Annotated in this window: 52 protein-coding genes (1 of these 52 only partly in view); 33 read left to right on the top strand and 19 right to left on the bottom strand. The window is 61.0% G+C overall.

Annotated elements, in window-relative coordinates:
- The 3 genes from AC1DS5_RS18885 to AC1DS5_RS18875 all read right to left on the bottom strand — a co-directional run.
- Nucleotides 1–472 carry the beginning of a transketolase family protein gene (locus AC1DS5_RS18885; protein ID WP_477719790.1) on the bottom strand. The gene continues 515 nt to the left of window position 1, outside the view, so the window shows 472 of its 987 coding nt (coding positions 1–472); its start codon is at nt 470–472; the stop codon falls past the left edge of the window.
- 3 nt (nt 473–475) lie between these two features.
- Nucleotides 476–1351, bottom strand: coding sequence for a transketolase (locus AC1DS5_RS18880; RefSeq protein WP_477719789.1), 876 nt, complete (start codon nt 1349–1351; stop codon nt 476–478).
- A 69-nt stretch (nt 1352–1420) separates the two neighbouring features.
- Nucleotides 1421–2875, bottom strand: coding sequence for an NAD-dependent succinate-semialdehyde dehydrogenase (locus tag AC1DS5_RS18875; protein ID WP_477719788.1), 1455 nt, complete (start codon nt 2873–2875; stop codon nt 1421–1423).
- A 327-nt stretch (nt 2876–3202) separates the two neighbouring features.
- Between AC1DS5_RS18875 and AC1DS5_RS18870 the strand changes: the two genes are divergently transcribed.
- The 7 genes from AC1DS5_RS18870 (at nt 3203) to AC1DS5_RS18840 (ending at nt 10255) form a co-directional block, all read left to right on the top strand.
- On the top strand, nt 3203–4501 hold the full coding sequence (locus AC1DS5_RS18870) for an ABC transporter permease (RefSeq protein WP_477719787.1): 1299 nt from the start codon (nt 3203–3205) through the stop codon (nt 4499–4501).
- A 9-nt stretch (nt 4502–4510) separates the two neighbouring features.
- The gene (locus tag AC1DS5_RS18865) at nt 4511–5335 is read left to right on the top strand and encodes an ABC transporter permease (protein ID WP_477719786.1); all 825 of its coding nucleotides are present in this window, start codon (nt 4511–4513) and stop codon (nt 5333–5335) included.
- Complete coding sequence (locus AC1DS5_RS18860) at nt 5332–6249, top strand: aminotransferase class IV (protein ID WP_477719785.1); 918 nt, start codon at nt 5332–5334, stop codon at nt 6247–6249. The genes AC1DS5_RS18865 and AC1DS5_RS18860 overlap by 4 nt, the downstream gene beginning before the upstream one ends.
- Nucleotides 6246–7001 carry an SDR family NAD(P)-dependent oxidoreductase gene (locus AC1DS5_RS18855; protein ID WP_477719784.1) on the top strand — a complete coding sequence of 252 codons (756 nt, stop codon included), beginning with the start codon at nt 6246–6248 and terminating at the stop codon, nt 6999–7001. Before AC1DS5_RS18860 ends, AC1DS5_RS18855 begins: the two co-directional genes overlap by 4 nt.
- Nucleotides 7002–7030: 29 nt before the next feature.
- Nucleotides 7031–8068: a histone deacetylase family protein gene (locus tag AC1DS5_RS18850; RefSeq protein ID WP_477719783.1), complete on the top strand. Its 1038-nt coding sequence runs from the start codon at nt 7031–7033 to the stop codon at nt 8066–8068.
- An 82-nt stretch (nt 8069–8150) separates the two neighbouring features.
- Nucleotides 8151–9194, top strand: a complete 1044-nt coding sequence (locus AC1DS5_RS18845) for an ABC transporter substrate-binding protein (RefSeq protein ID WP_477719782.1) — start codon at nt 8151–8153, stop codon at nt 9192–9194.
- Nucleotides 9195–9199: 5 nt separating this feature from the next.
- Entirely contained in the window at nt 9200–10255 is a 1056-nt protein-coding gene (locus AC1DS5_RS18840) for a histone deacetylase family protein (protein WP_477719781.1), read from the top strand.
- Nucleotides 10256–10268: 13 nt separating this feature from the next.
- On the opposite strand, the gene AC1DS5_RS18835 is transcribed toward AC1DS5_RS18840, so the two are convergent.
- The 3 genes from AC1DS5_RS18835 to AC1DS5_RS18825 are packed head-to-tail and all read right to left on the bottom strand — an operon-like array spanning nt 10269 to nt 13508.
- Nucleotides 10269–10967, bottom strand: a complete 699-nt coding sequence (locus AC1DS5_RS18835) for a GntR family transcriptional regulator (protein WP_477719780.1) — start codon at nt 10965–10967, stop codon at nt 10269–10271.
- 34 nt (nt 10968–11001) lie between these two features.
- The gene (locus AC1DS5_RS18830; protein ID WP_477719779.1) at nt 11002–12096 is read right to left on the bottom strand and encodes an ABC transporter ATP-binding protein; all 1095 of its coding nucleotides are present in this window, start codon (nt 12094–12096) and stop codon (nt 11002–11004) included.
- The gene (locus AC1DS5_RS18825; RefSeq protein ID WP_477719778.1) at nt 12093–13508 is read right to left on the bottom strand and encodes an aminotransferase; all 1416 of its coding nucleotides are present in this window, start codon (nt 13506–13508) and stop codon (nt 12093–12095) included. Before AC1DS5_RS18825 ends, AC1DS5_RS18830 begins: the two co-directional genes overlap by 4 nt.
- 173 nt (nt 13509–13681) lie before the next feature.
- Between AC1DS5_RS18825 and AC1DS5_RS18820 the strand changes: the two genes are divergently transcribed.
- Nucleotides 13682–14737, top strand: a complete 1056-nt coding sequence (locus AC1DS5_RS18820) for an ABC transporter substrate-binding protein (RefSeq protein ID WP_477719777.1) — start codon at nt 13682–13684, stop codon at nt 14735–14737.
- Nucleotides 14738–14857: 120 nt separating this feature from the next.
- Nucleotides 14858–16045 carry an ABC transporter substrate-binding protein gene (locus tag AC1DS5_RS18815; protein ID WP_477719776.1) on the top strand — a complete coding sequence of 396 codons (1188 nt, stop codon included), beginning with the start codon at nt 14858–14860 and terminating at the stop codon, nt 16043–16045.
- A gap of 580 nt (nt 16046–16625) precedes the next feature.
- On the opposite strand, the gene AC1DS5_RS18810 is transcribed toward AC1DS5_RS18815, so the two are convergent.
- Together AC1DS5_RS18810 and AC1DS5_RS18805 are read right to left on the bottom strand one after the other, a co-directional pair.
- Complete coding sequence (locus AC1DS5_RS18810; RefSeq protein WP_477719775.1) at nt 16626–17603, bottom strand: Bug family tripartite tricarboxylate transporter substrate binding protein; 978 nt, start codon at nt 17601–17603, stop codon at nt 16626–16628.
- A gap of 15 nt (nt 17604–17618) precedes the next feature.
- Nucleotides 17619–18590, bottom strand: coding sequence for an MBL fold metallo-hydrolase (locus AC1DS5_RS18805; protein ID WP_477719774.1), 972 nt, complete (start codon nt 18588–18590; stop codon nt 17619–17621).
- A gap of 16 nt (nt 18591–18606) precedes the next feature.
- Here AC1DS5_RS18805 and AC1DS5_RS18800 point away from each other — a divergent pair, with 16 nt between their 5' ends.
- The gene (locus AC1DS5_RS18800) at nt 18607–19422 is read left to right on the top strand and encodes an IclR family transcriptional regulator domain-containing protein (RefSeq protein ID WP_477719773.1); all 816 of its coding nucleotides are present in this window, start codon (nt 18607–18609) and stop codon (nt 19420–19422) included.
- Nucleotides 19423–19508: 86 nt separating this feature from the next.
- On the opposite strand, the gene AC1DS5_RS18795 is transcribed toward AC1DS5_RS18800, so the two are convergent.
- Both AC1DS5_RS18795 and AC1DS5_RS18790 read right to left on the bottom strand, forming a co-directional pair.
- Entirely contained in the window at nt 19509–20339 is an 831-nt protein-coding gene (locus tag AC1DS5_RS18795; RefSeq protein WP_477719772.1) for a hypothetical protein, read from the bottom strand.
- Between the two features lie 46 nt (nt 20340–20385).
- Nucleotides 20386–21342, bottom strand: a complete 957-nt coding sequence (locus AC1DS5_RS18790; RefSeq protein WP_477719771.1) for a hypothetical protein — start codon at nt 21340–21342, stop codon at nt 20386–20388.
- Between the two features lie 143 nt (nt 21343–21485).
- Here AC1DS5_RS18790 and AC1DS5_RS18785 point away from each other — a divergent pair, with 143 nt between their 5' ends.
- Complete coding sequence (locus AC1DS5_RS18785) at nt 21486–21722, top strand: helix-turn-helix domain-containing protein (RefSeq protein ID WP_477719770.1); 237 nt, start codon at nt 21486–21488, stop codon at nt 21720–21722.
- Nucleotides 21723–22833: 1111 nt separating this feature from the next.
- Here AC1DS5_RS18785 and AC1DS5_RS18780 read toward each other — a convergent pair.
- The 9 genes from AC1DS5_RS18780 to AC1DS5_RS18740 are packed head-to-tail and all read right to left on the bottom strand — an operon-like array spanning nt 22834 to nt 31260.
- On the bottom strand, nt 22834–23979 hold the full coding sequence (locus AC1DS5_RS18780) for an ABC transporter substrate-binding protein (RefSeq protein ID WP_477719769.1): 1146 nt from the start codon (nt 23977–23979) through the stop codon (nt 22834–22836).
- A gap of 47 nt (nt 23980–24026) precedes the next feature.
- On the bottom strand, nt 24027–25010 hold the full coding sequence (dhaK, locus tag AC1DS5_RS18775; protein ID WP_477719768.1) for a dihydroxyacetone kinase subunit DhaK: 984 nt from the start codon (nt 25008–25010) through the stop codon (nt 24027–24029).
- Nucleotides 25007–25645 (bottom strand): dihydroxyacetone kinase subunit DhaL, encoded by a 639-nt coding sequence (gene dhaL, locus AC1DS5_RS18770; RefSeq protein WP_477719767.1) that lies wholly within the window; start codon nt 25643–25645, stop codon nt 25007–25009. Before dhaL ends, dhaK (AC1DS5_RS18775) begins: the two co-directional genes overlap by 4 nt.
- 27 nt (nt 25646–25672) lie before the next feature.
- Nucleotides 25673–26683, bottom strand: a complete 1011-nt coding sequence (locus AC1DS5_RS18765; RefSeq protein ID WP_477719766.1) for an ABC transporter ATP-binding protein — start codon at nt 26681–26683, stop codon at nt 25673–25675.
- Nucleotides 26676–27785 carry an ABC transporter ATP-binding protein gene (locus AC1DS5_RS18760; protein WP_477719765.1) on the bottom strand — a complete coding sequence of 370 codons (1110 nt, stop codon included), beginning with the start codon at nt 27783–27785 and terminating at the stop codon, nt 26676–26678. The genes AC1DS5_RS18765 and AC1DS5_RS18760 overlap by 8 nt, the downstream gene beginning before the upstream one ends.
- Nucleotides 27786–27792: 7 nt before the next feature.
- Nucleotides 27793–27981: a hypothetical protein gene (locus tag AC1DS5_RS18755; protein WP_477719764.1), complete on the bottom strand. Its 189-nt coding sequence runs from the start codon at nt 27979–27981 to the stop codon at nt 27793–27795.
- Entirely contained in the window at nt 27978–28925 is a 948-nt protein-coding gene (locus AC1DS5_RS18750; protein ID WP_305635827.1) for a carbohydrate ABC transporter permease, read from the bottom strand. The genes AC1DS5_RS18755 and AC1DS5_RS18750 overlap by 4 nt, the downstream gene beginning before the upstream one ends.
- Complete coding sequence (locus tag AC1DS5_RS18745; protein ID WP_477719763.1) at nt 28922–29932, bottom strand: carbohydrate ABC transporter permease; 1011 nt, start codon at nt 29930–29932, stop codon at nt 28922–28924. The genes AC1DS5_RS18750 and AC1DS5_RS18745 overlap by 4 nt, the downstream gene beginning before the upstream one ends.
- On the bottom strand, nt 29929–31260 hold the full coding sequence (locus AC1DS5_RS18740; protein WP_477719762.1) for an ABC transporter substrate-binding protein: 1332 nt from the start codon (nt 31258–31260) through the stop codon (nt 29929–29931). Before AC1DS5_RS18740 ends, AC1DS5_RS18745 begins: the two co-directional genes overlap by 4 nt.
- A gap of 313 nt (nt 31261–31573) precedes the next feature.
- Here AC1DS5_RS18740 and AC1DS5_RS18735 point away from each other — a divergent pair, with 313 nt between their 5' ends.
- The 22 genes from AC1DS5_RS18735 (at nt 31574) to AC1DS5_RS18630 (ending at nt 57550) form a co-directional block, all read left to right on the top strand.
- Complete coding sequence (locus AC1DS5_RS18735) at nt 31574–32602, top strand: LacI family DNA-binding transcriptional regulator (protein WP_477719761.1); 1029 nt, start codon at nt 31574–31576, stop codon at nt 32600–32602.
- 52 nt (nt 32603–32654) lie between these two features.
- On the top strand, nt 32655–33638 hold the full coding sequence (gene dhaK / locus AC1DS5_RS18730) for a dihydroxyacetone kinase subunit DhaK (protein WP_477719760.1): 984 nt from the start codon (nt 32655–32657) through the stop codon (nt 33636–33638).
- 381 nt (nt 33639–34019) lie between these two features.
- Nucleotides 34020–35279: a sarcosine oxidase subunit beta family protein gene (locus AC1DS5_RS18725; RefSeq protein ID WP_477719759.1), complete on the top strand. Its 1260-nt coding sequence runs from the start codon at nt 34020–34022 to the stop codon at nt 35277–35279.
- A 12-nt stretch (nt 35280–35291) separates the two neighbouring features.
- Entirely contained in the window at nt 35292–35600 is a 309-nt protein-coding gene (locus AC1DS5_RS18720) for a sarcosine oxidase subunit delta (RefSeq protein ID WP_477719758.1), read from the top strand.
- The gene (locus AC1DS5_RS18715; RefSeq protein ID WP_477719757.1) at nt 35597–38593 is read left to right on the top strand and encodes a sarcosine oxidase subunit alpha family protein; all 2997 of its coding nucleotides are present in this window, start codon (nt 35597–35599) and stop codon (nt 38591–38593) included. The genes AC1DS5_RS18720 and AC1DS5_RS18715 overlap by 4 nt, the downstream gene beginning before the upstream one ends.
- A gap of 13 nt (nt 38594–38606) precedes the next feature.
- Nucleotides 38607–39239, top strand: a complete 633-nt coding sequence (locus AC1DS5_RS18710) for a sarcosine oxidase subunit gamma (protein ID WP_477719756.1) — start codon at nt 38607–38609, stop codon at nt 39237–39239.
- A gap of 12 nt (nt 39240–39251) precedes the next feature.
- The gene (locus AC1DS5_RS18705; protein ID WP_477719755.1) at nt 39252–40526 is read left to right on the top strand and encodes a serine hydroxymethyltransferase; all 1275 of its coding nucleotides are present in this window, start codon (nt 39252–39254) and stop codon (nt 40524–40526) included.
- Nucleotides 40527–40537: 11 nt separating this feature from the next.
- A complete protein-coding gene (locus tag AC1DS5_RS18700) occupies nt 40538–41509 on the top strand; it encodes a dipeptidase (protein ID WP_477719754.1) in 972 nt (323 codons plus the stop codon).
- A gap of 39 nt (nt 41510–41548) precedes the next feature.
- Complete coding sequence (locus tag AC1DS5_RS18695; protein WP_477719753.1) at nt 41549–42619, top strand: HAD family hydrolase; 1071 nt, start codon at nt 41549–41551, stop codon at nt 42617–42619.
- 137 nt (nt 42620–42756) lie between these two features.
- Nucleotides 42757–43638, top strand: a complete 882-nt coding sequence (locus tag AC1DS5_RS18690) for a glycine betaine ABC transporter substrate-binding protein (protein ID WP_477719752.1) — start codon at nt 42757–42759, stop codon at nt 43636–43638.
- Nucleotides 43639–43666: 28 nt separating this feature from the next.
- Nucleotides 43667–44200, top strand: a complete 534-nt coding sequence (locus AC1DS5_RS18685; RefSeq protein ID WP_477719751.1) for a DUF5943 domain-containing protein — start codon at nt 43667–43669, stop codon at nt 44198–44200.
- A gap of 9 nt (nt 44201–44209) precedes the next feature.
- The gene (locus AC1DS5_RS18680; protein WP_477719750.1) at nt 44210–46282 is read left to right on the top strand and encodes an oxidoreductase; all 2073 of its coding nucleotides are present in this window, start codon (nt 44210–44212) and stop codon (nt 46280–46282) included.
- A gap of 21 nt (nt 46283–46303) precedes the next feature.
- Nucleotides 46304–47131: an alpha/beta fold hydrolase gene (locus AC1DS5_RS18675; RefSeq protein ID WP_477719811.1), complete on the top strand. Its 828-nt coding sequence runs from the start codon at nt 46304–46306 to the stop codon at nt 47129–47131.
- A 5-nt stretch (nt 47132–47136) separates the two neighbouring features.
- Nucleotides 47137–49020 (top strand): (Fe-S)-binding protein, encoded by a 1884-nt coding sequence (locus tag AC1DS5_RS18670; RefSeq protein ID WP_477719749.1) that lies wholly within the window; start codon nt 47137–47139, stop codon nt 49018–49020.
- Complete coding sequence (locus AC1DS5_RS18665; RefSeq protein WP_477719748.1) at nt 49017–50129, top strand: FAD-binding protein; 1113 nt, start codon at nt 49017–49019, stop codon at nt 50127–50129. Before AC1DS5_RS18670 ends, AC1DS5_RS18665 begins: the two co-directional genes overlap by 4 nt.
- Entirely contained in the window at nt 50126–50881 is a 756-nt protein-coding gene (locus AC1DS5_RS18660; protein ID WP_477719747.1) for an adenine nucleotide alpha hydrolase family protein, read from the top strand. Before AC1DS5_RS18665 ends, AC1DS5_RS18660 begins: the two co-directional genes overlap by 4 nt.
- 13 nt (nt 50882–50894) lie before the next feature.
- Nucleotides 50895–52151: an aromatic ring-hydroxylating oxygenase subunit alpha gene (locus tag AC1DS5_RS18655; protein ID WP_477719746.1), complete on the top strand. Its 1257-nt coding sequence runs from the start codon at nt 50895–50897 to the stop codon at nt 52149–52151.
- Nucleotides 52152–52167: 16 nt separating this feature from the next.
- A complete protein-coding gene (locus tag AC1DS5_RS18650) occupies nt 52168–53268 on the top strand; it encodes an FAD-binding oxidoreductase (RefSeq protein ID WP_477719745.1) in 1101 nt (366 codons plus the stop codon).
- 223 nt (nt 53269–53491) lie between these two features.
- On the top strand, nt 53492–54529 hold the full coding sequence (locus AC1DS5_RS18645) for a quaternary amine ABC transporter ATP-binding protein (RefSeq protein WP_477719744.1): 1038 nt from the start codon (nt 53492–53494) through the stop codon (nt 54527–54529).
- The gene (locus AC1DS5_RS18640; RefSeq protein ID WP_477719743.1) at nt 54522–55394 is read left to right on the top strand and encodes an ABC transporter permease; all 873 of its coding nucleotides are present in this window, start codon (nt 54522–54524) and stop codon (nt 55392–55394) included. Before AC1DS5_RS18645 ends, AC1DS5_RS18640 begins: the two co-directional genes overlap by 8 nt.
- 19 nt (nt 55395–55413) lie before the next feature.
- Nucleotides 55414–56466, top strand: a complete 1053-nt coding sequence (locus AC1DS5_RS18635) for a GlxA family transcriptional regulator (RefSeq protein WP_477719742.1) — start codon at nt 55414–55416, stop codon at nt 56464–56466.
- A gap of 136 nt (nt 56467–56602) precedes the next feature.
- The gene (locus tag AC1DS5_RS18630) at nt 56603–57550 is read left to right on the top strand and encodes a choline ABC transporter substrate-binding protein (RefSeq protein WP_477719741.1); all 948 of its coding nucleotides are present in this window, start codon (nt 56603–56605) and stop codon (nt 57548–57550) included.
- Nucleotides 57551–57671 lie beyond the last annotated feature (121 nt).

The following is a 57671-nucleotide window of genomic DNA, read 5'->3' as shown; positions in this document are numbered from 1 at the left end:
GTGGGCCGTCAGCTGGAGAGATGATGGTCAGGTTGGCAATTGACCGCATGGTGCCGATGTCCTCGGTCGCGTGGTGCGAAGTGCCGTAAAAGCCGAGCGAGATGCCCGTGTGATGCCCTATCAACCGAACCGGCAACGCGCTGTAGGCCACGTCCATGCGGATTTGTTCACAGCAGAGCAGCGCGAGGAAGGACGCAAAAGTAGCGACGAAGGGCATCTGCCCGGTCGTCGCCAAACCGGCCGCAGCCGACACCATGTTCTGCTCGGAGATCCCAAACTGGATGTAGCGCTCGGGATAGGTTTCAGCAAACTTGCTCAGGCCGTTCGAATACTGCAGATCGGCAGATCCGGCCACCACCGGGTGGCCGGCCTCGACCAGTTCGATGAGAGCGTCGGATAGCGCGCTCAGTCCTGGCGTGATCGCATTGAGGGAGCGGTATTGCCAGCTATCGGGGGAAACAAGGTAAGTCATGTGTCAGATCTCGTTCGTCATAATTTCTTGCACTGCCAACGCGGCGTCTTCGGGCGCGAGGTAGCCCAGATGCCAGCCCGGTTCGGTTTCCATGTAGGAGACGCCTTTGCCCTTCAGCGTCTTAGCAATGACACAGACGGGCCTTGATCGGTCGGTGTCGGCCTTGATCCGGCGCAGCAGCGCCGTCAGGGCGCTCAGGTCGTGACCATCGACTTCGTGAGTTTCCCAGCCGAACGCGCGCCATTTGTCGACCAGGCTTTCCACGCCCATGACGTCATCGACGCGCCCATCGAGCTGGAAGCCGTTACGGTCCACGATGGCCACAAGGCGATTCAAGTTGTAATGAGCTGCGAACATCGCGGCCTCCCATACCTGCCCTTCCTGCATCTCGCCGTCGCCGAGCATCACGAAGGTATGAAAGTCGCGTCCAGCGATGCGTCCGCCGTAAGTCATGCCCGCACCGGCGGAAAGCGCATGGCCGATTGAACCAGAGCTGAAGTCGATGCCGGCGACTTTGCGCATATCGGGGTGGTCACCCAAGGGATTGCCCAGGCGCGTGTAGCCGTCCAGCGTTTCCCTGTCGATATAGCCGTACTCCGCCAGCACGGGATACAGGCCCACCGCGGCGTGACCCTTGCCCATGAGGAACCGGTCGCGATCAGGCCATTGCGGTTCATTCGCACGGATGCGCATCACGTCGTAATACAGCGCAGCAAAGATCTCGGCGGCTGAAAACACCGAGCTGTAATGCCCAACTTTGGCGATCTCGATAAGTCGGATGGTCTCCAGCCGCACGAAACGCGCCTTCTCACGCAGCAAAGCCACCTGGGCGGAAGTGGGCGTAAAGCCTGTCGATGATTGGTTGTGGTTCGATGTCATTTTTCTCTTTCAATAATATATCATATATTCTAATTTCGAAGAAGCCAGCGCCTTTTGTGGGACAGTGCACTACAAGCCAGCCAGGCAGATGTACTTGAGTTCCAGATAGTCATCGAGGCCGTATTTCGAGCCCTCGCGCCCCAGTCCCGACTGCTTGATGCCGCCGAACGGTGCTTCGGCAGTCGAGATCAGCCCCGTGTTAACGCCTACCATGCCGGCTTCCAGCCGTTCGGCCACACGCATCACACGTCCGATGTCACGGCTATAGAAGTAAGCGGCCAAGCCGAACTCGGTGTCGTTGGCGCTGGCGATCGCCTCCTCCTCCGTGTCAAAGGCAAAAATGGGGGCCAGCGGCCCGAAGGTCTCCTCGCGTGCGACCAGCATCTCGCTCGACGCTTGGCCGATCACCGTCGGCTCGAAGAACAGGCCGCCTAGCGCGTGACGTTTGCCGCCGGTCAACACCTTGCCACCCTTCGCTACGGCGTCGGCGATGTGCTCCTCGATCTTCGCCACAGCCTTGTCGTCTATGAGGGGACCTTGCGTCACGCCGTCGTGCGTCCCATCGCCCACATGCAACGCGTGAACCCGTGCCACCAGTTTTTTTGTGAAAGATTCCAGCACGCCGCGTTGCACATACAGGCGGTTGGCGCACACGCAGGTCTGCCCGGTATTGCGGTATTTGGAAACCATAGCGCCCTCCACGGCCGCGTCGATGTCGGCATCGTCGAACACGATAAAGGGCGCATTGCCGCCGAGTTCCAGAGACAGCTTCTTAATGGTGTCGGCAGACTGGCGCATCAGCAGCCGGCCGATGTCTGTCGATCCGGTGAAAGTCAGCTTGCGCACGATCGGGCTGGAAGTCATCTCACTGCCAATCTGGCTGGCAGAACCCGTCACTACGGATAACAAACCAGGCGGCACGCCTGCCCGTTCGGCCAGCACGGCGAAGGCCAGCGCCGAATACGGCGTTTGCGATGCAGGCTTGACCACCATCGCGCAGCCGGCCGCCAGCGCCGGGCCCGCTTTGCGCGCGAGCATGGCCATAGGAAAATTCCAAGGGGTGATAGCCGCCGTCACACCAATCGGCTGCCGGATTGCGAGGATGCGGCGGTCGCCTTGGGTCGATGGAATCGTGTCCCCGTACACCCGCCGCGCCTCGTCCGCAAACCATTCGATGAACGAGGCTGAGTAAGCGATCTCGCCTCGGCTCTCAGCCAAAGGCTTTCCTTGCTCGCGGGTCATGATGAGCGCGAGATCCTCTGCGTTAGCGAGCATCAGGCCGGACAGCTCTCGCAGGATCAACGCGCGGTCTTTCGACGGCACCGCAGCCCACGCACGCTGCGCGACTTCCGCGGCGGCAATCGCCTGGCGCGTTTCCTCTGCGCCGCACAGCGGGACGCTGCCAATCACCGCACCGCTGGCAGGATTGACCACCTCCAGGGTCTGACCGCTGCGAGATCCCACCCACTGACCGGCAACGTAGGCCCGATCGCGAAGAAGTGTCGAGTCTTTCAATTGGAGCATGGCAACTCCCTCAGCGAGATCCGGCGACGTGTTGGCCTGATGTAGCGAGCGATGGGTTTCAACATTTCTATCCTTCATGCGTAAAAAAACTTGTAGTCAGCCAAAATGTAATATAGGATATATCCTACACCACTTAAACAGAGCTTGTCTTGTGGTTCCAAACATTTATGGAGTTCTTATGTCGATCACCCACGACGCGCACCACCAAGCAGGCACCCAACCTGCCCTTCTGCTGATCCCGTTCAGTCGAACAATGTTGAAGCGCATGTTTCACGGCGCACGCAGCGCAGGAGTCTGGCCGTCCCGCTGTTTCGCAGGTACGCGTTGATGTCCGCGATCCCCTCCCTGCAAACGTCGCCGCTGGCGACAGCCGTGCCCACCAACGAGCCTCAGCGACCGGCGCATTCACTCAAGGAGGCCACCCATCGCGCTGACCGCCGGCAAAGGGTGATCTCGCTGTTACTGATGGCTCCCGTGTTGTTGTACGGAACGGTATTCTTCATCCTTCCCTTGGCCATGATGATTTACCGCGCCGTGGATAACCCTGAAGTAGGCCAGGCGCTGCCGCGCACGGTGGCAGCATTAGCGACCTGGCGGGGAGACCGGCAGCAACTACCCGGCCCCGATGCCTTCGCGGCACTGACCGTCGATCTGGCGGAAGGCCAAGGAACAAGGGTGGTCGGCGAGTTGGCACGACGACTTAACTATGAAATCGGCGGCTACCGCACTCTGGTGATGAAAACGGCCCGAACGCTCGGTGAATCGCCACCTCCTCCAGAGGACGCCAAAGATTGGCTGATAGACGCGGACGAACGTTGGGGTGACGTGAGCTACTGGGCCGCGCTGAAGCGAGCATCGACCCCGTTGACTGGTCATTACCTGCTGGCCGCGCTCGACTTGAAACAAGCCGACAGCGGCGACATCGTCCGAGCAGAGCCGGATCAACGGATCTACCTGGACATCCTTCGTCGTACGCTGGGCATTGCCGCCGGCGTGACGCTGACCTGCCTGCTATTGGGCTATCCGTTGGCGTCGCTGCTGACCAAAGCCTCGCGGTCGGTCGCCTATGTCATCACGCTGGCGATCATGCTGCCGTTCTGGACGTCCTTGTTGGCACGCACCACTGCTTGGATCGTTGTGCTGCAAGAAAATGGCCTAATCAACAGCCTGCTCAGCGCGGTCGGCATTGTCGATCAGCCGTTGACGCTGATCTTCAACAGTACGGGCCTCTACATCGTGATGGTCCACATTCTTTTGCCCTTCACGGTCCTGCCGATCTACAACAGCCTCAAGGGAATTCCGCCGCACCTTATGCGCGCCTCGGCCTCGCTGGGGGCTCACCCGGTTCGTGGTTTTTTCAGCGTATACCTGCCCCTCAGTCTTCCGGGCGTCGCCGCCGGCGGGTTGCTGACTTTCATCGTGGCAGCGGGCTACTACATCACACCCTCGCTAGTGGGCAGTGCGCGCGAACAGATGCTGGGCTATTTCGTCGCCTTTTATGCCAACAATACGGTCAACTGGGGCATGGCATCGGCTCTGGGCCTAGTACTGCTGAGCTGCATCATGGCGGTCTACCTGATTGCTGCTTCCACTCTCGGCGTGAAACAACTCGCTGGTATTAAGTAAGGACAGAGCATGACGCACCAAACAATCGCACGGCTGGCCACTACAGCACACTTTATTTTCGGCGCAGTTATGGTGGCGTTTTTGCTACTGCCGCTGCTTGCCATGATTCCGATCTCCTTCAGTGCGGGCTCCTTCCTCTCGTACCCACTGCCCGGTCTGTCGATGCAGTGGTATGAGCGGGTGTTCTCATCCGGCCCGTGGACAGACTCACTGCGCAACAGCCTAATAGTAGGTGTGTTATCTACCTTAATAGCCACAACGCTAGGCACGTTGGCCGCGTTTGCCTTTGCACGGCGCAATCTGCCGGCGAAACGCACACTGCTTGGCTTTCTGATGGCACCGATGATCGTGCCTTCGGTCATCACCGGTCTGGGTATGTACTTTCTGTTCTCGAGACTTGGCCTCACCGCGAGTCTGACCGGCCTGGTGCTGGCTCACGCCATCTTGGCCACGCCCTTTGTCGTCATCACTGTCACCGCCACGCTGCAGCAGTTCGACATGACGCTTCTGCGCGCGGCCTACAGCTTGGGGGCATCTCCCCTGCGCGCCTTTTTCACCGTTGTTGTGCCACTCATTCTGTCAGGCATTGTGTCGGGCGCCCTGTTCGCCTTCATTACCTCGTTCGATGAAGTGGTGGTGGCAATCTTTATTGGCGGTCCTGGCCAGCGTACCCTCCCGCGCCAAATGTTCGATGGAATACGCGACACCATTGACCCATCCATCATCGCCATGTCGACCTTTCTCATGGTCGTCGCGACGATCGCTCTGACACTGTCCGCATGGCTCAGCCAACGCGCACCGCATACCGTTCCAACCGACAAGGCCTCTGCATGATTTCAGACTACTCCGAAGGCGTCGCATACATCGACGACCATTACATCCCCCTGCGCGACGCACGCATCCCGATTACGGACCGTGGCTTCCTGCGCTCCGATGCCACCTATGACGTAGCTCATGTGTGGAAAGGCAATTTCTTCCGGCTGGACGATCACATCGAGCGTTTTTTCTGGTCGATGGAGCAGCTGCGGATGTCCTTGCCCTTGAACCATGCGGCAATACGGCACATTCTGGAGCAATGCGTTTCCAAGAGTGGCCTGCGCGATGCCTATGTGCAGATGACCTGCACCCGAGGTGTTCCGCCGCGCGGCTCGCGCGACCCCCGCGAATGCACCAACCGCTTCTACGCGTTCTCGCAACCCTTCGTCTGGATCGCAACACAACAACAGCAGCAGCGCGGCGTCTCGATGGTCATCAGCGACGTGCAACGCATCGCACCCGAAGCACTGGACACACGCATCAAGAATTTCCATTGGCTGGATTTGACGATGGGCATTTTCGATGCCTACGACCAGGGTGCGCTTGTAGCCGTGCTGTCCGACAGCGCAGGCAACGTCACGGAAGGCGCAGGCTTTAACGTGTTTTCGGTGAAAGGCGGCGCGCTTACCACGCCCGAGCGCAACGTGTTCGAAGGAATGACTCGTCGCACGGTGATCGACATGGCGCGACAGTTCGGCATTCCATGCCAGTTGACGGCTATGCCACGCGCGCAGTTGAAAGACGCTGATGAGATCTTCATTACCAGTACGGCCGGCGGCATCATGCCTGTCACGCAGTTGGACGGTAGACACGTCGGTGACGGTCGGATCGGGCCTATGACGGAGCAGCTGCAGCGCAGCTACTGGCACCGCACCGGCAGCGACCCACGCAATACGCCGGTGCCGTACGAAATGGAAAAGGAAAACATATGATCATCGTCACTGGTGGTACCCACGGCATCGGCGCGGCAGTGGTCAAGCAACTGGCAGCGGGCGGATCGCCCGTTCTCTTCACCGGACGGGATGCTGCCGCTGGAAAAGCGCTTCAAGACACAACCCCTGGCGCGACCTTCGCTATGGCGGACGGGGCTGATCCGGACGCGGTCCAGGCGGCCTGCGACCGCGCGCTCGCCCTCGGCCACGGGCGTATCACCGGTCTCGTGAACAACGCCGGCACATCGTCGCGCACGGCCTTCCTCGAAACTAGCGTAGAAGAGTGGGACCGAGTAATGGCGGTGAATACCCGGTCTGTGTTTCAGTTCACCCGCACGGCCCTGCCAGCACTAATCGCCTCGCGCGGTGCCGTCGTCAACGTCGCATCTATCGCTGGCAAGGTCGGCGAGGAGGGGCTTGCCGCGTACTGCGCATCCAAAGGTGCGGTTATCGCGATGACGCAGGCGCTGGCATTGGAGTTCGGCGACCACGTCCGCTTCAACGTGGTCTGTCCTGGCCAGATCGCGACGCGAATGATGGCTCGCGTGATCGAGGACGGCCCGCGGCTGTCGGCCCTGACACGGCGCATCCCCGCAGGTCGACTCGGTGAACCCGGCGAGGTGGCGGCGCTCATCTGCTGGCTGCTGTCGGACGCAGCCAGCTTTGTAAACGGCGCCGTCATGACGGTTGATGGCGGCGAGACGGCGGGCTACCGCACGCCGCCCGTGGTACCCCCTGAGCCAAACAGGTAACACCCCCTCTCCCTCTCGAAAGACAACAAATGCTTCCCGTTCTATACACGCCGCTGCACCGCCAGCATGAACCAAGTTTCTTTTTTGTCGCCGGTAATTTCACGCCGGCGCAGGAGCGCATCGACCGCGCAGAGTTCCTGCGCGACGCTGCAGTTGCGGCCGGCTGCGAGCTAGTCACCGCGGCCGAGCATGGCCTGGCACCGGTGGCCGACGTGCATACGCCGGACTACATCTGCTTCCTAGAAGACGGTCACAAACGTTGGTCCGATATCCCCGGAGCGTCGGCCGAAATCGTCCCCAACGTCTTCGCCGTACACGGCCTTCACCACGGTTACCCAGAGCGCGTGGTCGGCCAGGCCGGGTACCACATGCAGGACCTGGCCTCGCCCATCGGCCCCGGCACCTATGCGGCGGCCCTGGCATCGGCCAACTTGGCCGTTGATGCCGCCGTGCGTGTGATCGCCGGCGCGCCGGCGGCCTATGCAATCTGCCGCCCGCCAGGGCACCACGCCTACCGCGAACGGGGCGGCGGTGTCTGTTACCTCAACAACGCAGCCATCGCGGCGCAGACCCTCAGGCGTCACGGACGACGCGTGGCGGTGATCGACATCGACGTCCATCACGGCAATGGCACGCAGGGCATCTTCTATGAGCGCGACGATGTCTATTTCGTCTCAATTCACCGCGACCCACTTAACTACCACCCCTACTTCTGCGGCTATGCGCAGGAGCGCGGCTCAGGCGCCGGTCTGGGCTACAACCTCAATCTACCGCTGCCAGCCAACACCGGCGACGACGCCTACCTGGTGGCGCTGGAACACGCCTGCCGCCGGCTGCACTCCTTCCAGCCGGACGCGCTGGTGATCTCGCTCGGCCTGGATGCGCACGAGAACGACCCGTTCAAGGGCCTGCGCGTCACGACCGAAGGGTTCCGCCGCATCGGCGAGCGACTGGGTCATCTCGGGTTCCCTTGCGTCATGGTGCAGGAAGGCGGTTACGACTGCGACCACATAGGCACCAACCTCGTTCACTTCCTGGATGGACTGACCAGCAAGCTCAAACCTTGAACGCTGCCGACCCAATTCGACTAACCGTTCTACTCGCGTCTGCTTCTCCACCCTGATCTTAGCTAATCTCAAGGAGTTTTCCATGCCTTCCTCGTTTCGCATTCGCCTTCTCGCCATCGCCGCACTGACCCTACTCTCTACTGCCGCTAGCGCACGCGACCTAACCGTCGTCAGCGTCGGTGGATCGCTCCAGGAGGCTTTTCGAAAAGCCTACTGGCAGCCCTATGCGGCCGCCAAATCCGAGAAACTGGTAGAGGACACAAACGTCGTGGGTCTGACAAAAGTTAAGGCCATGGTCGAAGCCAACAACGTGATCTGGGATTTGGTACAGATGGACGAAGAAGACGTTGTGGTGGGCTGCGAATCCGGCCTTCTCGAGAAAGTTGACTGGCGTGCGGTTGCGCCCTCCACGCTCGATCTACCCAAAGAGTCGCTTAGCCCCTGTGGCGTGCCCACAATGCTGTGGGCTAAGGTCATGAGCTACGACACCAAGCGCGTCGCAAACGGGCCAAAGTCGTGGGCGGACTTCTGGGATACAAAGAAATGGCCTGGCAAGCGGGCGCTGCGCAAACAGGCCAAGCAAACCCTGGAGATCGCGCTGATGGCCGACGGCGTACCGGCATCTGACGTTTACAAGGTGCTGGCGACTAAAGCCGGCCAAGATCGCGCATTCGCCAAGCTGGATCAGTTGAAGAAGGACGTCCAGTGGTGGGAGTCTGGTGCGCAGCCGGTCGAATGGCTTACGTCCGGCGCCGTGGCGATGTCGTCCGCCTATAACGGCAGGGTCGATGCTGCGAACAAGGAAGGTAAGTCGCTGGCGATGGTGTGGAAGAACCAGATCTATGGCCCGACCTATTGGGTAGTAGTCAAAGGCACGCCGAACAAAGCCAAAGCCGTCGCGTTAATCAACTTCATGACCTCGGCGCCGCAGCAAAAGCTCTTCGCCGAGACCATCTCCTACGGCCCGGTCAATCCCAAGGCGCAGAGCGCACTTTCCAAGTCAGTGCTCGACCGCTTGCCCAACGCGCCACAGAACACCGATGCGCCGCTGCTGCAGAACACCGCTTTCTGGGCCGACCACTTGGACGAATTGCAACAGCGCTTTGCCAAGTGGGTGTCCAACTGAAGGACATGGTCCAACCGGTGCAGCCCATCGAGGTGTTCCACACTCCGTTGCACGCGCTGCACCGACCCGGCCTGCTAGGCGCACTGGGCGGCTGGCGTCCATCGCGCGACGACCCCGTCCGCATCGACCGAATGCTGGATGCAGTGGCGACATTGGGTGTGGCGGTGCGCGAGCCAGCCACGTTCGGCCTGGAGCCGGTCCGGCGCGTGCACGAGAGTCGCTACCTTGACTTCTTGACGCATGCACATCAGCAATGGTCCCGGACCCCGGGCACATCGCCAGAGGTGCATGCCAACGTCTTCGCTATGCGCCGGCCTCATCAGAGTAGCTATCCTTCATCTATCGTCGGCCGCGCTGCCTATCACTTTCACGACCAACTCGCGCCCATAGGGCTGAATACCTGGGAAGCAGCGCTGGCGGCATCCAACCTCGCGGTTGCGGCCGCCGATGCCGTAATAAACGGCGCGACCTGCAGCTATGCGATGTGTCGCCCGCCAGGGCACCACGCCTATGCCGACATGGCTGGTGGCGGCACTTACCTGAACAATGCGGCTATCGCTGCAGAACATCTGCGCACGCGCTTTGCTCGCATTGCGGTGATCGACCTCGACGTTCACCACGGCAATGGCACCCAGGACATCTTTTGGCGAAGGCCAGACATCTTTTTTGCATCGCTGCACCGCCACCCAGAAGACTACCACCCCTTTTTCAGTGGCTACGCTAACGAGACGGGCGAAGGCGCCGGAGAAGGCTATACCCTGAACGTACCGCTGGCTGCGGGAACCACGGACTTACATTACCTGAACCAGCTAGAAGTCGCTCTGGACTGCATCGTTGCCTACGCACCTGACGCACTGGTGGTGTCGCTCGGGCTCGATGCTCACGAATACGATCCGGCACAGGGCCTACTGCTGAGTGATGCTGGATTTTCGGCCATCGGCCGGCAGGTCCGGCAGTTAAATCTGCCGTCAGTCTTGGTGCAGGAAGGCGGCTACAACCCTGGCGTGGTGGGCTCGACGCTGGTGGCCTTCCTATCCGCGTGGCTGGACGACGGCCGTTGATACAGCCGCCGATTCAGGCAGCGGCTTGTTCTTCCTGGCTGGCCTGATATTCCTTCAGGAAGCGCTCGATACTGGGCGCTGCCGACATTAGGTCTGCGCGTATGGCCTTGACGGCGGCGGCGGGATCATGCTTTTCCAGTGCAGCCAGCAGCAAGTCGTGCTGACCGTGGCCCTGGTCATAGGTCCCGCCGGACTTCTCGTAGAAGGCGCGAAGGATGGGGCCCATCGACGTCCACATATTCTCGATCATCGCCAGCAAGGTCGGCAAGCGGCAGTGCACGTAGACGCCAAAGTGGAACTCGCGGTTGTAGCGCAATTGCTGCTCCGCGTTGTGGCTGGACTCGGCCTGAGTGAATTTCTTGTTGATGCGCACCAGCTCGGCAATATCGCGCGCACCGATGTTGCTCGCGGCCACCTCGACGGCCGCTGACTCGAGCGCCAATCGAACGGTACGGATTTCAATATAGCGCGCCAGCCCCAGAGGAGGCACCGCGATTTGCTTAGCCGTTTCCATCTCCAAGGCATGCTCGCTGACTAACCTCAGCAAGGCCTCGCGCACCGGGGTGTCGCTGGTCCCGAACATCTGGGCCGTCTCGTTGATACGAAGCCGGTCGCTCGGCATATAACGGCCAGCAATCAGGGATTCACGAATCTCGGAATAGACCCGCGAGGCGAGATTCGTCTTGTCGATGGGCTTATTGGGGGGTTTCACAGGTTCCTCGTTGCGCTACCTTCGAATTTTGACATTAAAACCTTGAGGCATTGTGAGCGAACACCAACATATCGTGCGGCTCCCATCCCAAAGTAACAGGCGCGCCCACACTGGTATCGACGGGCAGCTCGCCGCTTGTCAACTTGGCGACCATGGTATTGCCGTTTTTCAGCATGGCGACCAGCCGGGTATGGTCACCAAGATAGGCCATGTCCGCAATGGTGGCCTCAACGCTGACGGTTAATCCCCTGGACAGAGAGACGCTTTCCGGGCGCACCAGGGCCCTGGCATGCTGGCCTGGAGCCAGACCATGCGTCGGCATTGGTATCCGGATGCCACTGCCCTGGCCCAGCTCTAGCGACGTGGCACCGCCGCTGCTGGCCTTTATCACGCCGTCAAGACCGTTGTTTTCTCCGATAAAAGTCGCGATGTAGGACGTGGCAGGTGCGTCGTAGATCACAGCGGGCGGCGCCAGCTGCTCAATACGGCCATCATGGAAGACAGCCACGCGATCGGACATCGTCAGCGCTTCACTCTGATCGTGCGTGACGTAGACGATGGTCACACCGAGTTTCCTGTGGATCTGCTTGATTTCGAACTGCATGTGTTCCCGCAGGTTCTTGTCCAGCGCTCCTAGGGGTTCATCCATCAGCACCAGCTCCGGATCAAACACCAGCGCTCGAGCCAACGCAACACGTTGTTGCTGACCGCCCGACAGTTGTGCCGGCTTGCGGTTGGCCATGCTGCTGAGCTGCACCAGCTCCATAGCCCGCTCAACTTTGTCTTTCAGCACGGTTTTGGACAGTCCACGCATCTTCAGTGGGTAGCCGAGATTTTCCGCCACCGTCATGTGCGGGAACAGCGCGTAATTCTGGAACACCATGCCGATGCCACGCTGGTGGGCCGGAACATCCTGGATCGGGCGGCCGTCCATCAAGATCTGGCCGCGGGTCGGGTTCTCGAAACCAGCCAGCATCATCAACGTCGTGGTCTTGCCCGAACCCGAGGCGCCCAGCAGGGTCAGGAACTCTCCTCGCCGTATCGACAGATTGAGATCGGGAATGACCAGTTGCGTGCCGTCATAGCTCTTTTGCACGCCAATCATTTCAATCAGGTTGTCATGACTCATGACAGCACCTCCAGCGAGTTAGCCTGGCGATCGGCTACATCGTCGAGGGCCAGCTTCAGCGTAGCGACCATGCCGACGATCTGCGACTCGTCCATGATGTAGGGAGGACTCAGAGCGATCACGTCGCCCATACTGCGAACTATTAGACCGTGCGAGCGCGTGGCGCGCTCGACCTGTGCGCCGATCGCGAGACGGCTGTCGAATGGCTCCGCGGTGCGCTTATCCGCCACCAGTTCGATGCCGGCGATAAACCCTGTGCCCCGGACTTCGCCCACTAGGCCATGGCTCGTAAGTGCGCGCAATTCGCGATGCAGCACATCTCCCAACTCCTTCGCGCGAACGGGCAGGTCCATCTCTTCATAGATGGCCAACGCCTCAAGGGCGATTGCGGCACTGAGCGGATGGCCAGAATATGTGAAGCCGTGCCCGAAGCCACCGGTCTTGCCGCTATGGCATTCCATCACCTCGAACACAGGGGCACTGACGACCACACAGGAGATGGGCGCGTAACCCGAAGACAGCCCCTTGGCGCAAGCCATCATGTCCGGCTCGATATCGAAAGTCTGTGAGCCAAACCAGTTTCCGGTCCGACCGAAACCACAGATGATCTCGTCGGCCAGCATCAAGATGCCGTGTCGGCGCAAAACCTGTTGCACCTGCTCAAAATAGCCAGCCGGCGGAACTATCACGCCGCCCGCACCAATAATGGGTTCCGCGATGAAGGCTGCAATAGCGTGCGCACCGTGTTCGGCAATTGTCACTTCTAGGTTTTGAACTAGGCGATGAACATAGGCCGCCTCAGACTCGCCATCACGTGCGTTCCGGTAGAAGTATGGGCAGTCGACACGCACGATGCCGTCAATGGGCAAGCCGAAGGCCTGATGCATGTTGGTCAGACCGGAGAGGCTGGCGCCCATCACCGTCGAGCCATGAAATCCACGGTCCCTAGCGAGAATCTTCCGGCGCGCCGGCTCTCCTCGGGCTATGTGGTAATTCCAAGCCATCTTGACCATGCTGTCGTTAGCCTCAGACCCTGACGTCGCGAAAAACACCCGTGCGTCCGACATGGGACTGAGGGACGAGATCTTCGCCGCCAGCAATGACGCAATGTCGCTAGAGCGGTGATTGAAGGTGTGATAGTAGGGCAGTTTTTTCATCTGCCGACTTGCAGCTTCCACAAGCCTTTCATTCGAAAACCCCAGCGAAGCACACCACAAGCCGGCCATACCTTCCAGGTAGCGATTGCCATGTTCGTCGATCACATATGGGCCGTCCCCACGGACCATCACTAGGGGGCCCTGCGTCCGGTGAGATTGCAGGTTGGATTGCGAGTGCAGGTGATGTTGGGCATCGGCCGAGCCAACGCGCGTAAGCGGTAAGTCCGAAGGATAAACACCGTCTAAAGATTTCATTTGATTTCCTCAATTGACACAAGATATATCATATATCAAGATATTATGAACTTGGGAATTCCCTCATCTGGGAGCTTAAAAAAGCTTTGATCACGCTTAAATTAGAGTATAGGATATATCATGTATTCTAGATAGGCTAGTTTACATGTTTGACATTACCCAAGGGATTTCACATGCCACTCACCTCCTCTCCTCGCTACGGCGTCTTAGCCGTATTGGCCACCCTGGCCGCCTTCGCCTCCGGAAATGTCGTCGCCCGAGACCTCACGGTCGTAGGCTTCGGCGGCGCGCTCCAAGAAGCGTTCAGAACCGCCTACTTCACGCCATACGCGAAAGCCAAAGGCAGCAAAATCGTCGAAGACTCCTATGAAGGCGGCATTGCCAAGCAAAAAGCCATGGTGGAAAGCGGGAACGTCACCTGGGACCTTGTACAGATGGATGAAAACGAGATGACCGCCGCTTGCGAGCAAGGCCTGCTCGAACGCATCGACAAAGCACTGTTCACGAATGCGAAGGACGTCGACGCATCGGCGTTTGCAAAATGCGGCGTAGGCGCATTCATTTGGTCAGAAGTGTTGACCTATGACACCACGAAGTTCGGCACCAATGGTCCCAAAAACTGGGCGGAGTTTTGGGACACAAAAAAGTGGCCAGGCAAACGTGGTCTACGCAAGCAGCCGCGGATGACGTTGGAAATCGCACTGCTGGCCGATGGTGTCCCCGTGTCGGATATTTATAAGGTACTCGCCAGCAAAAAAGGGCAGGACCGTGCATTCGCCAAACTCGACAAACTAAAGGATTCCATCGTGTGGTGGGAGACCGGTGCACAACCGCTGGAATGGCTGAACTCAGGCGCGGTCTCAGTAACAGCGGCTTACAGCGGTCGCATCGCCGTCGCAGCAAAACAAGGCAAGATTTTCCCTATCGTGTGGACCAATCAGTTGTACAGCATGGACTATTGGACGGTGATCAAGGGCACGCCCAACAAGGCTCAGGCGCTGGACTTGCTCAACTTTTCGCTAGCCGCGGACAACCAAGCAGCATTTGCCCAGGCAATTCCCTATGGAACGCTGAACAAGCGCGCCATTCCAATGATCTCCACGGCGACCCAGGCCCTGCTGCCGACTACCCCTGAACATCTCAAGAGCGCGGTGTTGCTAGACACCGGCTTCTGGCTCGACCATGAGACAGAACTGCTCCAGCGATTCACTAACTGGGTAGGCAAGTAAATACCGACAGGGCGGACGTGTCCGCCCTGCCCGGCTAAGACTGCGGGTTGGCTTGCCAAATAGTCGACTGGCCACTTTCAAGATGAAAAAACATGTCGCGAAGACATCGCAGGAACCACTATGCTGAAATCATTGCCATCCATAGCAAAGCGATCACTGACGTCGCTAATACTCGCACTAATGATCAGCTCGCCAACATCAGCTGCGGAAATCATATTCGGTCAAGTAGGCCCTCTCGCTGGAACAGAGGCCAATCAGGGACGCGCGTACGCCGTCGGGGTTCAGTTGTATTTCAACCAAGTGAATGCGGCAGGAGGCATCGCCGGCAACACACTAACTCTAGTATCACGTGACGATGCAGGAAACCGGGAGCAGGCATTGTTGGTGACGCAACAATTGGTGGCTGAGCAGCGTCCGATTGCATTAACTGGATATTTCGGCGCAGCCAATATGTCGACCCTGCTAGCTAGTGGCCTGCTGGAGCAGGAAAAAATTCCGCTTGTAGGTTTCCGCGGCGCGCAAGTCCCCAAGAACCGCACCTTTGTCTACAGCGTACGCGCAGGCTTGCCAGAGCAGCTCGACAAAATTGTCCAACACCTCGCAACCCTGGGAATTCAGCGATTAGGACTTTTATACGAAAGCGGACCTCAGGCAGCAAGTGTGCTGCAATTCGTACGCGACAGCGTCGCAAAGCGTGGCTTGAACGTGGTCGCCGCTGCAATGCAGACCCCCTCACCAGATCAAGTGACGAAAAATGTTCGAATGTTGCTAGTTGCGCAGCCGCAAGCCATACTCTTGCAGGTAGAGTCCTCTGGCGGCCCGTTCGTGGAACGCTACCGTGCTGCTGGCGGGACCGCGCAGTTATTTGCAACTGCAGACCTCGATATTGAGCAGCTTGGGCAGCGCATCGGTGAAACTGAGCTTGCAGGCATCTCGATTGCGCAGGTGACGCCAAGCCCGAGCAAACCAACCATTCGACTAACACGCGATTTTCAGCAGGCATATCAAGCTGAAGCGGGCGGAAGCAAAGCCAAGCTTGAAGGTGGATTCATTCCGCTCGAGCAGCGGATGGCACAGCGACCGATGAGTCATGCCATGTTCGAGGGCTACATCGCCGCGCGGGTGTTGGTGGAAGCCATGCGTCGCGCAGGCGCAAACCCGACGCGCGCAAGCTTTGTTCGCGCGCTAGACAGCCTAGAACGGCTTGATCTCGGTGACTACATCATCTCCTACCAACCCGGCATCCACACCGGGTCAAGCTACGTCGATCTATCCATCGTAGGCGTCGGTGGAAAGCTTCGACAGTGAGCCATGACTAGGCCTTGCTGAATCAATGTGGTGTACCACCCCAACATCCAAAAAAAGCCAAAAACCCGCATGCCTATTGGCATTGCGGGTTTTTCATTGTCCAAGGTCGTGCAGTGAAATACACTGGTATGCAGCCGTTTTGATGGTAACTACAAAACGCCCTCAAATGGCAAAATTGGCACCAGCGAGATGTACTCTACCGCGGCCGCGCGCGACGTTGCCACGGCGCCCTAGGCGCACCCACATCCCGCTCGTTTCCCTACTTACCAAAACACCCCATTCCCGGGAGTAGGTATGCGTACCCGGTTAATGCATCAACACACTCGACCACAATCCCCCGTTACAGCGAGCACGAGCCCAACCCCGCGCACTTTCCTAGTCGTCTCGTGCCATGCCTTACGGGTAGCAATTGAGCCTCAGCGTCTTGCGAGCTACCTGGAGCTAGCGGCTACGAGGTGATGGCGCTAAACCTGCTCTGACCGCCGCATCAGGCGGGCCGCTGAGCTGCACATGGAGTCACACACCGTCAATGTCGACGGTACACGATTCGGATTCAAGGATGGTCATGAATATTCCAGACTCAATCCACCTTGATACCCATCTGGCTAATCGCCCGTTGCCAGTACCGGCTGTCCTCCGACACCAATTTTTCCATGTCCGCGGCAGTTCCTCGCAAGGGCAATGCCCCCAGGTCATGCAGCTGTCGTTGAAGTACCGGGTTGGCCAGTGCTTCGTTAAAGGACCGGTTGAGTTTTTCGATCACGTCAGGCGGGGTTCCCTTGGGTGCCGCAATGCCCCACCAGGTGCTGGCCTTGACATTACTTAATCCCAGCTCATTCAATGTTGGCACCTCGGGAAATTCTGCAATCCGCGCGGGTCCTCCGACCGCGATGGCGCGCAGTTTCCCAGTCCTGACGTGCGGAGAACCAACACCCGATCCAGCCAACATCATCTGTACCTCATTGGACAGCAAGGCAGTGACGGCAAAGGGCGAGCCCTTGTATGGCACGTGGGTGAGCCCTAATTTTGCGTTTTGATTGATCAACTCGGCCGCCAGGTGCGGTGGCGTTCCTGGCCCCGGTGAACCGTAGTTAAGTTTGCCGACATTGGCCTTCGCATAGCTGGCAAATTCCACAAAGTTTTTTACTGGCAAAGAGGCGTTGATGAACACCACCGAAGGTACGTCTACTAGGACAGAGACAGGCTGAAAGGCTTTTAGCGGATCGAACCCCATGTCCTTGTAAAGAAACTGATTGCTGGCGAAGTTATTCGCCGCCGCGAGCAGTAGCGTGTAGCCGTCCGGGCTCGCCTGGGCGACCGTGCTTGCGCCAATATTTCCACCGGCCCCCGCGCGATTGTCAATCACGATGGGTTGCCCCAGACGACGGCGTAAATCTTCGGTGAGGACGCGGATCACGTTGTCGCCCATACTACCGGCCGGATAGGCCACGACGACCTTGATTGGCCTTTGCGGCCAGTTGGTCTGGGCAGGTACCGCCCCACAAGCCAGCGCAGCCAGCACAAAGGCTGTCAGTTTGAAAAGCAGGGACTGAGGCATGTCATTACTCCTGGCTTAAAGGTCGATACGCATCAGGTCATGAGCCAACTGCAGCGGACCGGTGTAGCTCTTGCGGATGTCGCGCACAACGCTTTCCATGAATTCCGGCCCCACCATGTCGATTGGCATGTGGTGCGCCAGATAGCCTTTGAGGACCGGGTTGGTGGTGTCAAAGTGGCCAAAATGTGTTGCAACCACCATCTTCGCGTTGGCCTCCGCCGCGAGCCTTCCAAGCTCGAGGGGGCTGGTGTGGTCTGAGGTGCCGATCTGCGTGTTGCGCCTGAATTCAAGGGCCTCTTCCGGGAATGTGCACTCGTGAATGAGCAGGTCACAGTTTTTCGCGAACCGCCGCATCGTGTCACATGGCTTGGTGTCGCCCGAAAAGGCGATCGACTTGCCAAGTGCTTCCAGCCGAAACCCGAAGCAATGCAGGATTTCCGGCGCAATGTGGTCAACGTAGTCGGCGTAAATTTTCACCAAACCATCGTCAAAAATGAGACCCGTCGAGAATTCGACGACGTGCGGACGGATCATCTCCATTGAATCGGCGCGCTGCTTGTATTGCGCCCGCGCGGCAATGTCGAGCTTGTAGGCACCGTTTTCCAGCAGATGGTCAATGAAGTCCTGGGTCCCTGGCGGGCCGTAGATCTCAGGCTTGACTTTTCTGTTGGCCATCCAGGAGGCAATCAGGAAGTAGGCCGAATCCTCCATGTGGTCGAAGTGCAGATGGCTGATGAACACGTGGTTCACCAGTGCCGGGTCTACATTGGCTTTCACCATCTGGCGGGTGGCGCCATGACCGATGTCCAGCAAGTAGTGGCGGTCCCGCACCGTGACCAGAATGGACGAATGCCCGCGGCATGGGTCCGCCAAGGCGGCGCCGGTGCCCAGCATCGTGACGCGAATTCCTTCTACCATTTCGTTCTCCTGCGGCGACGGGCCGCTTGTGTTGATCGAAGAATAGGCTTCACGCGAAGCAGCGAGCAAGTTATAGTTTCACTCAGTGAAACGGAATAAAAATCCACTCCTTGCACCGAACCTCCCGCAAGTCAAATCGATTGCAGCCTTGCGACGTGGACTTGAAGTGCTTGGTCTGATCAGGCAGGGCCATGGACTCGCCCTGGGCCAGTTGCATGACATGACGGCCATCCCCAAGCCTTCGTTACTGCGCATCCTCAGGACCCTGGAGGAGTCCGGATGGATTCACCGCCGCATGGGCGACAACCTGTACATGCCAAGAGAACAGCAGGAGGCACCGTCCACGGAGAGCGTCCCGCGCGTTCGTCTGGAGGACGCGGCAACTTCCGTGCTTCGTGACCTGAAAAAGAAAATGCCCTGGCCGTCGGATCTTGGGGTTCGTTCCGGCACGCGAATGCTGGTCGTCCAGAGCAATCGGTCCCTGTTTGGCGAGAACTGGAAGCGCTCGGTCATTGGCGCCCAACCCGACATGCTCGGCTCAGCCATGGGTCGTGCTTACCTGGCTTTTTGCCCGGCCAGCGAACGCAAGGAATTGCTCGGGCAGCTGATTCGCCCTGGCGGCCCGATGGCGCGCCGGCGTGAATGGCTGGACCGTCTGCTGGAAGACGTTCGCGCGCGTGGCTATGCCGTGCGCGACCCGCTTTATGCCGGCCCCGACGCCGACCATGACACCCATCTTTCCGCCATCGCCGTGCCCGTCCGTTCCGGCGGTGGCATAGCGGCTTGCCTGAGTTGCGTCTGGCATGTCGGGACGGTGAAGGAGTCTGCCGTCATATCCAAGGGTCTGGGATTGCTGACGGACGCGGCGAACCACATCTCTGGCATGCTGAGCCCTGCGTAATGCCGGGTTAGCACGGGGAGGCGGCTAAATACTGGCTATACAGCTGTTTGGGGATGCGATCGAGTCTGTCGCTGGGGAAGAGATAGCTATTCTCCAGTCGGAAGTGCTTTATCTAAACAAGCAGCTTCACCGATACCCTGCTTAATACATGCAGAATAAGTCGCTTCCACATCCGCACACACTTCCTTGGCATGCTGCACCGCTTCAGCGTCCGACATTCCGCCAAGCTTCTGCGCGTTCGGGATAACTCTAGGGGCGCAGATGGTTAGAAAAGGCTTCTCAGAGGATTGAGTGCGTTCGGATTGTGGATTCGTCTGACTGAGAGATGGATCAGGCAGCTGAAATCCGGACGTTCCGAGTGACTCTAGGTTCTTTTGTACTTGCTCTATTTTTCCTCTGACCTCCGCCTCCTTATCCTCAACCGCTGAATTCATGATGTTCCAGCTTCCTAGAAATACTAGCGCCACCAGGGCCCCCCAGACTGAAAGATTTGCCAAACCATAATGCTTGCGCTTGTAGAGGTAAGTCGGGTATCCCACAATCCAAAGCAGCGCGATGATAAAAAACCAAGCAATTGGACTGTACGTTCCCTCGGCCCGGTCTGAGGCCATTCCGGCCTTGCCCGCTTCCATTGAGGCAACTACGGCGGTCACCAGAATAACGACCGCAAGTATGAGAGTCATCGTACTTCCGGGCGACTGGAGCAGGTTCATATTCCCCACCCAAAGCCAAATTAGCATCGTTGCCACCACGGGGGCCGCAAGCAGCGCTACGCCATAGTCGGCCAGCGGTAAGGGTTTTGCGGCTGCAAGCACTGGGCTATCAACATCTACTAATGACCCGCAATGCTTGCATTTTTTTGCATCAGCGAGGATTTCTTCCGCACAAAATGGGCAGCGTTTTATGGCTTCAGACATGATGGTTTCGATTGATTATTTCGGATGTGTTTGTCCGGGAGGTTTTTCAAGACAAGGGAGCGAGGCACATAGCTCGCATCACGGCGATGGTGCTGCTGCTGCCGTTTACCAGCTTGACAGTGCGGGTGCTGGTCTGTGTCGCGTATCCCTTAACCATTGCGCCTACTCTGATTTCCTCGCCCTCAAAAACACGAGCCCCCTTTCCGACGACCAAGATCGTGTTGTCGGGCGGGCTGAATGCCAGTTGAAATAGGGCCGGCACCTTGCCCGAAAGAAGGATGTTTTCTCCATCAATTTGGGCGACAACACCAAAATATTGGCCAATGCCTTTAGGCGACTGATACGCCGCAGCCATGACAGGGGCGAGCAGTGCTTCCGGCGTGTCATGGCCTTGTGTGACCATGTATTGCGCGCAATTTGTAGGGACGCGTTTACCGGAGCGCAGTTCGGCGACGACGACAGCCCGCTCCTCCGCTTCTTTCTTTTTCTGGCGCGTTTGGTTGTCGGCCGTTTGCTGATCGCTGAATTCCTTCTGCTGCTGCATTACCAGTCGGTTACGCCGCACAAAGTCTTCGCGGATCGGTTGGCTCTGCTGCAGGCACTTCGCTTGCAATTGGTCGTAGCCTGAATTAAGGACACGGCTGTATGCGCGGTATGCCTGCATTTCGTCCATGCAGGCTTCATCGCTGGCGATCAGATGTGGCTTCGTTAGGTCCAGCTGCTCGTAGCGCTTACGTATGTTGTTGAGAATGGCCGCCAGGTTCTCTGGTGTATCCAGGTCATTGTTCATTGGCCCCCTACGTTGGTTTGCCGACGGCGTTGGTTGCTGCGCCGTGCCTTGGCTTGGCTGGCCGGCCTGTGCTGGCGTGTCGCAAGGGATAGCGCCCTTCGCGTTGAATAAGGCGCCTAACAAGACGTTCGCTACTTGGCAGCCCGAATCAGGTTGTTGTGCAAAAGCATTTGCACCCGCCCACAGCGCGGCCAAAACAATTACGTTTTTCATGTTGTCCTCCCGTTGGTTATCGGTTCAGCTGGGCGCATGGGTGGCGCCAAACAGCCAATATTTCACATTATGGTAATTATATACGAATTAGTGTTTATGCGAATAAAAGCATAAACCCGATAGTCCCTGGTGTGAAAAACACCTTGGCAAAACGTTTTGGCAGCTGCGTACGTGCGCTGCGCCTGGAGGCAGGCTTAAGCCAGGTGGAGTTTGGTGAGCGCTGCGGCTTCTATCAGACCTATTTGAGTCGCATAGAAAACGGCCAGGCCAACCCCACGCTAAACGCCGTAGAGGTCATTGCCAACGCGCTGGGCATGACCGTTTTTGACCTATTTGACGAGGTAAAAGGCACCAGCGGTGTGGGCAAGCGCCGCAGCTAGGGGTGCGTGCCAAGTAGTAATATTGCGCGCTAGGGCTGTGGTTTGGCGGCGTAAAAGTGTGCCATTTAAGCCCTTTAAAGCCAGTAAAAACAGCGGTAAAAGCAAAATTTGGGGAGCCCCGCATTTTGATGGTACTTTTGCTGGTACTTTTTAAACTAATTTAGCAAAAACCCTTATGCCTATTGGGCTATAGCCCGATTTGCGGTTACTGTTGGTGTACCACCCCAGCATCCAAAAAAATCCAAAAAGGACCAAAAACCCGCATGCCTATTGGCATTTCGGGTTTTTCATTGTCCAAGGCCGCGCAGTGAAATGCACTGGTATGCAGCCGTTTTGCTGGTGCTTTTGGTGGTACCTAAAAAAAGTACCATCAAACACTGCCACGGCACTAACCGATAGCCAGCAAGCCGGACGTGAAACACAACGCCGCGATAACCGAGCCCGAAGCATTACGCTGATCGAGTTTGAGATTGATGGATGCGCCCAAGATGCCACATCAAGCAGCGCAGTAGCGTCAAATGGATTGACTTTTTCGATCACCCAACACAGTGGCATCAACAACCGGTTGGCGTCAGATGCGTCCCTAGCAAAAGCTGTTCAATTTCTGGCTTGGCTTAACCAGCAGTTTGGTTCTACTGCACGCGGCAGGCACCTACCGGCGCTTCGGCGGCAAATCCAATCGGACGTGTAGGCCCATCTTATTCAACACCGCAAGAAGATTATTCATGCCGCAGCGGTGCGGGTACACAAGCAGGGCCTGCGATGGTCACCTCGCTAGGAGTTAGGGTGGTACGGCAGAAAAAAGACTGCGCTGGGCTGCCTTATACCCAACAAATCTAATGATTGGGCGGCCGGTATAAATGCGCCGAAGGGGGAACTGGTGCTTATATTTTCAGCTAACTGTAGCGGGGCACGACGGGCGCGGGTTACGCCTACTTGCAACGCCTGTTGCTAACAAAGTTATGCACAGCTTTTGTTTATAACCCTTACCCTGCCGCCCACAGCGGCACGCCACTTTATGCCCATGCGGTTTGCAGCCGGGGGTGGGCGTGGTCAACCTTTTTCAACCGAGTGGCCCACCAGTTCCGGGTTGGGTAACCGCCGCATCCCGCTATTTCAAAAACTTCAGCTGCTTCGAAACCACCGTCAGCTCCACAAACGATGAGGCGCTTCGCGTGACGCTGCTGAAGGCCAAAGGGAAGCCGCTGAAGTTCAAGGCCGGCATTTGTTCCAACGCCGTGCCCAAAGCCGCGGCGCTCGGCTCACGGGGTTTTGCCCGCTTCAAGGCCTCCGTCAGCCAGCGGGCGGCAATGTAGCCTTCCATGCTGGCGAAGTCGGGCTTGACCTGACTGGCGGCGCAAAAGCCCAGGAACTCGCGTGAGATCGCTGTGGTGCCACCCCACGGAAACGGCACGACCTGGGCCACGGATATTCCGACTGCGAGCTGACCCAGCTGATCGAGCAGCACCTGTCCGCCCACGGTGGACACGGTGTAGAAACTGCCGCCGAAACCAGCCTTGCGCGCAGTCCGCACGAAAGCCGCACTGGCGCTCGGGTTGGCCGCCAGGATGATGGCTTGGGGATTGGCTGCAACGAGTGCCGCCACGGCCGGGCCCACGTCGGCGCTGCCCCGGGAAACGCTGGCGCTAACGCTGCTGGCGAGCTTGGCAGCATCGGCCGCCTGGACAAACGAATCCCTGATCTCCCATCCCGCCGATTCGTATTCGAACAGCAGTGCCACCCGTGTGATGCCGGTGGAACTGGTATGCCGGATAATCTGGCGGATTTCGTCGCGGTGGCCGGCACGCAGCAGGTACACGTTGGTGTTGTCGCGTTGCCGCAGCACGTCCATGCCGCTGACCGGCGCGATGAAAGGCACGCCTTCTTCCATCGCTCCCTGCATTCCTTCGCGGTTGGCACCTGGCCCAGCGAAGCCGAAGAAACCGGCGACTCCGTGCGTGCTGGTCAGGAGCTTGGCGTTGGTGGTTGCACGCTCAACCACGCCGCCGTCATCGAGCGTAATGAGTTCGATGCGATAGCCCCCCGCGCCGCCCTGGCTGTTGGCCAAATTGAACCATCCCAACGCGGCGTCGCGGAACTGTCGCCCCACCGCACCGTTGGCGCCCTTCAGCGCGGTCGACTGGCCCAGCCGCACAACGCCATCCGCGGATGGCTTCCCGGTCGCGAGGCCCAGGATCGGCCGCGACAGCCCGGCCGCCGCCGTACAGGCCAGCGTAATGGCCTTTCTTCGGTTCATTGAGATGAGGCTCCTTTTTTTTGGCGGCCCGGGACGGGGCGGCCGACCTACCAGCGCAGCGCAGCCGTGTGCACAGGCGCATCCCACAGGGATTTCATTTCCTCGTCCAACAGGGTGACGGTCAGCGAGGCGCCGGCCATCTCCAGCGCGGTCGTGTAGTTGCCGACGAGCGACCTTGCCACCGTCAGGCCCTGGCCCTCAAGCAGTTGATTCGCGCAGTGATACAGCAGGTACAGCTCGATCAGGGGCGTGCCCCCGAAGCCGTTGACGTGCAGCAGAACCTCTGCGCCGGGCTTGGGCTGCAGGTCGCCCAGGATGGCTGCCATCAGCTCGTTGACCAGTTCCTGCGCAGGGCGCACCAGCCCGCGCCGGCGCCCGGGCTCCCCATGGATGCCCACGCCGAATTCCATCTCATCCTCGGCGATATCGAAGGTCGCCCGCCCCGCCGCCGGCACGGTACAGCTGGTGAATGCCACGCCCATCGACGCGGTACGGCTGTTGACCCGGTCTCCCAGCACCTTGCATTGATCCAGGCTGGCACCGGCCTCGGCCGCCGCGCCCACCAGCTTTTCCACGATCAGCGTGCCGGCCACGCCGCGCCGCCCGGTGCCGTGGGTCGAACGCTCCACGGCGACGTCGTCGTTGACGAGCACGGTCGCGCAGGGCTGCTGCATCATCTCCGCGGCCATCTGGAAGTTCATCACGTCGCCCGCGTAGTTCTTGACGATGAACAGCACTCCCTTGCCGCGGTCCACCGCCGCTGCGGCGGCCAGCATCTGGTCCGGCGTCGGCGAGGTGAACACCTGGCCGGGGCAGGCCGCATCGAGCATGCCTGTGCCTATAAAGCCGCAGTGAAGCGGCTCGTGGCCTGAACCACCACCGGATATCAGGGCCACCTTGAGTTGCGGCAACTGCTTGCGCGTGACGAACGTTGGATCCAGGTGCAGGGTCAGCAGGTCTCTGTGCGCGGCGGCCAGTCCTTGCAGCGATTCCTGCAGCAGTTGCTCCACATCGTTGACGAATTTTTTCACGATGCTGCTCCGACAGTCAGCATGTCGCACACAGCGAACAGCGCGACCTGACTGGTCTTCGCACCGGGGTCGATATGCCCCAGGGCGCGCTCGCCGAGGAAATGGGCCCGGCCTTTGGTCGCGATCATGTCGCGGGTGGCCAGCATGTTGAGCTCCGCTTCTTCCTTGAGGCGGGCACACAGTGTGTCAAGGTCGCATCCCTCGTCGGCCAGGCGCAGCAGCAGCCGCGAGGCGGGGATGAGCACGTCCAGCATCGTCTTCTCACCCAGGTCGGCTTTGCCGCGGCTCTTGATGGCTTCGACGCCTGCGGCCAGGGCGTGCGCGAAGTGCTTCGCATCCGGCTCGACCGAGCCTTCCAGCTCCTTGCCCATGGAGATGAAGAAGCTGCCGATCAGCGGCCCCGAGGCGCCGCCTATGGTGCTAAGCAGTTTCATTCCGATGCGATTGAACGCCTGCGCCGGCGACAGCGGCACCAGTTCGGGCGTGATCGCTGCGATGGCTTCGCAGCCGCGCCGTACGTTGATGAAGTGGTCGCCGTCGCCGATGGCACGATCCAGCGATTCGATCTGCTGCTCGTTGGTCAGGATGGCGGCATGTACCGCCTGGGCGGCCGTGATAATGTCTTGAGTGTTCATGGGGTTGGTCTCGTTAGGAATAGGGTCTCAGGCTGCAAGCCGCTTTCCGGCCTGGTCGAACAGCAGGCGCTGGCCAGCCGGAAAACGCAGGCGGATACGGGACTGGGGAGGAGGCGCAGCGCTTTGCATCAGGCGGGCGCGCACCTCAACGCCGGCGTGCTCGGCGATGACGTGATGCTTGAGCAAGGAGGACTCGATAACTGTGCACTCAAAGCCATCGTTCTCACCTGCCAGTTCCACGTCCTCGGGCCGAATGCCGACGCTGGCCGCCGCAGCCGGATGCTGGCCGACGAACCACCCCGCTGGCAGCACGTTGATCGCCGGCGAACCGAGCCGCTGCGCCACCTGCACCGACACGGGCGCCTCGTAGATCTCCTCGGGTGTGCCGATCTGCTGGATGTGTCCGGCTTCCAGGATGGCAATACGGTCGGCCAGCGTGGTGGCCTCCACCTGGTCGTGCGTCACGTAGACCACGGTGGTGCCGCTTTGGCGTTGCAGGCGCTTGAGTTCCACGCGCAGTTCCTCGCGCAGCTTCGCGTCCAGCGAAGACAGTGGTTCGTCCATCAGGTAGACACGCGGCTCCCGCACCAAGGCGCGGCCGATGGCTACGCGCTGCATTTCACCGCCCGACAGGGCCGTGGCTTTGCGCTGCAGCTTGCTTTCGATGTGCAGCGTGGCCGCGACCCGCTCCACTCGCTGCCGGATTTCCGCCTCGGGAATACGGCGCAGCGGCGCGCGCAGCGGAAACGCCAGGTTGTCGAACACTGTCAGATGCGGGTACAGCGAATACTGCTGGAAGACGAAGGCGCAATCGCGCTGGGCCGGCGCTGCGGTGGTGACGTCTTCGCCGTCCATTCGCACCAGGCCGGTCTCGGGTTGCTCCAGCCCGGCGATGATGCGCAGAGTCGTGGTTTTCCCGGCGCCACTGGGGCCAAGCAGCACGAAGAATTCGCCGTCGGCGATCTCCAGCTGCAGGTCGGTCAGCGCTGCGATGTCGCCGAAATGTTTGTGGATGCCGTGTAGGGAAATACTAGCCATGGCGCATACTCGGTTGGTGGGCGATAGTGGTGGCGCTGGGCAGCAACCGTTCAGTGGCCGCGTCGAAAAGCACCACCCGTTGGGTGTCGAAGGCGAGGCCGACCTGCTCTTGCAGGACCGGCCGCACAGACTTGTCGACCAGCACTTTCAGCGGCCCCGCATCGGTTTGCACCTCGGCGACCCAGTGCGAGCCGAAGTACTCGACATGCTGCACGCGACCACTCAGGCTGCCCTTGCCTGGCGCCTGCAGGCGCACGTGTTCGGGTCGCACGCCCAGCAGCACTGACGGGGAAGGAGCTTCGACCGTAGGTACATCAATAGTTCCGCTCGCCCCCCGCACACCGGTGTCGCCGCGGACCACGGGCGCATCGACTTTGAGCAGGTTCATCGGCGGGCGGCCGATGAATCGCGCCACAAACAGACAGGAGGGAAAGCTGTAAATGCCATGCGGGTCGTCGGCCTGGAGGATCTCGCCCTCATTCATCACCACGATGTGATCGGCCAGCGCCATCGCCTCGTTCTGGTCATGAGTAACGAACACGGTGGTCGTCTTCAGCCGGTCGTGCAGCCTGCGCAGTTCCACGCACATCAGTTCGCGGAATTCGGCGTCCAGCGTGCCCAGCGGCTCGTCCATCAGAAAGGCCTTGGGTTGGCGCACGATGGCGCGGCCCAGCGCCACGCGCTGCCGGTCACCACCGGCCAGACCGGTGACCCGCGAACCCAGCAGGTGCTCTATACGCAGGACGGCGGCGACCTCCTGCACGCGTCGGTCTATCTCGGCGCGCGACACGCCCTCATTGCGCAGGGGGAACTCCAGGTTGCCACGCACCCCCATGTGCGGATAGAGCGCGAACAACTGAAACACCATCGCAATATCGCGCTCGCGCGGCCTGAGATATGTAACGTCCTGGTCGTCCAGCGTGATGCTACCGCCCGTGGGGTACTCCAGGCCGGCGATCATCCGCAGCGTGGTCGTCTTGCCACAGCCCGAGGGGCCGAGTAGCACGACGAATTTGCCGCTTTCGAGCACCAGCGAGGAGCCGCGCACTGCGGTGAAGTCGGCAAAGCGCTTCTGCAGGTTCTGGATTCGTATTTCGCTCATGATCGCCTCAGTTTTGCGGCAGTTTGCCGGCGATGGAATAGCCGATCACGCCGGCCAGCAGCACTGTGAAGGCATAGCTGTAGACCTCGATGGACCAGGGTTGCATCAACATCACCAGGCCCAGGCCGATCAGGGTGGCTGTGCCACGTTCCCAGGGCGCGCGGCGCAGCCAGCGGGGGGATTTGCGGGACTTCATTTTCGAATGGCTCCGAAGGTCACGCCGCGCAGCAGGTGCTTGCGCAGCAACACGGTGAACACCAGCACCGGCAGCAGGAACAGCGTCGTGCCGGCTGCCATGGCGGGCCAGTCGAGACCGCCTTCGCCGATGATGGTGGGGATGAAAGGTGGCGAGGTCTGCGCCGTGCCGCTGGTGAGCAGCAGCGCGAACGCGTACTCGTTCCAGGCGAAGATCAGGCAGAAGATCGAGGTGGTGGCGATGCCGGTGGCCGCCTGCGGCAGCACCACCTTCAGGAAGGCCTGCCAACGCGTGTAGCCGTCCACCATGGCCGCCTCCTCGTACTCGCGCGGGATTTCGTCCATGAAGCCCTTGAGCAGCCACACTGCAAGCGACAGGTTCACGACGGTGTACAGCAGGATCAGGCCCAGGTGGGTGTCGTTGAGCCCCAGGTGGCGAAACATCAGGTAGATCGGGATGGCCACCGCGATCGGCGGCATCATCCGGGTGGACAAGATGAAGAACAGCCAGTCGTCCTTGCCCGGCACCCGAAAGCGCGAGAACGCATAGGCCGCCAGTGTGCCCAGTACCACCGACAGCAGGGTCGAACCAAAGCCGATCAGCAGCGAATTGAGGTAACGGTCTGAAAAGCGCGAGGGGCCGGCCAGGATCATCTGCTGTTCACGGACCAGGCCTTCGTACCAGCTCGTAGCCGGTGGTTGCGCCGCCAGTTCTTCTGCGGACACGCGTGAGCGTGTGGTGAACAGGTTGACGTAGCCAATCAGGGATGCCTCGGCCACCACCTTGGGCGGATAGGCAATGGCATCCTGCGGGGTGCGCAGGCTCGTCATGAAAATCCACGCCAACGGGACCAGCGAGATGATGGTGTAGGTGATGACCAGGACGCCGGCGAACCATTTGGCGAGTGACGTCGGCTCCAGCGGGCTGTGGGGGATGGTTTTCATCTCTGTTTCACCTTGTCCAGGAAACGCACCGTCACGAGCGACATGCCGTAGATCGCGACGAAAAGGATGATGGCGAAGGCCGAGCTGTAGCCGGTGCGCCATTTCTCGAAAGCCTCGCGCTTGAGGTGGATCGATGCCAGCTCGGTCACCGAGCCGGGGCCGCCATTGGTGAGGTTGTCCACCAGGTCGAACATCTTGAAGTTCTCGATCGAGCGGAACAGCAGTGCCAGGATGATGAAGGGCATGACCATCGGCAGCGTGATGCGCCAGAATTTGGTCCACTCCGAGGCACGGTCGATCTCGGCCGCCTCGTACAGATAGGGCGGGATGGAGCGCAGCCCGGCCAGCAGCAACAGCATCACGTAAGGCGTCCACATCCAGGTGTCCACCAGCACGATGGCCCAGGGCGAAAGCTGCGTGTCGCCCAGCATGGTGAAGTTGCCGGCGCCGCCGAAGAGGCGCGCGATGGCGTTGAAGATGCCGTACTGCGGCTCGAAAAAATACTTCCAGAAGGTGCCGACCACTGCCGGCGCCAGCATCATGGGCAGCAGGATCGCGGTGCTCCAGAAGCTGTGCGACCTGAACTTGCGGTTCAGCAGCAGGGCCAATGCGAAGCCCAGCAGTAGTTGCAGGGCAATCGACCAACACAGGAAGTGCGCCGTGGTGCGCATGTTCTCCCAGATTGCCTCATCGCCAAGTACGCGCTGGTAGTTGGACAAGCCCAGCCACACCACTTCTGCATTGGGCCGGTTGGCACGGAAGTTGGTGAATGAGAGATAGATCGTCCACAGCAACGGGAAGATGTTGAAGGCCAGCAGCAGCAGGATAGTGGGGCCCACGAAGAGCCAGGCTAGCGCCCGGTCTGACAGCCCCCGCAAGGCCAGGAGCGGACGCTGCACTGACGCGGCGGAGGCGGCCCGATGGGCGGGGCCTACCGGTTCCGGGAGATTAGCGCTGGGTACCGCTGCAGGCGGCGGTACCCATTGCGTGAATTCCGTGGATTTCACTTGATTTTCCCGTCTTCCTTGAACACCTGGATCCAGTCCTTCAGAAGCGCGTCCAGAGCGGTGTTGGGCGTGCCTTTGCCGGCGACCACGTACTCATGTACACGGTTCTGCATGGCCAGCAAAAGCTGCGCATAGGTGGGCTCGGCCCAGAAGTCCTTGACGATCTTCATGGAGTCCAGGAACACCTTGGCGTATGGCGTGCTGGTCTCGAAACCCGGGGCTTCCAGAATGGACTTCATGCAGGTGAAGCCGCCGCCGTCCCACCACTTTTTCTGAATGGCAGGCTGCGCGAACCACTTCATGTACTGCAGCGCCATGTCCTTCTTGTCGGAGTACTTCACCACCGAGATACCCTGACCGCCGAGCTGCGCGAACTGCTTGTCGCCCTTGGGGATGGGGAAGAAGCCGGTCTTCTCGCCACCGACCTGCGGGTCCTTGGAGATACCAGGGAAGAAGGCGATGAAGTTCATCTGCATCGCTACCTGGCCCGACTTGTAGGCGTCCAGGTCCTCGGTCATGTAGGCGTTGCCGTGACCGGGCGGCACGCAACAGTCATACATGTCCTTGTAGAACTTCAGGCCCTTCACGGCGCCGGGGCCGTTGATGTAGCCGTTCATGTCGTATGGCTTCTTCGGGTTGTCGTACTCCATCCCGTAGGCGTACATGGTGTTGGTGACGCCCATCGTGATGCCTTCTGAGCCGCGCTCGGTGTACAGCGCGGCGCCGTAAACCTTCTTGCCATCAATGACACGATTCTGGAAGAACTGGCCGATCTGCTTGAACTCGTCCCAGGTCTTGGGCGGGGCCAGCTCGCGGCCATGCTTGCTCTTGAACTCGGCCTGCAACTCGGGGCGGGCGAACCAGTCCTTGCGGTAGGTGAAGGCCACGGCATCGCCCATGGCCGGCAGCGCCCAATAGTTCTTCGTGCCCTTGGGCCAGGTCGAATAGCCCTCAACCGTCGCCGGCATGAAGTCGCTCATCTTGATGGCGTTCTTGTCGAAAAAGTCGTTGAGCTTGACGTAGTGGCCTTCGGTGGCGGCCGAACCGATCCACTGGCTGTCGCCGATCAGCAGGTCGCACAGTTTGCCCTTGGAGTTGAGCTCGTTGAGCATGCGCTGGGCGAAATTCGGCCAGGGCACGAACTCGTATTTCATCTGGATACCGGTCTTGGCGGTGAAGTCTTTCGACAGTTCCACCAGCGCGTTGGCCGGGTCCCAGGCGGCCCAGCACAGGGTCAGCTGCTTGTCCTGCGCGCTTGCACCCAGCGCTGTCAATCCCAGTGCAGCCCCGGCCAGCAGGCGCCAGAGGGTTGATTTGGCTTTGCTCATGTGTTCGTCTCCTTACGGTGCGTGGCGGGCCACGCTTGGGTTGCAAATGGAAGCGGCGATTCGGGTGCATCTGCCCGCTTGTTTTTTCGGCCTCATCCGCCGATCAGCCCAGGTCATTGACCGGTCTGATGTGATTGATGGTAATCACATCATTTAATGCATCAATCAATAGAAACCCTAATAGATGAATATTCCAGACATTTACGAGGCTGCTCTGCCTCTGCTGATCGAAATTGAGGTACATTCTTGGCAGGAAGGGCGGCCGAAAGATTGATTTATTTAAAATCACCTTGGCCGCAAACCCATCGATTCAATGGCAGCCACCATCAACCAGATAGCAGAAGCTGCGGGCGTAAGTACCGCCACGGTTGATCGCGTTCTGAACAATCGACCGGGCGTCAACCCGGCAACGGTGGATCGGGTCCGCACAGTGATGCAGGCGCTCGGTGCCGCCACTCCAGCCCGCGGCCGCCCACGGTCCACGCCCAACTACCGCTTCGGGTTTGTGTTGCCCGCTTCGCGGCGCGGTTTTTTCGACATCATCGACCGCGTCGTCGCCCAGGCCGCCGGTGATTTCAGGCACCAGCACATCACTGAAATCACCCATCGCCTGCCGAACCAGGACGGCGCGGACTTCGCTCAGGAACTGGCCAAGATGACCGATCTGGACGGCATCGCCCTGCTGGCGCCTGATGTGCCGCAGGTCAAGCTGGCCATCAATGAACTGGCTCGAAGCGGCGTGCATGTGGTCACCCTGTTTTCCGACGTCGCCGGTTCGCTGCGCGAGACCTTTGTTGGCGCGGACAACCGCGCAGCCGGGCGGACTGCGGGCATCTTGCTGGGCCGCTGCCTGCCGCGCGACGAGCCCGGGCGCTGCGCCATGCTGTCGCCGGCTACACGATTCGCCGCCGAGATCGACCGGCGCATCGGCTTTGCTCAAGTGCTGGAGGAGCGGTTTCCCAACGCCCGGCTGATCGAGCTGTCCGACATGCCAGAATCGGAAGACCAGGCCTACACATTTGCGCGACAATTCCTCGATCCGGCTCAGACCGATGGGAAGTTGCACGCCCTGTACAACTTGGGCCCGGGCTCGCATGGCGTCAGCCGCGCCCTGCAGGAGTTAGGTTACGACAGCTCGCTGGGATTCGTGGTGCACGACCTGCTGGAGATGCACCGCTCGCTGCTGGTGGCCAACGTCGTCTCTTATGTGCTGCAGCAGGACGTGTACTACGCAATCATGACCGCCGCCAAGGTATTGCGGCTGCTTTGCGAAGACGTGCGCGGCGCGCTGGCCGTGAGCAACCCCCGGATAGAAATCATCACTGCGGAGAACCTCGCGTGACAAGGCACGCCCGCAGTGACCATAATCGGCCCACTATCCACTACGAGCCGCGATGAAGAAATTCACCAACCTCCCGAGCGACCTCGTGTTTGAAAGCCTGCTGGGGTTCGGGGCCGCCCATGCCCAGCTGGTGGCCGTGCATCTGGACCCGCTGTTCGTCACGCGCAAGAACCCCACGCCGTCCAAGGTAGCGCTGATCTCCGGCGGTGGATCGGGCCACGAGCCGCTCCACACCGGCTTCGTCGGCACCGGGATGCTCGACGCCGCCTGTCCCGGGCAGGTGTTCACCTCGCCGACGCCCAACCAGATGCTGGCTGCGGCCAAGGCCGTCGGCGGCGAGGCGGGTGTACTTTTCATTGTCAAGAACTACGCCGGCGACTTGATGAATTTCCAGATAGCCATGGACATGATGGACAGCGAATACGCCTGGGTCCTGGTCAACGACGACGTATCGGTCGACTCGGCCGGGCATCCCACGGGCCGCCGCGGCGTTGCCGGAACGCTGGTGGTCGAGAAGATGGTCGGCGCGGCTGCGGAGCGCGGCGCCGACCTGGCCGCCTGCAAGCACCTGGGTGACCGCGTGAACGCCTGCACTGCCTCCATGGGGGTGGCTTTCAGCAGCTGCACCGTGCCGGAGGCGGGCGTGCCGACTTTTGAGATCGGCCCTGACGAAATGGAGATCGGCGTGGGCATTCATGGCGAACCCGGGCGCCGGCGCGGGGCGTTCCAATCCGCTACCGCTATCGTTGACGAGCTGATGGACGAGATCCTGAAAGACTTGAACCCGAAGCAGGGGCAGGAGGTGCTGCTGTTCGTCAACGGCCTCGGCGGAACGCCGTTGATGGAGCTTTACCTGCTGTACCAGCTGGCCAGCGAGCGCCTAAGCCATGCCGGCCTAGTTCCGGCGCGGTCGCTGGTCGGCAACTACACCACTTCGCTTGAAATGGCCGGCGCTTCCCTGACCGTAACGCTACTGAACGAAGAGCTGAAGGCGCTTTGGGATGCTCCGGTGACAACGCCGGCCTTGCGTTGGTAGTGATTCTCCGGATGCGATCGGCTTGTGGTGACGCACCTACAAGGGATCGCCACGCAACTTGATCGATAGGGTTGACTGGGGTTCCTCACTGACGGATCGCAGGGCACATTCATTGATGGAAATCATCTAGGCCAACTGCCTGCTACCGCCCAATAGCGTTATCACAACGTTCAGTCCAAGGGCTCTCGACAAGGCCAGTGATGTGTACGGAGTCATAGGCCGATTTTCAACAATCCGTCAGTGCCATCCGGTAAATCTCAAAAATCACCAAACTCGACATCATGTCGAATTTGAGCAAGTGCGCGTCTGCCCGGCGCAAGTTGGCGTACCAGGGACATCCAACAATGGACGCAGATTCATTGGACCCCCTCACGAGCGACTATGCGCGGCCAAAACTACTCTCTCTGGAGCCTGCTCAAGCACGGCTTCAAAAACCACCAAACCTGGGAACCTGCCTGGGAGCGGGTGGCGTTAAAGGCATCCTACGACGTGGTGATCGTCGGCGGCGGCGGGCACGGCTTGGCCACGGCCTACTACCTGGCCAAGAACCACCCGCAGGTCGGCAAGATCGCAGTGCTGGAAAAAGGCTACCTGGGCGGCGGCAACACCGCGCGCAATACCACCATCGTTCGCTCCAACTACCTGTGGGACGAATCGGCCGCCATCTATGAGCATTCGCTCAAGCTGTGGGAAGGCCTGACCGAGGACCTGAACTTCAACGTGATGTTCAGCCAGCGCGGCGTGTTCAACCTGGGCCATACCCTGCAGGACATGCGCGACATCGAGCGCCGGGTCAACGCCAACGCGCTGCAAGGCATTGACGCCCATGTGCTGAATGCGCAGGAAGTGAAAGAAAAGATTCCCCAGCTTGACTGCAGCCGCAGCCGCCGCTTCCCAGTGCTAGGTGCCAGCTGGCAGCCGCGCGCCGGCATCGCCCACCACGACGCCGTGGCGCGCGGCTTTGCCCGCGCCGCCAGCCGCCTGGGCGTGGATCTGATCGAGGGCTGCGAAGTCACCGGCATGGACATAGCAGGCGGCAAGATCCGCGGCCTGCAAACCAACCTGGGCGCCATCAAGACCGACCGCGTGGGTTGCGTGGCCGCCGGCCATTCGTCGGTGCTGGCCAAGATGGCTGGCCTGCGCATGCCGCTGGAAAGCCATCCCCTGCAGGCCTTTGTGTCCGAATCGATGCAGCGCGTGATTGACACCGTGATCATGTCCAACGCAGTCCACGGCTACCTCAGCCAGTCCGACAAGGGCGAACTGGTTATCGGCGCCGGCATCGACAGCTACCTGGGCTACGGCCAGCGTGGCAGCCCGCACGTCATAGAGCACACGGCCGCCGCCATCATCGAGCTGTTTCCCCAGTTCTCCCGCGTGCGCATGAATCGCCAATGGGGCGGCATTGTGGACGTGACGCCTGACGCCTGTCCCATCATCTCCAAGACCGCGGTGCAAGGCCTGTTTTTCAACTGCGGCTGGGGCACCGGCGGCTTCAAGGCCACGCCGGGCTCGGGCCATGTGTTTGCCGACATGCTGGCCAAGGGCGAACCGAACACGCTCGCCAAATCCTTCTCCGTAGACCGTTTTCACACGGGCCACCTCATCGACGAACACGGCGCCGCAGGCGTCGCACATTGAGCGTAGACGACTATGTTTTTATTGCACTGCCCCCACTGCGGAGAAACGCGGGACGAAGAAGAGTTCAGCAACGCCGGTGAAGCCTATATCCCCCGCCCGCTCCAGCCCGAAGCCGTAGACGACGCCACCTGGGGCGACTACGTTTTCATGCGCAAGAACACCAAGGGCTGGTTCTGGGAGCAATGGCAGCACACGGCAGCATGCCGCAAGGTGTTTGCCGTAAAACGCAACACCGCCACCTACGAGATCGCCGGCACCTGGACCCTGGCCGAAGGCAAGGCGCTGTTTCTGGCCGACATGGCCAAGGAGCAAACGGTATGAGCGGCATGAGAGTCCCCCAGACCGACACGCGCATTGACAGCACGCGCACGGTCAAGTTCACCTTCGATGGCCGCGACTACACCGGCCACCCCGGCGACACGCTGGCCTCCGCCCTGCTGGCCCACGGCGTGCGCCGCATGGCGCGCAGCTTCAAGTACGGCCGTCCGCGCGGCATCATCGGCGCCGGTGCGGAAGAACCGAATGCACTGGTGCAGCTGGGCGTGGGCGCGCTGACCACGCCGAACGTCAAGGCCACCCAGGCCGAGCTGTATGACGGCCTGAGCGCCCGCTCCACCTCGGGCTGGCCCTCGCTGGACTTCGATCTGAAGTCGGTGCTGGGCCAGGGCTCGCGCTTCATGCCGGCCGGCTTCTACAGCAAGACCTTCAAGTGGCCGCAAAAGCTCTGGCCGCTGTATGAAACCGTGATCCGCAAGTTCGCCGGCTTTGGCGACGCACCGACCGAACCCGATTCCGAGAACTACGACCACCTGCACCACCACGTGGACGTGCTGGTCGTCGGCGGCGGCGCCTGCGGCCTGCTGGCCGCGCTGCAGGCCGGTCGCGCCGGGCTCAAGACCGTGCTGCTGGACGAACAAAACGAACTCGGCGGCTGGCTGCTGTCCGACCCGCATGCGCAGATCGACGGTCGCAACAGCGATGCCTATATCCGCTCGGTGCAAGCGGCTCTGGCCGGCATGCCGCACGTGACGGTGCTGACGCGCACCACCGCCTTCGGCATGTACGAGCAGAACCTGGTGCAGGCCGTGGAACTGGTGCAGGACCATATCGCGCCAGAGCAGCGCCAGGCCCATCTGCCACGCCACCGCATGCACAAGATCCGCGCCCACCATGTGGTGCTGGCCACCGGAGCCATCGAACGCCCGCTGGTGTTTGGCAACAATGACCTGCCCGGCGTGATGACCGTCTCGGCGGGCCAGACCTTTCTGCACCGCTACGGCGTGCGCGTCGGCCAGCGGGTGGTGATCTGCGGCACCAGCGACCTGGTCCACGACTGCGCCGAAGGCCTGGCCAAGGCCGGCGCCACCGTCACGGTCGCCGATGTGCGCCATGGCGCGGTGGCGCGCAACAGCAGCTACACGGTGATGGCCGGCCACGGCATTGCCGAAGTCACCGGCGGCAGCGAAGTCAAGGGCGTCAAATTGGTGCCCCTGCATGGCACCCGCGACGAAGTGGCCGGCACCGGAACCTTCATCGCCTGCGATGTGGTGCTGAGCTCCGGCGGCCTGTCACCCACGGTGCACCTGTTCTGCCACGACGGCAGCCGCCCGCAATGGGATGAATCGGTAGCGGCCTTTGTAGCGCCACGCACCGGCCGCAAAGGCGTGGCCTGCGTGGGCGCGGTCACCGGTGCGTTCGAGCTGGCGGATGCGCTGGCGCAAACCACCGAAGTCATGGAGCAACTGCTGAAAGCCTGTGGCAAGGACGAACTGCTGCAAGCCCCGCTGTGCGTGCAGCCCAAGCGCCTGGCGGCCCGCCCGATGTTCCGCTTGCCCGACGGCAAGGCTGAAGGCGTCGGCGCCAAGGCCTTTGTCGACTATCAGAACGACGTCAGCGCCGCCGACATCGAACTGGCGGTGCGCGAGAACTACCACTCGATCGAGCACGTCAAGCGCTACACCGCGCTGGGCTTCGGCACCGACCAGGGCAAGCTGTCCAACGTCAACGGCTTCGTCATCACCGCCCGCGCACTGAAGCGCCCGGTGAACGAGGTTGGCACCACCACCTACCGCCCGGCCTACACGCCAGTCAGCCTGGGCGCGCTGGCCGGGACCATGACGGGAGAACTGTTTGACCCGAACCGCTACAGCGCCATCCACGCCTCCCACGTGGCACGCGGTGCGGCACTGGAGCCAGTCGGCCAGTGGCAACGCCCCTGGTACTTTGCCAAACCCGGTGAAGACCTGCACGCCGCAGTCGCCCGCGAATGCCTGGCGGCCCGCAATGGCGTGGCGGTAATGGACGCGTCAACCCTGGGCAAGATCCAGATCGACGGCCCGGATGCGCGCGAATTCCTGAACCGCATCTACGCCAACGCCTGGACCCAGCTGGCCGTCGGCAAATGCCGCTACGGCCTGATGCTGGACGAAAACGGCATGGTGATGGACGACGGCGTGACCGCCTGCATCCAGCAAAACCAGTTCTACATGACCACCACCACCGGCGGTGCGGCCCGGGTGCTGAACTGGCTGGAGCGCTGGCACCAGACCGAATGGCCCGAACTCAAGGTATGGATGACTTCGGTGACCGATCATTGGTCCACCATCGCCCTGGTGGGACCCAAGTCCCGCGCGGTGCTGGCAAAGCTGTGCTCCGACATTGACCTCTCGCCCGACAACTTCAAGTTTATGGACTGGCGTGCGGGCACAGTATGTGGCCTGCCCGTCCGCGTGTTCCGCATCAGCTTCTCGGGCGAGTTGTCGTATGAGTTGAACGTCGAATCCGGCTACGGCCACGCGCTGTGGGAGGCCGTGATGGCCGCCGGTGCCGGGTTCGACATCACGCCTTACGGCACCGAAACCATGCACGTGCTGCGCGCCGAAAAAGGCTTCATCATCGTCGGCCAGGACACCGATGGCTCGATGAGCCCGCTGGATCTGGACATGGCCTGGGCCGTCGGCATGAAGAAGCCGTTCAGCTTCCTGGGCAAGCGCTCGCTGGCGCGCAGCGACACGGCCCGCGAAGGCCGCAAGCAACTGGTAGGGCTGTTGCCCGAAGACCCGGCCAGTGTGCTGGTCGAAGGTGCGCAAATCATGGAAAGCGCCACCACAGGCGCGACCAACCAGATGCTGGGCCATGTGACTTCCAGCTACCACAGCGCCTTCCTGGGTCGCTCCATCGCCATGGCCGTCGTCGCCGGTGGTCTGCAGCGCAAAGAGCAGACCCTGTATGTGCACGCTCACGGCAAGGTCACGCCCGTCAAGGTCGGCGGCAGCGTATTCGTGGATGTGAAAGGTGATCGTCAAAATGTTTAATCCGCCAAATGTGATGCTGAAATCCGCTCTGCACGCCTTTGACCTGCCTACCCGCGTAGCAACGCCCACCAGAGAGAGCCGGGTGATCATGAGTGAGCTGCCCCACATGGGCTACATCGTGCTGCGCGGCAAGGCCGACGACACGGCTTTCATGCAAGGCGTAGCCGGTGTACTGGGCCAGGCCCTGCCGACCCAGCCGATGACGGTTTTACCCACCAACGCCGGTGCGGTGCTGTGGGTCTCGCCCGACGAATGGCTGCTGGTCTGCAAGCGTTCGACCCGCAATGCGCTGCTGATCGCGCTGACCAGCGCGCTCCAGGATGTGTTCGCCCAGGTGGTGGACAACAGCGGCGGCCTGACGGCGCTGCGCATCACAGGGCCCGACCACATGCTGCTGCTGCGCCAGCTCGGCCCTTACGACTATGAGAGCCTGGCCGTGGGCCGCTGCGCCAGTACCGTGGCTTCCAAGACCGGCTTCACCGTGGTGCGTACCGACACCGCCGGTGTGGTCCTCGTGTTCCGCCGCAGCTTCGCCGATTACACCTGGCGCCTGCTGGAACGCACCGCCAAGCCTTACCACCTGTGCATCACCAGCCCGGTGCAATGCGTCGACCCGATTTTCACCCCCTTGTTCGAAATCGTTTGAGGACTCTCCCCCATGACAACTGAAAACTTCTTCTCCGTGGGCGTGGCACAGGCCGATGCAGCGGTCAACACAGCCATGAGCCACGAACTGCAGCGCCAGCGCGACCAGATCGAACTCATCGCCTCGGAGAACATCGTCTCCCAGGCCGTGCTCGAAGCCCAAGGCTCGGTGCTGACCAACAAGTACGCCGAAGGCTACCCGGGCAAGCGCTACTACGGCGGCTGCGAGCATGTGGACGTGGTCGAGGCCCTGGCCATCGAGCGCCTATGCAAGCTGTTTGGTTGCGAATTCGCCAATGTGCAGCCCCACTCCGGTGCGCAGGCCAACACCGCGGTGATGCTGGCGCTGGTGCAGCCTGGCGACACGGTGCTGGGCATGTCGCTATCGGCTGGCGGCCATCTGACGCACGGTGCCAAGCCGGCGCTGTCCGGAAAATGGTTCAAGGCGGTGCAATACGGCGTGCGCCGCGCCGATTCGCTGATCGACTATGACGAAGTCGAGGCCTTGGCCGTCGAGCACAAGCCCAAACTCATCATTGCGGGCTTTTCCGCCTACCCGCGCACCATCGACTGGGCGCGCTTCCGCGCGATTGCTGACAAGGTCGGCGCATTCCTGATGGTAGACATGGCCCACGTGGCCGGCCTGGTGGCCACCGGCGTCTACCCCAGCCCGGTGCCGCACGCTCATGTGACGACTTCCACCACCCACAAAACCCTGCGCGGCCCGCGTGGCGGCGTGGTGCTGACCAATGACGCAGAGATCGCCAAGAAGATCAACTCCGCTGTGTTTCCCGGCTCGCAAGGCGGCCCGTTGATGCACGTGATCGCCGCCAAGGCCGTGGCGTTTGGCGAGGCACTGCAGCCTAGCTTCAAGGCCTACACCCAGCAGGTGGTTGCCAATGCAAAGGCCTTGGGCGCAGTGCTCAAGGCCGGCGGCCTGGACCTGGTGACGGGCGGCACCGATAACCATTTGTTGCTGGTCGATTTGCGGCCTCTGGGTCTGAAGGGCAACCAGACCGAAGTGGCGCTGGAACGTGCGGGCATTACCTGCAACAAGAACGGCATCCCGTTTGACGATGAAAAGCCAACCATCACCTCCGGCATCCGCGTCGGCACGGCCGCAGGCACCACGCGCGGCTTTGGCGTGGCCGAGTTTGAAGAGGTCGGGCGTCTCATGCTCGAAGTCTTCAACAGTCTGAAAACCAATCCCGCCGGCGACGCAGCAGTAGAAGCCTCGGTCTACGCCCGCGTCAAAGCCCTGACAGCCCGCTTCCCTCTCTACGCTTGAAAGAACCCACCATGAGCACCCTGCACCAAGACGCATTGATCATCGACGGCCTCATTATTTCCAAGTGGGACCGCTCGGTGTTTGAAGACATGAAAAAAGGCGGCATCAGCGCTGCCAACTGTACTGTCTCGGTGTGGGAAGACTTCAAGGGCACGGTGGCCAACATAGCCCAGATGAAGCGGCTGATTCGCGACAACAGCGACCTGCTGACCCTGGCGCGCACCACCGCAGATATCGAGCAAGCCAAGAAGGACGGCAAAACCGGCATCGTGCTGGGCTTCCAGAACGCCCATGCATTCGAAGATCAGCTGGGCTACATCGAGGCCTTCCACGACATGGGCGTGCGCGTGGTCCAGCTCTGCTACAACACACAAAACCTGATCGGCACCGGCTGCTACGAGCGCGATGGCGGCCTGTCGGGCTACGGCCACGAGGTAGTGGCCGAGATGAACCGGGTCGGCATCATGGTCGATTTGTCGCACGTGGGTGCCAAGACCTCCGAAGAAGCCATACTGGCGTCCAGGAAACCAGTCACCTATTCGCATTGCCTGCCCGCAGGCTTGAAAGAGCACCCGCGCAACAAGAACGACGAACAACTCAAGTTCATCGCCGACCACGGCGGCTTCATCGGCGTGACCATGTTCCCGCCTTTTCTCAAGCGTGGCATTGAAGCCACGGTGGACGACTACGTGGAAGCGCTGGACTACGTGATCAACCTCGTCGGCGAAGACTGCGTGGGCGTGGGCACCGACTTCACCCAAGGCTATGGCGACGAGTTCTTCGAGTGGCTGACACACGACAAGGGCACCAACCGCCGCCTCACAAAATTTGGCACCGTGCAAAACCCGCTGGGCATCCGCACCATCGGCGAAATGCCCAACCTCACCGCCGCGATGGAGCGGGCGGGCTGGTCGACTGGCCGCATCACCAAGGTGATGGGGCGGAACTGGTTGCGTGTGTTTAGTGAAGTCTGGGGCGCCTGATCCGCGCTGTTTTTCATTGATTCCAAAAGGAGTATTGCAATGTTGAAGAGGACGAATCTGGCCAAATGGTTGGCTGCCGGGGCGATGAGCCTGGCACTGCTGGTTTCAGCGCAGGCCGAGACTGCATTGAAGCATTGGCCACCCGAAGCGGCTGCGCAGCTGGATGCCTTGATCCAGGCAAACGCCCACAAAGGCGCATTTGCCGTGTTCGACGCCGACAACACCAGCTACAACAATGATCTTGAAGAATCCTTGCTGCCCTTTCTGGAAATGAAGGGCATTTTGAGCCGCGACAAACTCGACCCCGCGCTGAAGCTGATTCCGTTCAAGGACATTGATGGCCACAAGGAGAGCCTCAACAGCTATTACTACCGCCTCTGCGAGATCGACGACCAGGTCTGTTACCCCTGGGTGGCCCAGGTATTTTCGGGCTACACCCTGCGTGAGCTCAAGGGCTGGCTCGATGAAATGCTGGCTGCAGGCAAACCTATTCCGGCCACGTATTACGAGGGCACGACGGTCAAGACCGTTGCGGTCAAGCCGCCGAAGTTCTACACAGGCATGCAGGAGCTCTACAACCGGTTGATGGAAAACGGCATTGAGGTGTACGTGATGAGTGCGGCCAGCGAGGAGTTGGTGCGCATGATCGTGGCCGACCCCAAGCATGGCTACAACGCCAAGCCGCAAAACGTCATCGGTGTCGGCTTGCTGCTCAAAGACCGCAAGACCGGTGAAGTTACCAACGCACGCAAGCTCATTTTGGAGAAAAAATATAACCAGGCCGCCTTGCTGGACCATGAACTGACATCTTATCTATGGGCACCGATGACCTGGTTTGAAGGCAAGCAGGCTGCCATTTACACCTACATCGACGAGTGGAAAAAGCCCATTCTGGTTGCGGGCGACACCCCCGTCAGTGACGGCCCGATGCTGTTTCGCGGCACCGATGTAGAGCGTGGTGGTCTGCGCGTGTGGGTAAACCGCAAAGACAAGTACCTGGTGCAGATCCAGGCCATGCAGAAAAAACACGCCGAAGCCCAGAAGGCCCAAGGCCTGCCGGTGACGGCCGACCGCAACTGGATCGTGGTGAAACCAGACCAGATTCAGTAAGCCTGCGATAGCCCCATCAACAAGGTGATGGGGCGGAACTGGCTCAGTGTTTTCCGTGAGGTCTGGGGCGCCTGATATGCGCTACCCGATACCGATTTTCTTGCACCTTTCTTTCATCAACCAGGAGTACCCGTACCATGACCCGCACACACACGTTTTCAACCCGCCAACGTCGCCAGTTCCTGGCCAAAACCCTGGGGCTGTCCGCGCTGGCGCTCTCGGGCACGAGCGCTTTCACCCAGACCAAACCGACGATCAAAATCGGCTTTGTGGATGGCTGGTCCGACAGCGTGGCCACGACCCACCTGGCGGCTGCGATCATCCGCAGCAAGCTGGGCACCCCGGTGGAGTTGGTACCACTGGCCGCAGGCATCATGTGGCAAGGTGTGGCGCGGGGCGACCTGGATGCAACGCTGTCGGCCTGGCTGCCGGTCACGCACGAAGCCTATCTGACCAGTTTCAAGGACAAGGTGCAAATCCTGGGTGCCAACTACCCTGGCGCCAAGATCGGCCTGATCGTGCCCGACTATGTGAAGGCCACCAGCCTGGCTGACCTGAACAGCCACCGCGCGGATTTCGACAACCGTATCGTCGGCATCGACGCGGGCGCAGGTGTCATGCGCAAGACCGAAGAAGCCATCAAGGCCTATGGCCTGGAAATGCGTTTGCTGCCCAGCTCTGGCCCTGCCATGGCGGCAGAACTGGACCGCGCCTACCGCGCCAACAAGGCCATTGCCGTGACCGGCTGGATTCCGCACTGGATGTTCGCCAAGTACAAGCTGCGCTTCCTGGCCGATCCAAAAAACATCTACGGCGCCGAAGAGCATGTGGACAGCGTCATCAACCCTGCGCTGAACACCAAGGCCCCGGCAGTCGTGGCCTTCCTGAAAAAGCTGTCGTGGAAGCCCGAGGAAATCGGCGCAGTGATGCTGGCCGTCGAAGGTGGTGCCAAGCCCGATGCAGCAGCCGAAAAATGGATTGCCGACAACCCAGCACGCGTAGCTAGCTGGCTCTCTTAAGCCCCCCGACCATCTGAGGACGCGCACGATGCACCCCCAACTCCCCATTGAAGTGAACGCCGACACAGGCGTCTGGACCACCGACGGTTTACCGATGATTTATGTGCCCCGGCACTTCTTCGTCAACAACCATGTCGAAACCGAGGCCGTGGTGGGGCGGGAGGTGTATGCCCCGGCGCTGTACAAGGCCGGGCACCGCTCGGCCTACTTCTGGTGCCAGCAAGAATCGGCGACCCATGGCCTCTCCGGCATGGCGGTGTACGAGCACTACCTCAAGCGCTTGTCGCAACGCGGTTGGGGTCTGTTTTCGTTCATCGAAGCGGACGCCAGCACCGGCCACGCCCAAGTCAAGCTGGAGAACTCGGTCTTCGTACTGGCGCAAGGCATTGCCGGAGTGCCGGTAGACCACAGCAAGGTCTGCTACCTGTTCGCCGGCTGGTTTTCAGGCGCAATGGACTGGGTGCTGGAGACAAGCGGCTCCGCCGTGCGCACCACCAGCACCGAGACCCAATGCGCGGCAGAAGGCCACGCCCACTGCGTCTTCACCGTCAGCCCACGCTAGAGTTTTGCCATGCGCTACCCGCATTTGTTTGAGCCCATCCGCCTGAACCAGGTTCTGCTGCGCAACCGTATCGTCAGCACCGCGCATGCCGAGGTGTATGCCGAAGGCGGCAACCCGACCGAGCGCTACATCCGGTACTACGAAGAAAAGGCCAAAGGCGGTGTGGGCCTGGCGATTTGCGGCGGCTCCAGCCCGGTGTCGCGCGACAGCCCCTGGTCGTGGTGGAGCTCGATCAACCTGGCCAAAAATTCCGTGATCGAGCCGCTGAGCCGGTTGGCCGACACCATGCACAAACATGGCGCCAAGCTGATGATCCAGGCCACCCACATGGGGCGGCGCAATGCCTGGCACGGCTTTGACTGGCCGCACCTGGTCAGCCCTTCCGGCATCCGCGAACCGGTGCACCGTGGTAACGCAAAAACCATCGAGATCGAAGAAATTCGCCGCATCGTGGCCGACTACGGCCGGGCCGCCAAGCGCGTCAAAGACGCCGGACTGGATGGCATCGAAATCTCTGCCGCGCACCAGCAGCTGGTCGACCAGTTCTGGAGCCCGCGCGTGAATCATCGTACCGACGAATACGGCGGCAGCCTGGAAAACCGCCTGCGCTTCGGCATGGAAGTGCTGCAAGCCGTGCGCGAGCAGGTCGGCGCGGACTTCTGCGTCGGCATGCGCATGTGCGGCGACGAATTCCATGAAGACGGCATCAGCCACGAGATGGCCAAAGAGATCGCCCAGGCCATGTCTGAAAGCGGACTGATCGACTTCCTGAGTGTGGTGGGCTCGGGTGCCGACACCCACAACACCCTGGTGAACTGCATGCCACCGATGGCGCTGCCGCCTGAACCCTTTGTGCACCTGGCCGCCGGCATCAAGTCGGTTTCCAAAGTGCCGGTCATGCACGCGCAAAGCATCCGCGATGCATCGCAGGCCGAGCGCATTCTGGCCACCGGCATGGTGGACATGGTGGGCATGACCCGCGCGCAGATCGCCGACCCGCACATGGTCATCAAGATCCGCGACGGCAAGGAAGACCAGATCAAGCAATGCGTCGGTGCCAACTACTGCATCGACCGCCAGTACAACGGCCTGGATGTCCTTTGTATCCAGAACGCTGCCACCAGCCGTGAAGAAACCATGCCGCATGTGATCGAGAAGACCACCGGCGTGCGCCGCAAGGTGGTCGTCGTCGGCGCCGGGCCAGCGGGCCTGGAAGCCGCCCGCGTGGCGCGCGAGCGCGGCCACGAGGTGGTGCTGTTCGAGAAGAACACGATCGTCGGTGGACAGGTGAATCTGGCCGCCAAGCCGCCCAAGCGCGAGCAGATGGCCGGCATCATCCGCTGGTTCGACATGGAAACCGTGCGCCTGGGCGTGGACCGCCGATTCGGCGTGGCCGCCACCCCGGAAATGATCCAGGCCGAGCAGCCCGACATCGTAGTGCTGGCCACCGGTGGCCTGCCGCACACCGGCCAGACGCCGGCCTGGGGCGCGGCCGAGGGCCTGTGCGTCAGCAGCTGGGACATCCTGTCGGGCGCCGTCGCACCGGGCGAAAACGTGCTGGTCTATGACAGCATCAGCACCCATGCGGGCACCGGCGTGGCCGACTTCATCGCCGCGCGCGGCAAGCTGGTGGAGATCGTGACGCCTGACGTCAAGGTAGCCGATGACGTAGGCGGCACCACCTTCCCGATCTTCTACCGCCAGCTCTACGCCAATGCCGTGATCCAGACGCCGAACTTCTGGCTGGAAAAGGTCTACAGAGAACACACCAATGAAGGCGACAAGCTGATCGCCGTGTTGAAGAATGAATACACCGAGGCACTGGAAGAGCGCGCCGTGGACCAGGTGGTGGTGGAGAACGGTATCCTGCCGAACGACGGCCTGTACTGGCAGCTCAAGCCGCTGTCGCTCAACAAGGGCCAGACCGATATCGACGCCTTGTATGACGCACTACCGCAACCCGGTTTGAGCCAAGCCACCGGCAACGGGGATTTTCTGCTCTACCGCGTCGGCGATTGCGTGTCAATGCACAACATCCACGCGGCGATCTACGACTCGCTGCGCCTGTGCAAGGATTTTTAAGCAATGGCCGCCCTGACCCCGATGTCCGACTGGATACTTTCGCGCCGCTTCGCGTTTGAAGGGCAAGACGTTCGCTACGAGATTTTCGGCGAGGGTCCGCCGCTCGTCCTGGTACACGGCACACCATGGTCCTCGTTCAACTGGCGCCATCTGATCCCGGCACTGTCGCAGCATTGGTCAGTGCACGTCTACGACCTGCTCGGTTATGGGCAGTCAGAGATGGCAAGCGCAGGCGCAGACCAGGATGTATCGCTCGAGGTACAGGGCCGCCTGCTCGCCGCCTTGCTCAAACACTGGAAGCTCGAGGCACCCCGAGTCATCGCCCACGATTTCGGTGGCTCCGCCACGCTGCGCGCGCACCTGCTGCACGGCTGCGATTTCAAGCAGATCGTGCTGGTCGATCCCGTCGCGCTGAAGCCCTGGGGCTCACCGTTCTTCGCGCATGTACAAAAGCACAAAGCCGCGTTCCAGGGCGTGCCCGACTACATCCATGAAGCGATCATCCGTGCTTACGTTCAGGGCGCAACGCATGCGGCGATGCCGGATGACACGCTCGCCGGCATCTTGAAGCCGTGGCGGGGGGAGCGTGGGCGACACGCGTTCTATCGTCAAATCGCGCAGGCTGACCAGCGTTACACCGATGATTTGGAGCCGCTCTATGCACGCATCGCTCGCCCGGTGCTGATCGCCTGGGGCGAGGCCGATCGCTGGATTCCCGTCGAGACCGGCCGGCGGCTGCACGCAGCGATTCCCGGCTCGCGCTTCACCGCGATTGCCAACGCCGGCCACCTGGTGCAGGAAGACCAGCCGCAGGCGCTGCTCGGCGCGGTCGAGAACTTTCTGCGGTGACGACGATGAACTGGTCCCTCCCCCACATCCTGACCCTGCTGTTCTGGCTCGCCGCCGCCTGCTTCGCCGCAGGGCTGGCGCGCCGCGTCCAACTCTGGCGCGCCGGGCGCCCTGCCGTGGTGAACTGGCTTGGCCTGCTGGCGATCCCCAAGCGTTATTTCATCGATCTGCATCATGTCGTGGCGCGCGAGCCCTATATCGCGCGCGCTCACATCGCCACAGCCGGTGGCGCGGTGGCGGCCCTGCTGTTGGTCGCGGTCAACTACGGCCTGGCGATCTACGCGCGCTGGCTCGATGCGGCGATCGTCGCTGCCACGTTGCTGATGCTGGGCGGCGTGGTCTTCGTCTGGTTGCGCCGCCGCGTCGCGCCGGCCCGTCTCTCGCGCGGGCCGTGGAACCGCCTGCCGTACACGCTCGCTGCCTTCGCGCTGGGCCTCGGCCTGGTGCTGCTCGTGCCGTCGTCGACGCTGTCGGTCGGCATCGCCGTGATCGCCTTGTTGCTGCTGTTGGCCGGTGCGGCCGAGCTCGCGCTGGGCATCGCCGGTGGGCCGATGAAGCATGCCGTCGCCGGCCTGTTGCACCTGGGCCTGCATCCCCGGCCCGAGCGCTTTGGTGACAAGCGCTTCGCCACCGCGCTGAAACCGCTGCGCCTGACCGCCGACGACATGGGCGTCGGCAAGCCCGCCGACTTCGCCTGGAACAAGCTGCTGTCGTTTGATGCCTGCGTGCAGTGCGGCAAGTGCGAAGCCGCCTGTCCGGCGTTTGCCGCCGGCCAGCCGCTGAACCCGAAGAAGCTGATCCAGGACCTGGTGGTCGGCATGAGCGCCAAGAGCGACGCGAATTACGCCGGCAGCCCCTACCCTGGCCAGCCGGTGGGCGAACATGCAGGCGCGCCGCACCTGCCCATCGTCAACGGCCTGATCAACAGCGAGACGCTCTGGTCCTGCACCACCTGCCGCGCCTGCGTGCAGGAATGCCCGATGCTGATCGAGCATGTGGACGCGATCGTCGACATGCGCCGCCACATGACCCTGGTCGGTGGCGTGGTGCCGAACAAGGGCATGGAAGCGCTGGAACAGCTGCGCGACACCGACACCGTCGGCGGTTTCCCGCTCACCGCCCGCCACCACTGGGCGGCCGACCTGAACGTGCCGCTGCTGGATGTCGGCGGCCAGACCGACTGGCTAGTTCTGGTCGGCGAAGGCGGCTTCGACATGCGCTACCAGCGCACCCTGCGCGCCTTCGTCAAGACGCTGCAAAAAGCCGGCCTGAAGATCGCCCTGCTGGGCACGGCGGAAACCGATTGCGGCGACCTGGCACGTCGCCTGGGCGACGAAGCCGGCTTCCAGCGCCTGTCCCTGCAGCTCATCGCCACCCTGAAGACTCGCGGCTTTCTGCACATAGTGACGCCCGACCCCCACATCTTCCACTCGCTGAAGAACGAGTACCCGGCCATGGGCGGCGACTTCGACGTCTGGCACCACACCCAGCTGCTGGCCGACCTGCTGGCCAAAGGCCAACTGCAACCCACCCGCGCCGGCAGCCTGGAGACCGTGACCTACCACGACCCCTGCTACCTGGGCCGCTACGGCCGCGAAGTGGAGGCTCCGCGCGCCGTGCTCAAAGGCATAGGCATCAAGGTAGTGGAGATGGAACGCAGCCGCGAACGGGGCCGCTGCTGCGGCGGCGGCGGCGGTGCGCCATTTACCGACATTCCCGGTGCCACCCGCATCCCCGACATCCGTATCGCTGACGCCAAAAACACCGGCGCAGGCGTGGTGGCTGTCGCCTGCCCGAACTGCACGGCGATGCTGGAGGGCGTGGTCGGGCCGCGTCCCGAGGTGCTGGATATCGCCGAGCTGCTGGCCCACGCATTGGAGGTGGCATGAACACACACGCACCCTCAGCACCCACACGCCGCGTAGACCCGCGCCGCCCCGCCATCATCACACCGGCAGGCCTGCGCCGCATCGTGTTGGGCAGCAGCGAAGGCGAACGTCTCGGCGCACACAGCACATCACATCAAGCCGTTGTCAAAACAGTGCGCAGCGCGGGCCCGTTCACCCACGCCACGCTGGTCGTCACCCACGCCGAGCGTGGTGCATTGACCGATGTGGCGCGCCAGGCGATTGCGGCGGCGGCGATTTTGGCCCCCGCCGATACAGAAGTCATCGTGGCGGTACTCGGTGCCTGCCATGACGACGTGGCCGGGCTCGGTGTGGACCGCTTACTCGCATTAGACAGTTTTGATGCCAGCCGCTACCAGCCCACAGCCTGCGTGCAATGGTTGCAAGGCCTGCAGACTACTTGGACCCCGACACATTGGCTCTTCGTCGACAGCGGGGCCGACGGCCAGCTGGGTCGCCGTTTTGCGATCCAGGCGGGGCTGAGCCTGGCCTGTGGCGTAGTGGAACTGGGGACCGACGCCTTGCGCGTGCCCGCCAGTGCCAGCCAGGACTGGCTGCGCCCGCATACCCAGGTCATGCTGCTAACCAAAGGTGTAGTCAGCACCAAGCTGCCGTTTGTGGGACTGGGCCTGCGAGACGTAGCTGCCGCGTTACCCATCGCATTGGATTCCGGGATCGAAGACCTGGGCGTGCAAGCCGGGGACCCGCAGACACTGGCGCTGGAGGAAGCCGACTTCATCCTGGCAGCAGGCAATGGGGTGACGGATCTGCCGCTGTTCCACTCGCTGGCGCTGGAGGTGGGAGCCGCTGTTGGGGCCTCGCGGGTCGCGGTGGACGATGGCCGCTTCGCCCGCGCCCAGCAAATTGGAGCCACCGGAAAAACCGTTTCCGCCTCGGGCTATCTGGCTCTGGGGATTTCCGGTGCGGTGCAGCATCTGCAAGGCATCAAAGACTGCCGCCACGTCATAGCGGTCAATCTGGACTCCTCCGCGCCAATTGCGCGCCGCGCCGACCTGACCGTGGTGGAAGACAGCGCAGCCTTGATGCAGGCCCTGCTGGAACTGGTGCGCCGGCAAAAGGAAGATGTATGAGCGACATCACAGTATTGGTCGCAGCCCGCACCCATGCGGTCAGCGGCAGGCCCACACGCAGCCGTGCCGATGCCAGCGCGGCGGCCCTGGCTTTGGGTTTATCGGGCACCGTGCGGCTGGTTACCGCAGGCTCCTTGCCGGACGCTGTGGCCCGCGACTACTTGGCCCTGGGCGCACCGCGGCTTGAAATTGTGGAGTGTGGCGGGGCTGCCGATGTCTTGGCAGCGCTGGTCCCGGCTTTGCACAATGTGCCCTGGGTATTGACCGGCACCCGTTCAGAATCCGAGCACGGCACGGGCATGCTGCCCCATGCCCTGGCAGCTGCGTTGGGACGCCCGGTGGTCACCGATGTACTGGCCGTGCAGCCCGACGGCGACGCCTGGATCGTGACCCAGGCCCTACCCAAAGGAGCCCGAAGACGCCTGCGCATTAGCCCACCTGCCATGCTGGCGGTGAGCGCCGCTACCCCCCAGACATTGCGCCATTCACTGGCCGACGCCATGGCGGGCCAGATCGTGCGAACGCCCGTTCAAACCTCTGGGCCGGCAACCGCGCCTGCAGGCCAGCGTGTGCCCAATAGCAAGCGCCGCAAGTTACTGGAGGCCAAGACCGTCCAAAGCGGCCACGCCCGCATGCTGGGAGCGATTGAGTCGCCTTCGACCGGCGGCACGGTGCTCCAGGCAGGCAACCCACACACCAAGGCGCAGGCGGTATTGGACTACCTGCGAGCCCATTCTCTTGTGCATTTTTGAAGAGACACCCACCATGACAAAAACCATTTCTGCACAAACCCTGCTCACGCGCGAGTTGCTGGCGCGGCGACGCCCTGGCTACAGCCTGGAGGCGCCGTTCTACCTGAGCGATACGCTGCTCCAGGCCGACATGGAGCACATCTTCGGCCAACACTGGATCTTCGTCGCGGTCGAGCCGCAGCTACCGGAAGCCGGGGACTACATCACCGTGGACTTCGGGACCAACTCCATCCTGATCGTGCGCGACGACGACATGCAGATCCAGGCCTTCCACAACGTCTGCCGCCACCGGGGTTCGCGCCTGTGCGCCAGCCAGCAGGGCGTGGTGGGCAACATCGTTTGCCCCTACCACCAGTGGACCTATGACCTGAAAGGGCAATTGATCCACGCCAAGCACATGGGTGAAGACTTTGACCCCCGTGGCCTGGGCCTCAAGCCGGTACATGTGCGCAGTCTGGCCGGCTTGATCTTCACCTGCCTGGCCGAGAATCCCCCCGAAGACTTTGAGCAGATGGCGGCGGAGATGACCCCCTACCTGGCACCGCACCAGCTCAGCCAGTGCAAGGTAGCGGCCCAGGTCGATCTGGTGGAAGACTGCAACTGGAAGCTCACCATGGAGAACAACCGCGAGTGCTACCACTGCATGAGCAACCACCCGGAGTTGACCATCTCCTTGTACGAATACGGCTTTGGCTACCAGCCGGACGAACACAACGCGGCGGGGCTGCAGCGCTTTCAAGACATCATGGCCGCCAACCACGAACGCTGGGAGGCCATGGGCCTGCCCTCCGCAGAGATCGAAACCCTGGACTCGCGCATCACCGGCTTTCGCGCCCAGCGCCTGCCGATCGACCGCTCAGGCCAGTCACAAACCATGAACGCCGAAGTGGCGTCGAAGAAGTTGCTGGCCAACTTCGTCGATCCAGCACTCGGCGGCTTGTCGTTCTGGACCCAGCCGAATTCCTGGCACCACTTCATGAGCGACCACATCGTCAGCTTTTCGGTGTTGCCGATTTCCGCCACCAAAACCCTGGTGCGCACCACCTGGTGTGTGCACAAGGATGCGGTCGAGGGCGTGGACTACACCGTGGACAACCTGACGGCCGTGTGGAATGCCACCAATGCGCAAGACCGCCGCCTGGTGGAAGAGTCGCAGATTGGCATTGCCAGCGGCGCCTACGAACCCGGCCCTTACTCGCCCTTCACCGAAGGTCTGGTCGAAAAATTTTGCAACTGGTATGTGAACCGCTTAAGCACGCTAACCCGCTGAGCATTTGCCCTTCCCGATGTCCACACCACTCCACGCTCCCGACCTGGCAGCCCCCGCGTCCCAGCCCTGGTCTGCCGACCAGGACGAAACCCTGCGATGCGTGCAAATCCGCCAGGAAACCGCCGATGTCAAAACTTTCATACTGGCAGCCAAAGGCCCACGCAGTTTTCGCTACCTGCCGGGCCAGTTCATCACACTGGAGCTGCAGATCAACGGCCGCAGCGTGAATCGCTGCTACACGCTGTCTTCCACCCCCACCCGTCCGGACCTCGTAAGCATCACCGTCAAGCGGGTGCCGGGCGGCGAGGTGTCCAACTGGCTGCACGAGCACTTGCGCGTGGGCATGGACTTGGGCGCGATGGGGCCCTCCGGCGACTTCAGCTGCTTCAAGGCCCCGGCCCAACGGTATCTATTCCTGTCGGGCGGCAGCGGTGTGACGCCCTTGATGTCGATGACGCGGGCACTGCACGACCTGGGCAGCGATGCCGACATCGTGTTTGTGCACTGCGCGCGCAGCCCTGCTGATGTGCTGTTCCCGGAAGAGCTGAGCCTGATGGCGCGCAACATGACACAACTGCGGCTGGCCACCGTGTGTGAGCAACACAGCCCCGGCAGCGCCTACGCCGGACATTTGGGGCGCATGGATGCGGCGCGGCTGGCCCATATTGCCCCCGACTTTTTGCAGCGCGATGTCTACACCTGTGGCCCGGCACCGTTCATGGCGGCGGTGCGCGCACTGCTGGTGGCGGCGGGTTTCGACATGCAGCGGTATCGGGAAGAGAGTTTCTCTTTTGAAGCTGCGGTACCGGAGGCAATGAACAACGCGACTGCAGCACAAAATGAAAATGCGGTTTCTGTATACCAAATTCAACTACAGAAAATGGGCCAGGCATTTTCATGCCGTGCCGATCAAACCATTTTGCAAGCAGCGGTTACTGCGGGTTTGCGCCTTCCCTCTTCTTGCAGCAGTGGCGCCTGCAGCACCTGCAAAACAAAAAAAATAGCCGGCCAGGTAGACATGAAACATGCCGGAGGCATTCGCCAACGCGAAATTGACCAAGGTTGGATTTTGCCCTGTTGCAGCAGGCCCGTGAGTGATATTGCACTGGATCGGTGAGTTCAAAAACGTGCATGTGTCGATACAAAAATGGCTTCAAGTTTCCATTTGTAATCATGAAAATCCATTTTGGTGCTACCGACAAAAATAGAAGTCCAAGAAGTCCAACCTATAGGCAAACCCCATAGCCTAAAACATATTCGCCCTAGAAAATAGTGGCACGCTGTTTGCTCATAAGAAAAACCCGCAACAGACAGTGAAAAAATTCCCCAGGAGACCCACGATGCCAAAGCCCAAAATCAGCGTTAGAAATCTTTACAAAATATTCGGAAATAATATTTCCGAGGCATTGAAATTGCTGGGAGAAGGCCTAGGCAAAGACGAAGTATTTGCCAAAACCGGGCATGTCGTGGGCGTCAACAAAGTCAGCTTCGACGTGGTGGCGGGCGAAATTTATGTGCTGATGGGTTTGTCGGGCTCGGGTAAATCCACCTTGATTCGGCTCATCAACCGCCTGGTTGAGCCTTCCTCAGGGTCCATCAACATCGACGGCGAAGACATAGCCGCCCTGCCGCAGTGTGACCTGGTCAAGTGGCGGCGCAAGCGGGTCGCGATGGTGTTCCAGTCTTTTGCGCTGATGCCGCACCGCAATGTGCTGGACAACGCTGCCTTTGGCCTGGAAATGGCGGGCACGCCGCGCAAAGCGCGTGAAGACCGGGCCATGGAAGTGCTGCGCCAAGTGGGCTTGCAGACTTACGCGGCCAAATACCCGTCGCAGTTGTCGGGCGGCATGCAGCAACGTGTAGGACTGGCGCGGGCTCTGGCCGTGGACCCCGACATCTTGCTGATGGACGAGGCCTTCTCGGCACTCGACCCGCTCAAGCGCGTCGAGATGCAAAGCCTGATGCTCGATTTGCAGCGTGAGCAGCAGCGCACGGTGTTGTTCGTCTCGCACGACCTCGAAGAAGCACTGCGCATCGGCACCCGCATCGCCATCATGGAAGGCGGCAACCTGGTGCAGGAGGGCACCGCCCACCAGATCATCACCCAACCTGCCAACGACTACGTGCGCAAGTTTTTCAAAGGCGTGGACACTTCGCGCTACCTGACAGCGGCGGACTTGCTGGACCCTGGACTGAACGGCCACTCCTACAACGGCGGGCCGCGCCTCCCCTCCCACACCACCCTGCCCGAGGCCATGAAAATCGTGCTGGGAATGGACCATCCGGTGGGCGTATTCGACGCCACCGATCGCTTGCTGGGCTGCATTTCCGCCCGCAGCCTGCTTGTCAAAATGTCCCAAGAGGCCCGCCATGTCTGATCTTTTATCCCAAGTCACCGAAGCCTCGCACGACGTGCTGCCCCTGGGCCGCTGGGTCAATGCCGGGGTGAAACACCTGCTGGACAACGGCGCTACCGTATTCGATTCGATTGGCGTGGTGGTGGAACAGTTTGCCCAATGGGTCGAGATGGGCATGTTGGCCCTGCCCTTCTGGCTGGTAATTCTGGTCGCCGCGGCCGTGGGCGTTCGCCGCCTGGGCTGGAAGTTTGGGGTGTTTGTGGCGCTGGCCTTGACGCTGATTGTGGTCACCGGATTCTGGTTGCAAACCATGGTCACGTTGGCCCTGACACTCTCGGCCACCCTCATCAGCCTGTTTTTCGGTATTCCGCTGGGGATTTGGTGCGCACGCAACAACCGCGTCAATTCCACCGTACGGCCGATGCTGGACTTCATGCAAACCATGCCCGCCTTTGTGTACCTGATTCCTGCTGCCATGCTGTTCGGCCTGGGCCGGGTGCCTGGCACCATTGCCACCGTGATCTTCGCCATGCCGCCGGTGGTGCGCCTGACCAGCCTGGGCATCCGCCAGGTGAGCTCCGAACAGGTGGAAGCGGGCAACGCCTTTGGTTGTACCGCCACCCAGTTGCTGTTCAAGGTGCAACTGCCCATCGCCATGCCGACCATCATGGCAGGCGTCAATCAGACCATCATGATGGCGCTGTCGATGGTCATCATCGCCTCGATGGTCGGCGCAGGCGGCCTGGGCAACGACGTACTCGCCAGCATCCAGCGCCTGAACATCGGCCTGGGGTTTGAGAGTGGACTGGCGGTGGTTCTGCTGGCCATCATCCTCGACCGCCTCACCGAGAGTTTTGGTGCAGCCCGCAAGAGCAGCGATAGCTAAGTTCCGATAGGAGCGCCCCGTGCCACGCATCCCTCTTGAATCTCCCCCGTCCGCAGCTTTGGGTGCCAACGACGGAAAGTCTAAAAAGGGCAGTACCCATATCGGCTTCATCCTGTTGCACGACTACTCGATGATCGCCTTTGCCAATGCCGTAGAAACGCTGCGCATGGCCAACTACATCAGTCGCCGCCCGCTGTACCGATGGACCGTGGTGAGCCCCGAGCAGACAGCCGCCGTGGCCAGCAACGGATTGGCTCTGACGTCCATCGGAGATCTTGCCGACCTGGCCGAATGCGACATGGTATTTGTCTGTGGCGGTGTCAACATCCGCAGCGTGACGAATGACGCCGTGCGCCAGCTTCTGCGCCAATGCGCCGCCAGCGGTGTGGCCATGGGCGCGCTGTGTACGGGCTCTTTTGCGCTGGCCAGCGCCGGACTGCTGGACGGTTACCGGTGTGCCATCCATTGGGAGAATCTGGCGGCGATCAGTGAAGAGTTTCCCAAGGTGCGATTTGCGCCGGAGGTTTTCATCCTCGACCGCGACCGTATGACCTGCTCCGGTGGTACAGCACCACTGCACCTGATGCTGCACCTGATCCGCGAGCGCCACGGCGCCAAGCTGGTGATGGATATCTCCGAACAATTTATCGTAGAACGGCTGCGTGCCAGCAACGACCGCCAGCGCATCCCGCAGCCCGAGTGCATCGGCCCGGGTTACCAACATTTGACCGAAGCTGCCGAGATCATGGCCGCCAACATTGAAGACCCCTTACCCCTGGCCGAACTGGCCAGCGCCATCGGGCTGTCGCTGCGCCAGCTAGAGCGCTTGTTCCACCGCTACTTCAGCATAAACCCGGCGCAGTACTACATGAACCTGCGACTGCGCCGCGCCCAGGAATTGCTGACGCACAGCAGCCAGCCCATCATGCAGGTCACCGTGGCTTGCGGTTTCCAGTCGTCATCGCATTTCTGCAAGGCCTACCGTAGTTTGTTCGGACACGCGCCCAGCGAGGAGCGCCGCCGCCAGGCGGGCGCCGGCGAATCTCGCACAGCGGTGATGCGGGTGGCTTGAAGCACCTGGCCCCAGCCATGCACCTGCCGCTGCGGTACAACTCCACGTCGTTCCCAGCAAAGTTCTGCCGCGTCAACCTGTAAAAGTGCAGTGGTGTCGTCGCGCTGCGCAACCCCACGTTTACAAGGAACGGGTCATGAAATTGAAACTAGCCATTCTGGGTTTGACCTCAACGGTCCTCTCACTGTACGCGCCCCTCGCGAGCGCACAGGAGGCCGCTAGCTGTAAAACCGTGCGCTTCGCCGACGTAGGCTGGAGCGACATCGCTGCCACCACCGGTCTGGCATCTGTGGTGCTCGAAGGTCTGGGCTACAAACCCACCGTGACCATTGCCTCGGTACCCATCACGTTCGCAGGCATTAAATCCAAACAGATTGACGCCTTCCTGGGTTACTGGAACCCAAGCATGACACCCATGATGGAGCCCTTCGTCAAGGCCGGCCAAATCAAGGTGCTGGAGCAACCCAACCTGGTGGGTGCCAAGTACACCTTGGCCGTACCCGAATATTTGTACGACAAAGGTCTGAAGACTTTTACCGATATTGCCAAGTTCCAAAAAGAGCTTGATGGCAAGCTCTACGGCATCGAACCCGGTAACGATGGCAACGCGCTGATCCAGGGCATGATCACCAAGAATGAGTTTGGCCTGAAGGACTTCAAGATAGTCGAGTCGTCCGAGGCCGGCATGCTGGCAGAGGTGCAGCGCGCTGGACGCAGCAGCAAGCCCATTGTTTTCCTGGGCTGGGAGCCGCACCCGATGAACGTGCAAATGAAGATGCGTTATCTGGAAGGTGGCGACGCCGTTTTTGGTCCGAACTTTGGTGAAGCCAAGGTGTTCACCGCCGTGCCACCGGGCTATGAAGCGCGTTGCCCGAATGTGGCGGCATTGCTGAAAAACCTGCAGTTCAACACCACGATTGAAAACTCAGTGATGCTGGCCATTCTCGACAAGGGCAACCCCAACCAAGCGGCACGGGCCTACCTGAAGAAGAATCCGGCGCTGCTGGATGCCTGGCTCAAGGGCGTGAAAACCTTCTCGGGTAGCGACGGCTTGCCCGCCGTCACGGCAGCGCTCAAGAGCTGAGTCGTTTTACGCAAATTTCCCTCTCTCGGAGGCCAAGGTTCCGACCAGCCGCACACAGCTTGGCGCCATGGTTCGGCCCCGAGCGCCCGCGCAGTAGTGCTGACCTTTATCGGTGGCGCTG

The sequence above is a fragment of the Polaromonas sp. P4_H1 genome, assembly GCF_056400945.1.
This window is presented reverse-complemented; position numbering and strand designations above follow the sequence as displayed.

Coding starts and splice junctions, on each gene's coding strand:
- AC1DS5_RS18880 (WP_477719789.1), bottom strand. CDS start 1,351: ATGACATCGAACCACAACCAATCATCGACAGGCTTTACGCCCACTTCC.
- AC1DS5_RS18875 (WP_477719788.1), bottom strand. CDS start 2,875: ATGCTCCAATTGAAAGACTCGACACTTCTTCGCGATCGGGCCTACGTT.
- AC1DS5_RS18870 (WP_477719787.1), top strand. CDS start 3,203: ATGTCCGCGATCCCCTCCCTGCAAACGTCGCCGCTGGCGACAGCCGTG.
- AC1DS5_RS18865 (WP_477719786.1), top strand. CDS start 4,511: ATGACGCACCAAACAATCGCACGGCTGGCCACTACAGCACACTTTATT.
- AC1DS5_RS18860 (WP_477719785.1), top strand. CDS start 5,332: ATGATTTCAGACTACTCCGAAGGCGTCGCATACATCGACGACCATTAC.
- AC1DS5_RS18855 (WP_477719784.1), top strand. CDS start 6,246: ATGATCATCGTCACTGGTGGTACCCACGGCATCGGCGCGGCAGTGGTC.
- AC1DS5_RS18850 (WP_477719783.1), top strand. CDS start 7,031: ATGCTTCCCGTTCTATACACGCCGCTGCACCGCCAGCATGAACCAAGT.
- AC1DS5_RS18845 (WP_477719782.1), top strand. CDS start 8,151: ATGCCTTCCTCGTTTCGCATTCGCCTTCTCGCCATCGCCGCACTGACC.
- AC1DS5_RS18840 (WP_477719781.1), top strand. CDS start 9,200: ATGGTCCAACCGGTGCAGCCCATCGAGGTGTTCCACACTCCGTTGCAC.
- AC1DS5_RS18830 (WP_477719779.1), bottom strand. CDS start 12,096: ATGAGTCATGACAACCTGATTGAAATGATTGGCGTGCAAAAGAGCTAT.
- AC1DS5_RS18825 (WP_477719778.1), bottom strand. CDS start 13,508: ATGAAATCTTTAGACGGTGTTTATCCTTCGGACTTACCGCTTACGCGC.
- AC1DS5_RS18820 (WP_477719777.1), top strand. CDS start 13,682: ATGCCACTCACCTCCTCTCCTCGCTACGGCGTCTTAGCCGTATTGGCC.
- AC1DS5_RS18815 (WP_477719776.1), top strand. CDS start 14,858: ATGCTGAAATCATTGCCATCCATAGCAAAGCGATCACTGACGTCGCTA.
- AC1DS5_RS18810 (WP_477719775.1), bottom strand. CDS start 17,603: ATGCCTCAGTCCCTGCTTTTCAAACTGACAGCCTTTGTGCTGGCTGCG.
- AC1DS5_RS18795 (WP_477719772.1), bottom strand. CDS start 20,339: ATGTCTGAAGCCATAAAACGCTGCCCATTTTGTGCGGAAGAAATCCTC.
- AC1DS5_RS18790 (WP_477719771.1), bottom strand. CDS start 21,342: ATGAAAAACGTAATTGTTTTGGCCGCGCTGTGGGCGGGTGCAAATGCT.
- AC1DS5_RS18780 (WP_477719769.1), bottom strand. CDS start 23,979: ATGAACCGAAGAAAGGCCATTACGCTGGCCTGTACGGCGGCGGCCGGG.
- dhaL (WP_477719767.1), bottom strand. CDS start 25,645: ATGAACACTCAAGACATTATCACGGCCGCCCAGGCGGTACATGCCGCC.
- AC1DS5_RS18765 (WP_477719766.1), bottom strand. CDS start 26,683: ATGGCTAGTATTTCCCTACACGGCATCCACAAACATTTCGGCGACATC.
- AC1DS5_RS18760 (WP_477719765.1), bottom strand. CDS start 27,785: ATGAGCGAAATACGAATCCAGAACCTGCAGAAGCGCTTTGCCGACTTC.
- AC1DS5_RS18755 (WP_477719764.1), bottom strand. CDS start 27,981: ATGAAGTCCCGCAAATCCCCCCGCTGGCTGCGCCGCGCGCCCTGGGAA.
- AC1DS5_RS18750 (WP_305635827.1), bottom strand. CDS start 28,925: ATGAAAACCATCCCCCACAGCCCGCTGGAGCCGACGTCACTCGCCAAA.
- AC1DS5_RS18740 (WP_477719762.1), bottom strand. CDS start 31,260: ATGAGCAAAGCCAAATCAACCCTCTGGCGCCTGCTGGCCGGGGCTGCA.
- AC1DS5_RS18735 (WP_477719761.1), top strand. CDS start 31,574: ATGGCAGCCACCATCAACCAGATAGCAGAAGCTGCGGGCGTAAGTACC.
- dhaK (WP_477719760.1), top strand. CDS start 32,655: ATGAAGAAATTCACCAACCTCCCGAGCGACCTCGTGTTTGAAAGCCTG.
- AC1DS5_RS18725 (WP_477719759.1), top strand. CDS start 34,020: ATGCGCGGCCAAAACTACTCTCTCTGGAGCCTGCTCAAGCACGGCTTC.
- AC1DS5_RS18720 (WP_477719758.1), top strand. CDS start 35,292: ATGTTTTTATTGCACTGCCCCCACTGCGGAGAAACGCGGGACGAAGAA.
- AC1DS5_RS18715 (WP_477719757.1), top strand. CDS start 35,597: ATGAGCGGCATGAGAGTCCCCCAGACCGACACGCGCATTGACAGCACG.
- AC1DS5_RS18710 (WP_477719756.1), top strand. CDS start 38,607: ATGCTGAAATCCGCTCTGCACGCCTTTGACCTGCCTACCCGCGTAGCA.
- AC1DS5_RS18705 (WP_477719755.1), top strand. CDS start 39,252: ATGACAACTGAAAACTTCTTCTCCGTGGGCGTGGCACAGGCCGATGCA.
- AC1DS5_RS18700 (WP_477719754.1), top strand. CDS start 40,538: ATGAGCACCCTGCACCAAGACGCATTGATCATCGACGGCCTCATTATT.
- AC1DS5_RS18695 (WP_477719753.1), top strand. CDS start 41,549: ATGTTGAAGAGGACGAATCTGGCCAAATGGTTGGCTGCCGGGGCGATG.
- AC1DS5_RS18690 (WP_477719752.1), top strand. CDS start 42,757: ATGACCCGCACACACACGTTTTCAACCCGCCAACGTCGCCAGTTCCTG.
- AC1DS5_RS18685 (WP_477719751.1), top strand. CDS start 43,667: ATGCACCCCCAACTCCCCATTGAAGTGAACGCCGACACAGGCGTCTGG.
- AC1DS5_RS18680 (WP_477719750.1), top strand. CDS start 44,210: ATGCGCTACCCGCATTTGTTTGAGCCCATCCGCCTGAACCAGGTTCTG.
- AC1DS5_RS18675 (WP_477719811.1), top strand. CDS start 46,304: ATGTCCGACTGGATACTTTCGCGCCGCTTCGCGTTTGAAGGGCAAGAC.
- AC1DS5_RS18670 (WP_477719749.1), top strand. CDS start 47,137: ATGAACTGGTCCCTCCCCCACATCCTGACCCTGCTGTTCTGGCTCGCC.
- AC1DS5_RS18665 (WP_477719748.1), top strand. CDS start 49,017: ATGAACACACACGCACCCTCAGCACCCACACGCCGCGTAGACCCGCGC.
- AC1DS5_RS18660 (WP_477719747.1), top strand. CDS start 50,126: ATGAGCGACATCACAGTATTGGTCGCAGCCCGCACCCATGCGGTCAGC.
- AC1DS5_RS18655 (WP_477719746.1), top strand. CDS start 50,895: ATGACAAAAACCATTTCTGCACAAACCCTGCTCACGCGCGAGTTGCTG.
- AC1DS5_RS18650 (WP_477719745.1), top strand. CDS start 52,168: ATGTCCACACCACTCCACGCTCCCGACCTGGCAGCCCCCGCGTCCCAG.
- AC1DS5_RS18645 (WP_477719744.1), top strand. CDS start 53,492: ATGCCAAAGCCCAAAATCAGCGTTAGAAATCTTTACAAAATATTCGGA.
- AC1DS5_RS18640 (WP_477719743.1), top strand. CDS start 54,522: ATGTCTGATCTTTTATCCCAAGTCACCGAAGCCTCGCACGACGTGCTG.
- AC1DS5_RS18630 (WP_477719741.1), top strand. CDS start 56,603: ATGAAATTGAAACTAGCCATTCTGGGTTTGACCTCAACGGTCCTCTCA.